Source organism: Massilimicrobiota sp. An105 (genome assembly GCF_002161155.1).
In the GTDB taxonomy this organism is placed as follows: domain Bacteria; phylum Bacillota_I; class Bacilli_A; order Erysipelotrichales; family Coprobacillaceae; genus Allocoprobacillus; species Allocoprobacillus merdigallinarum.
On the sequence record NZ_NFLY01000020.1, the window covers coordinates 1 to 42533 of the forward strand.

Genomic DNA, 42533 nt, shown 5'->3' on the forward strand with positions numbered 1-42533 from the left:
GACGGAAGAATGACATCCCGTACAAAGAAAGATGCATCTACACATCAAAATATCTCAGAAGTCAAACCATTAACGCCAGAAGAAGTTGATGAAATGCTTCTCCATGATGACACATATGAATCAGATAAGGTACTTATGAAATGTGACAGATGCGGATGTGAAATGGAACTTGACGGATACATATTAAGTGAAATAGCGGAGACTGATGGAGATGATGAACTGTCATGCATCTGCATGAAATGTGGAAAAGGAACAATGCACCAGGTCAAGAAATGATATATCTGGTTACGTTTTTGCATGCAGAAAAATAGAGTAATGCTGGTGCATTACTTTTTATTTTGCTCATTGTTAATATTTGCTTTAAGCATTTATCAACCAAACGAAACCAAATTCCTATAATATAAAAAAGCATCACTTTGAAAGTGATACTTTTCTCATGAATAGAAATTGATTGAAAATTTATTTAACAGTGATTAATTGTAAGTAGCTTGTTGTTCCACGAACACCAGGAGTTCCTCCAGTAACAAGGATTGTTTCCCCAGCATTAACACCGTTTTCTTTTGCAATAACTTCAGCTAAGTTTAATAAACCTTCTGTTGTATCCATGTGTTTACATATGACAGATTTAACACCCCAGTTAATTGCTAATTTCTTAGTTGTTTTTTCATATGGAGTTGCCGCAATGATTGGACATTCTGGTCTATATCTAGACATTTTCTTTGCTGTAAATCCAGATTCTGTAAATGCAACGATGGCAGCAACATTGAATTTTGTTGCAATTTCAGCTACTGACATACAGATAGCTTCAGAAGGATCATCAGATGCAGTTCTGACAGCTTTTCTATGTAATGAAGCATAATCTAATGTAGATTCTGTTTTAATTGCAATTTTGTTCATAACCATAACAGCTTCTTCTGGATATTTACCTTGTGCAGATTCACCAGATAACATAATAGCATCAGTACCATCATAAATAGCGTTTGCAACGTCGCTGACTTCAGCACGAGTTGGTCTTGGATTTTCTTGCATAGATTCAAGCATTTGTGTTGCAGTAATAACAATTTTACCAGCTGCTTTACATTTTTTGATTAATTCTTTTTGAATTAATGGTACATCTTCAGCAGGAACTTCAACACCTAAATCCCCACGAGCAACCATGATACCATCAGCAACTTTGATAATATCATCCATTTTTTCAACACCTTCGCTATTTTCAATTTTAGCGATGATTTGAATATCAGGTTTTCCATTTTCAACTAATACTTTTTTAACATCTAAAACGTCTTGAGGACGACGCACAAATGATGCAGCGATGTAATCTACATCTTGTTGACATCCGAATTCTAAGTCAGCTCTATCTTTTTCAGAAATGAAATCAAATCCAAGTTCGATACCAGGAACATTGATTCCACGTTTATTTTTGACTTTACCATCATTTGCACAAACACAAACGATATCAGTTCCTTCAACATGGTCAACTAATAATTCAACTTGACCATCGTTCACTAAGATAAATCCACCAGGTTTAACATCTTTGTATAAATCTTTATAAGTGATTGTGAAACGATCTGCAGTCCCTACGATATCTTCCACACAGATTGTAGACACTTGTCCTTTTTTAAATTCAGTAAATCCACCTTCAAAATCACCAGTTCTAATTTCAGGCCCTTTTGTATCTAATAAAATAGCACAGTTTGTCCCAAGTTCAGCATTGACATCACGCATTGTTTGCATTTTTTTACCATGTTCTTCATAATCACCATGAGAGAAGTTACAACGCATAACATTCATACCAGCTAAAACTAATTTTTTTAACATTTTTGGATCTTCAGATGCAGGTCCAATTGTACAAATAATCTTTGTTTTCTTCATCTTATCTTTCATTCTCAATTAATCTCCTATAGCTTAGTTTATATTTAACGAAGTTTTAATACATCTTCGTAAATACCTTGATTGACTTGACGTTTATGTCCTAAGACTTCTTGAATTGGTAGTCCAACAATTTCACCTTTAACATCACTGATGCAAAGACCACCTTTACCTTCTTCTAATAATTCAACAGCTTTGATTCCCATACGAGTAGCTAAAACACGATCTCTAGCAGATGGACGTCCACCTCTTTGCATATGTCCTAAAACATTAGCACGTGTTTCAAAACCAGTTGCTTCTTCAACACGTTTTGCAAGTTCATGAACATCAGTAATATGTTCAGTAATAACAACCAAAGCATGTTTTTTATCAGAAGCTTTTGAACGTTTTAAAGTTTCAATGACTTCTTCTTCATCAAAACCACTTTCGCTTGTCACAATCATTTCTGCTCCACAGGCAAGTCCTGCATGAACAGCCAAGTCACCACATCTTCTTCCCATAACTTCAAGAATTGTACATCTTTGATGTGAACTTGATGTATCTCTTAATTTATCTAAAGCATCTACAATTGTATTTAAAGCTGTATCAAATCCAATTGTAAAATCAGTATCAGGAATATCATTATCTATTGTTCCAGGAATACCAATACAGTTGATTCCCATTTCGGTTAATTTTAAAGCTCCATTATAGCTTCCATCTCCCCCAATAACAACCAAAGCTTCCATTCCAACTTTTTTCATTTGTTCAATGGCTTCTTCTCTGACTTTAGGGTCTTTAAATTCAGGAAAACGTGCAGATTTTAAGAATGTTCCCCCAATGTTAATAATATTACGTGTACTATGCCTATCGAATTCAATAAATTCACCATCATGAAGTCCTTTATATCCTAATCGCACCCCATAAATTTTAATTCCCTTGTTTAAACAAGTTCTTGTTACAGCACGGATAGCTGCGTTCATTCCTGGCGCATCTCCACCAGAAGTTAATACTCCAATGCATTTCACCATAACTACTCTCCTCTCGCTTTTTTCGTTATTATTTTATCATAAAATGACGTTGTATTCTATACTTTCGAGTACATTCTATATCGTCATTTTGGTTCAGTCAAGCATTATTTCAATGCTTAACGCTTTCAATTTTGAAATAATTGTATTTGCACGAATTTCATCACCTTTTTTTAGAGTATAGACTTTTTTTAATTCATTATAACCATACATGCTTGTAAAAAAAGTGGGTAAATGATTCAATAAACGATAAGATAAAATGGTTAATAGAATTTCATCACGTGACCACGCTGTGATATTTTCTTCACCTAATTCATCCAACAGTAAATAATCAACCTTTAACAACTTATCCATAGCGTATTCATTATCACCAGAAGAAAAACTCGCTTTGAGGTCAATCAGATAAGTTGGAAAATGAATAAATCCAATCTGTTTATCTTTTTTAGCTAAACTATTCATCAAACCAGCCAATAATGTTGTCTTTCCACTTCCCATTGGACCATGTAAGAAAAGTCCTTGTGAAGTGGGTGTCTGTGAATACTTAAGAATATGTCCTAAAGCATTTTGATGATTAGCTGAAAGTTTCGCCGCATTTTCAACAATCTTGAGTGAAGACAAATCTGTCAGCATTAAATCTTCACTAACATTGCTCATCACAAAGTGATCAAGAAGTTTTCTCTTCTTTTCCATTTCTTTACCAAAAGGACAGCTTTGCAGTTCTAAAACAATTTCACCCTCATAATATTTTAATATTTTTTGCATACCTATGGTATCTTTAGGACACTGATTTAAAGATTGACATGACTGACAAACATGAAAATCATCATTATAATCTAAAAATTCTACCCAGTAATCATCCATAACAGATGGATCTAAATGATTCTGTTTTAAAAAAGCTTGGATATTTTGTTCTTTTAATAATGCATACTGGCTTTCTTTTTTTAACTTTTCAATATCATCTTTGACGATCATATCAGATATTTTGATCATAATTGTCCCTCCTTCAATTGATTAAGTAAGTCCATCAGTTCTTGTGATGACACTTGACTTTGTGATGAAGATGATGAAACCTCTTCTTCTTTGGATTGTTCTGGTGTGGATTGATTCATCAATTCACGATAGGCATCCATAGCCGTCTGAATATTCTTACGGGCCCATGAAGCACCAATCGCTTCACAATAACGTTTTGACAAACGATTATTATTCTTACCTAAGACATATTCAATCAAAACATTCACCACAGCAGGTTTTAAACCTAATTGAACCATTAACGTTTCCACAATCATTAAATCATGATAGACAGGTTCTTTGCCTCCCTGTTTATCTTTTAAAAGTTCATAAGGTGTTAAGGAATCTAAATATTTCATATGTAAAACAAGTGGTGATGAAGTCTGATCTGATGTTTGAAACTGGATAGGCTGCTTATGATAAACTTCCTGCAGTTGAGATGTTTGAGATACATCAAAATATTTTTGAATTGCCTGCTTCATACGACTGCGATTGATTCCCTGTGATTCCATAGCATCTTTCATAATGCCTGCCAATGTTAAAGCATCAACATGATAAACATAAGCCAGTTCTGTCGCATAATTCAAATCATCCTGACTCAGTAAAGAACGATTCACCTGATAATCTGCTAAACTCTGATACAATAAATCATAATCATAATCTATTTTGACATCCTGTGTTGTTTGATGGATCAAATCTTCATTGTATTTTAAAAGACGTGTTTTTTGGGGAGAATGCTGGATAGTAAAAACATCTTGAAATCTTGCTGTAATATCTTCATAACCATCTAGATTTTCTAAAGAAATCTTAAAATATTGCACTGTTTTTTGAAAATCCTCTTCAGATAAAGATAACTGTAATAATGAAGATAAAATCTGATTTTTAAAGAATGCTTTTAAAGATAGAGGGGCATAAAGGCGATAAATATATTGGGTTATATCATTTTCATGTTTGACATAGGTTTTCACCAATCCTATTGCTTCTAAACTACGTAAAGCTTTTTCCATATCCATAACACTCATTGACATATAAGATGTTAAACGTGAAAGTGGACAAGGTGCAATAAAACGGCGCATACGTTTTCCTTCCATGACAAGCATCATATACAAATGCATTGCCTCCATGCCAATCAAAGGCTGATACAGATAATATAATGTATCTATTTGCACGTCATCAAGCGGATAACGCATTTCTACACGATATAAATCAGTCACATACAGTTTCATCTTTTAAATCCTTTAATGCCCTTTCTATATTTTGATATAACTCTTCAAAACCATAACGATTATCAATGATATAATCTCCCATGTCTTTTTTTCTTTCGATAGATATTTGTTGACTCATTAAATGTTGAGCCTGTGTTTCATCAATATGATTGCGTGCCATCAGACGTTTCATTTGAGTCATTTCATCAACATAAACAACAATGACACTATCACACATTTCATCCATATGCGTTTCATATAATAATGGTACATCTAAAAAGATCAGCGGTTCTTGAGAAGTCTCAATTCCCTCCTGTAATGTTGTTTTCACATAAGGGTGAATAATACTTTCTAATAAAGCTTTCTTTTTGGCATCATGAAAAACAATCTGTCCCAGCTTTTGGCGACTGATATTTCCATTTTCATCTAAACAGTCAAAGTGAGCAATGATCTGATGATAACATCCACTGTTCTTTTCTAAAGCCTGATGTGAAATCTCATCAGCATCCAAAACACAATAACCATGTGTTCTTAAATATTGTGTCACACTGCTTTTTCCCACTGCAATTGACCCCGTAATTCCAATGACTCGACTCATTTTTCACACCCCTTAATAACGTTTCTTTTGACATTGTGGACAAAAATAAGTGCCACGCTGATGAACCATGACTTTTTTAATATCATGATGACAGACTGGACAAACCTTTTGTCCATGAACTTTAAGCTGAACCTGAAACAGACCATGTATACCATTAGCATCAAAGGAATGAATCGTTGTGCCACCCTGTTCAATGGCACTTTGCAATACCATAATCGCAACCTTTCTTAATTCATCTACTCTTTTTCGAGATAAACGAGAAGCTTTGGTACGTGGATCGATATGCATATAAAAACATATCTCATTGGCATAAATATTTCCTATCCCACACATTATACTTTGATCAAGCAAGGCTGTTTTAATAGGCAAAGAACAATGATGCAAACGTTCATATAAAGCCTCTGTTGTGATTTCAAAAGGTTCTGGACCTAATTTCTTTAAAGGTAACTGTTCACGATAGTCATCCAGACTCACCAGTTCCATACGTCCAAACTTTCTTGTATCTATATATCTTAAATCCTGATGCCTATCCATATGAAAAACAACATGTGTATGTTTACTGACAGGCTCATCACTTTCAACAATATGGAATTTTCCTTCCATACGCAAATGAGAAACAAATGCATGATTTTGACATTTAAAAATCATATATTTTCCAACACGATCAATATCGCAAAAGATTTCATGTTGAAGACTTTTGACAAATAATTGTGTATCTCCCTGAATGATACGATCATAATAAACATCAATGCCTAAAATAGGGCGTTCTAAAATAAAATTCTTTAAAGTACGCCTGACGGTTTCTACTTCTGGTAATTCTGGCATATAATCCTTATTTTAAATCATACCAGTTGGTCGCATAAGTTCCATCTACTTTTAATGGAACTTCCATTTGGAAGGCATTTTCCATAGCTGATTTGATAATCGTCATCATTTCATCCAATTCTTCTTTATAAACATCAAAAATCAATTCATCGTGCACCTGTAAAATCATTTGTGATTTCATTTTCTTTTCTTTCATTAAACGATCTACCTGAATCATCGCAAGTTTTAAAATATCAGCACCGCTTCCCTGAATTGGAGAATTCATCGCAAAACGTTTTGCCTGTTCACGCACCATAAAATTCTTATCATTAATAGTAGGAATGTAACGTTTACGGTTCAATACTGTAGATACATAACCATTTTTTTTACAGTCTTCTACAACACGATGCATATATTGTTGAATTTCAGGATATTCTTCAAAATAGCGACGAATGAATTCTTTAGCTTCAGATAATGTCACACCAATCTGTTTAGATAAACGGAATTCTCCCATACCATAAATGATTCCAAAGTTAACGGCTTTCGCCTGACGACGCATTTGTGGTGTGACATCCTCATCTTTAACTTTAAAAACCAGTGCCGCTGTATGTGTATGGATATCTTTATTTTGATGGAAAGCATCAATCAATGATTTCACTTGAGCCAAATGTGCTAAAATACGCAATTCAATCTGTGAATAATCAAAAGATATTAAATAATCATGACTCGCTACAAAAGCCTGTCGAATCAGTTTTCCTTCTTCTTGGCGAACAGGAATATTTTGCAAGTTAGGATCAATAGATGATAAACGTCCTGTCTGTGTTAAAGCCTGATTAAAAATGGTATGAATTTTACCATCAGGAAAGACTTGTTCCTGTAATCCTTTGACATATGTAGATGATAACTTTGTCAACATACGATATTGTTGAATCAAAGGCACAATAGGATGTAAGTCTTCAATCTTTTCTAAGATATCCTGTGATGTAGAATATCCACTCTTTGTTTTTTTACCATTCGGTAAACCTAATTTATGAAATAAAATATCACCTAACTGTTTAGGAGAAGCAATATTGAATTTTTCACCAGCCAGCATATAAATATCTTCTTCAATTTCTTTAATCTGCTGATCAAAATTCTGTTCCAGTTTCTTCAAGACATCAACATCTATCTTAGCTCCAACATATTCCATTTGAGCCAAAATATAAGTCACTGGTAATTCTAGATTCTGATACAAATCATACTGTTCTTCCTGTTTTAGTTTTTCAATGGCCTGATCTTTTAAATCATAGATAGCCTTCGCTTTAGAAATGGTATGTTTGGCTAATAAATCTAATTCAGGAATATGTTTCTTTGTGTTCTTTCCAAAAACCTCTTCTTCATATTGTAGAGATGTATAACCATAATAATCTCCAATATATTTCATTTCATCTTTTAAACTTGGATTTAAAATATAAGAGGCTAATTGTAAATCAAAGTCCATACCTTTGATTTCAATGCCATTCCATTTGGCTGATAAAATTTGAGCTTTGATATTATAACTGTATTTATGATAATGTTCATCTTTTAAATAGTCTAAAAACTGCTGATCTTTGAGAGCATCTTCAAAAGTAATAAAATAAGCCTGATGTGCATTATATAAAGCATATCCTAAAACAATGGATTTATGATAGTTTTGATCATAAATAGCCCCTAAAACACTACTGTCTTCTTGAATCGGTGGCATTTTTTGAACAACTTCATATTGAAAATCCGTTTTTGATGTTGGACGTGATTCAACAGAAATCTTTTTCAATAATGAATTCATATCATAATGTGTATAAAAAGCCTTGAGCTTTTCAAAATCATATCCATCATAACGGGCCTGATTTAAATCCAATGTCATAGGAACATCTCTTAAAATCGTAGCTATTTTTTTAGACTGAAGTCCAATATCAATATTTTCACGAATCTTTTCACCCATTTTTCCTTTGATTTCATGCATATGTTCCTTTAAGTTTTCAACCGTTCCATACTCATGAAGCAATTTTAAAGCTGTTTTTTCACCTACACCTTTAATTCCAGGAATATTATCAGCACTATCTCCCATAAGTCCTAGAAAATCACGAATCTGATCAGGAACCAACCCATATTTTTCCTGAATCGTTTCAGGTGTATAAACATCAAGCTGAGTGACACCTTTCACAGTACGATAAACTGTTGTCTGCTTAGAAACAAGCTGAAAAGCATCTTTGTCTCCTGTAAAAATAGACACGCTTAAACCTTGTTCTTCCCCTAGCCTTGATAATGTGCCAATTAAATCATCACCTTCATATCCCTCTAATTCATAATAAGGAATAGAATAAGCATCTAGAAATTCTCTGACCATCGCAAACTGACATTTTAATTCATCAGGCGTCTCTTTTCTTGTGGCTTTGTATTGTTCCAATAAATCATTTCTAAATGTCTTTTTACCATAATCAAATGCCACAACAATATAGGCACTTTCACGTTCTAATATCTTTTGTAACATATTCGCAAAGCCAAAGACTGCATTGGTTGGTATCCCATCTTTATTCACCATTAAATTTCCCATTGATGCTGTTGCATAATAAGCTTTAAATAACAATGAATTTCCATCAATCAAAATTAATTCTTCCATATCTATTCAACAACCCTTGCCTTATCCACAATCAAAGATAATTTATCTTTCATATCTACTTTTCCCTGAATAAGACAAATATTTCCTTTCTTTAACATCATTCCTATGTTTTTATAACTTGAAGCAAAGACAACACCATCCATACTACCTGTTTCATCCATTGCTTCAATAAAACACATTTCCTGACCTTTACGATCAGTAATATTTTTAACACGTTGTAACTGCACAACCACATTAACTGTCTTTTGGATATATTCATCCAAATCAGCCACATTAACATAAGCTGTCTGAATCTTTTGTTTCATCAGTTCAATAGGATGCATCGATAAATACACACCTAATACAGCTTTTTCTCTTGCGAGTTTTTCTTCCTGCTGATCTTGATAAATCGTTAAAACTGGTTTTTCATCAATCCCCAGATTTTCTTTTAAATGTCCATAATCCCTAATTGCATCCAGATTCTTTAAAATGGTTTGACGTGACATTCCAAACTCATCCAAAGCCCCTGCATCAACCAATGATTCTAACATTTTTTTAGATAAATGTGAATTTTCCATACGCATCATAAAATCATAAATATCTAAAAACAATCCTTTTTCACGTTCTTCAACGATAGCTTTATAACCCGCATATCCAACATTTTTAATGGCTAATAAAGAATAGCGAATATGCCCATCTTCCACCATAAAACGAGCCTGAGAATAATTGACTGACGGTGGTAAAATCTGGACATGGTAAGCTTTACACTCCTGAATACAATGCACCTTTGTATTTTCACTTGATAATTCATTAGATAAGATCGATGCAAAAAAGTAAAGTGGATAATTGGCTTTTAAATATGCCAACTGATAAGCCACGTATCCATAAGCCACACTATGTGACTTATTAAATCCATAATCGGCAAACTTTTCAATCAGGCCAAAAACTTCAATAGCTTTTTCCTGAGTGAAACCATGATCTAAACAACCTTGAATAAATTCTTCTTTCATGGACTGCATCAGCTGTGTTTCTTTTTTAGATGTTGCCTTTCTCAGTATATCAGCTTTCATAAGTGAAAAACCTGCCATTTTTTGGGCAACCTGCATCATTTGTTCCTGATAAACCATGATGCCATAAGTCGATTTTAAAATAGGTTCTAACTCCTTTAAAGGATATGTAATCTTTTCTTGATGACTGCGACGTTTTAAATAAGTCGGAATATTTTCCATAGGTCCTGGTCTAAACAAGGCAATAGCTGCCACAATATCATCAAAACAGTAAGGTTTCATCTGTCTTAACAAATGACGCATCCCATAAGATTCTAACTGAAAGACACCAAAAGTATCTGCTTTGGAAATCAGACGATATGTCTTTTCATCATCTAATGGCAATTGATTCAACGCAATAGAAACCCCTTCATTGTGTTCAATATCTTTACAAATATAATCCAACATTGTGAGATTTTTAAGAGCTAGAAAATCCATTTTCAGAAAACCAGCTGTTTCAATATAATCTTTAGAATATTGACTCATTAATGTTGAAGTTGGTCCTACAACTAATGGCACAACTTCATGTAAAGCACGTCTAGATAAAATAACTCCCGCCGCATGTGTTGATACATTACGTGGTAAATGCTCAATAATACTCGTTGCTCCAACGATTTTTTTAAGACGTGGATCTTGATTGATCAGAGATTGAAACTGAGCAGAAGTCTGATACATCTGCGTAATCGTTTTTTTGTTTTTAGGAGAAGTCGGTATCATCTTGGCAATTAATTCTAATCGTGCAAGTGGAATTCCCATGACTTTTCCCATTTCTTTGATTGCTACACGAGGTCCATAAGTATTAAAAGTGACAATCTGTGCGGCATGATCCTGACCATATTTATCAATGACATAACGAATCACTTCATCACGACGATCATCCTGAAAATCAATATCAATATCAGGCATAGAAACACGACCAGGATTTAAAAAACGCTCAAACAACAAATCATAACGTAATGGATCAATATTGGTAATTCCTAAAACATAGGCAACCAGACTTCCAGCCGCACTCCCTCTTCCAGGTCCGACTTGAATTTTATGCACTTTTGCCCAGCGAACATAATCCCAGACAATTAAAAAATAATCATCAAATCCCATTTCATGAATCACATTCAATTCATATTGTAGACGTTTTTTATAAGTGACGGGAATGTCCTGATAACCAAAGCGTTTCTTTAATCCAACCTTACATAAACTTCTTAAATAATCAACAGCTTTTCCCTGATGTGGAACAGGATATGTTGGTAAATATTTTTCATGTAAAGGCACTGTCGCTTTACATGTCACTAATACTTTTCTTGTTTCTTCAATAATCTCTGATGAAAATAACTGTTCCATTTCAGCTTCACTTTTTAAATATTTTTCTTGCGTCAATGGCTCATATTGCACATCTAAGACCGTTCCACTTAAAGAAGCCTGCATCAAATCAACAGCCAAAGCATCCTGTTTTTTTAAATAGCGCACTTCATTAGAACAAATCACTTTGACTTTGACATAACGAGCCAAAGATATGATTCTTTGATTGCGTTGTTCCTGAAATTTTAAATGATGATTTTGTAACATGATATAATAATGATCATGAAAAAGTTCTTGAAATAAACGCATATATTTAATGGCTTCATCTTCCATTTCCTTTGCGACATGACGTTCAATAATGCCATCTTCCAAACCAGAAATGATATAAAGATGTTCATGATACAAAGCCAGTTTATTTAAGGCAATGGCTCGATCTTGACTTAAGTTAATCTCACAGCAGATTTGAACCAGATCAAAATAACCCTGATCATCAATAGCCAAAAGAATAAACGGATAAATATTCCCATCAATCAAGACACTGGCTTCCATGCCCAAAATAGGTTTAATATTATTTTTTAAACATGTTTCACTAAATTCTATTGTCGCAAACATATTATTTTTATCTGTTAAGGCTAAGGCATCTAAATGTTTCTCTTTTGCAGCCATAACCAAATCTTCAATTAAAATTGTACTTTGCTGAAAACTATAACCACTATAAATCTGCAAATGACCAAACATCATAACCGCCTCCTTTATGCTACATTATAACAAAAAAAATCATTATAAGATACAATGAAACGAGAAAAGAATTAACATAATCGCAATATACAGACAAAACACAACATAAATCAAATCTAAAAAATAAAAACTTTCAATACTTAAAACCCATAAACGATAAAAATATAAACCAATTAAATAAAAATGATATTGAAGTTGTATAACTTTAAACCATCTTTGATTAATTATAATAATGATACTCAACAAAACAGCTAAAAAATGAAATGGAATCATCCATTGAAAACATACCAGTTGTAATATTAAAAGAATTCCACATAACAGTTGCATTTTTTTCATTCTACGTATCATCATAGACATCACCTAATCTATCATATGTAGACAACAACTAAAAAAGACAAAAAAAGTAGAACATTGTTTTGTTCTACTGAGCTTGTTTTAATGCTTTTGCAAGCTGATCTGGACAAGATGTTGATTTCGCACCACAGCGAATACCTTCTAATCTAGCAATAGCTTCTTCTTTACTCATCCCTTCAACAAGTCTGGCTACTCCCTGTGTATTTCCTGAACAGCCACCAATAAATTTCACATGTGTTACTTTACCATCTTCAATATCAAAATCAATTCGTGATGAACATGTTCCTTTGGTTTTATAACTTTGCATACTTTTCCTCCTATTTCAATCTTGATTTTTCTATCACATAAATATTTTCATTATCTTTTAAACCATCTGACATTCTGATTTGACCATCTTCTAATAGCCAGATTGCTTCTACGCCATCCAATGAATTAATCAATTTCAATCCATCTTCATAACTCATCAAGAAGACAGCTGAACTCAAGAAATCAGCCAAGCCACTATCTTCTGTAATGATACTGACACTTCTAAAATAAACAGCTGGATATAAAGTATCTGGATCAATCAAATGATGATATCTGATGCCATTATCATCCTGATAGAATCTTTGATAGTCTCCACTTGTGACAATTGATTCTCCCTGAACAACTAAAACAGCTTCATTTTCACTGTCAGGATCATCTGCACTTGCTGAATAATTGCCATCTTGAGGCGATTCAATACCGACACAGAATTTATCGGCACATTCATCAAGATAAAAATCTCCTTCTTTTTGAATTTTTCTTTGACCATGGCTGGCCACATTGCCACCACCACTCAATAAGAAATTATCAACACCTTTTTCAATCAGACCATCTTTAATTAATTCAATCGCATAACCCTTAGCAGTGGCCCCTACATCAATTGAAACTTCAGGATCATCAATATAGACAGTCTTTTGCTTTTCATCAATTTGAATACTATCAATACTTGTATGTAAATTAGCTTTTTCTAATTCTTCGCTATCTGGCACTTCACCAACACCACCATTAGCTTCAGCCTTATCACGGTAATCATGCCAAATATTAATAACACTTCCAAAAGCGACATTCACTTTAGAAGAAATCGTTTTATTTCTTTCAATACTTAGTGTCAATAAATCAATTAATGGCTGATCAACCGCAATGGCCTTTTGACCTGCATTATCATTAATTGTTTTGAGATTATTCATATTATCATATGTGTTATACTTGTCAAACAGATGATCATAATAATTCAACTGTTCTTCAATATAATCACATTGTTCATTAAATTCTTCTTCATTATTGGCATAAGACATATAAGTCGTAATGGTATCAAATGGTCCCGTAAAATGATGACTCATTAATTCATATTTTTTTTCACATCCAACGACCAAACTCATCATTGATAAAGCCAATAAGCTTAATATTCCTTTTTTCAATTTCATCACCAGTGTTCATTATAGCAATAAACATAAAAAAAAACCACAAAAAAAGTCATGATTTTTATTTCATGACTTTTCCTTCATTTTACTGTAAAGTTTCTCCAGCTTCTGCCATCGCAGCTTGAATATCATCAATAACGATTGTACATCCAGCAGCTAAATCAGAACCAGTATTTGCAGCTTTTCCACCATGGAAATCCATAGTTTCAACATTAGCAACTTCTTCTAATGTTTTTCCATTAGCCCATACTTTATATGCATCAATTTGTTCATTCCATTCTTTACCGATTGGAGATTTACCTTTCATACCATATTTTTCTTTCTTTTCATATTTAGATAAAAGATTATCTCCTGTTGCTTCTGTATCTTGTTGTGCACAATCTACCCAAGACCAAACGATTTTACCATCTTTATCTACTGCAACAGAAGCAGTTGTTGTGTTAACTTTTCCATCAGAAATAGTTGTAACTTCTCCAGCTCCCATTTTATCTGCACTAACATCTGTCATATTTTCTCCAGCTTTAGCAACTGCAGCTTGAATATCATCAATAACGATTGTACATCCAGCAGCTAATTCAGAACCAGTTTTTGCAGCTTTTCCACCATGGAAATCCATAGTTTCAACATTAGCAATTTCTTCTAATGTTTTTCCAGTAGCCCATACTTTATATGCATCGATTTGTTCATTCCATTCTTTACCGATTGGAGATTTACCTTTCATACCATATTTTTCTTTCTTTTCATATTTAGATAAAAGATTATCCCCTGTTGCTTCTGTATCTTGTTGTGCACAGTCAACATCGATATAGTTTACTTTACCGTCTTTATCTAATCCGACAGTAGCCATAGTAGTATTTACCTTTCCATCAGAAATAGTAGTTACCATACCAAATCCTGCTTTTGCATATTTAGCGCCTTCTTCCCCGCTAGTAGTTGTTTCGTTTTTCTTACCGCATCCAACTAAAACAGTAGCCACTAAAGCAGATGCAGCTAAAACTTTTAATAATTTGTTCATAAAAAAATTCTCCTTCCCATTCCTTTTTTGAACTACATATATTATATCTTGAAAGCGTTTATATATCAAGTTTTTTTCGCTGTTTTCCCACTTATTTTTAGGTTCAAAACAAATAGAAAATACAAATTATTTTGAATTCATCAATGATTTTGTGAAAAAATTCATAAGAAAAAAAGAATAAATTTCTAGAATTTATTCTCGTTTTCCTGAATACATTTTTCAACTCTTGATTGAACCATATGAGCGACTTCTGTACTATTCATATCTTTATATTCACCATAATAGATAGGTGGTAGATAATGAATCTGAGCATCTACTTTTTCAATAGAGTTATTATCAAACACCTTATAACAATCAATTAATGCGACTGGCACAATTGGTTTTTTTGCATCCATAACAGATTTAAAAGTTCCACCTTTAAATTCAAGCATTTTGTTTTGTTGACGACATCTTGTTCCCTCAGGAAAAATAACATAGCTTGTACCAGCAGCCATATCTTTTGAAGCTTGTCTAATGACTTTGACTGAAGCACGAATATTTTCACGATCAATGGCTAAAGCATCAACCATATGTAATACATTTTTTAATACAAAGACATGCATTAATTCTTTTTTCACAATGAATTTAAAAGGTTTATCATGTGTTCCAAATAAAATCAAGGCATCAAATAATCCCTGATGATTAGGAGCCATTAAATAACCCTGTTCTTCAGGTAAATTCTCTTTACCATAACAATGAATCTGAACTCTTGATTTTTGATTGACTTTTCTAACCAATTCTTGAATAAAATAGAATCTTTGTGCAAAACTGATATTCTCTTTATTTTTATTATAACGATGAATAGTTAATAACCATCCAGGTATTCTGTATAATAATCTAAAGATTAAAAATATAATTCTTTTCATTGGGCACCTCTTTGATAAATTTCCAAATCAAATGTTTCAAATGGTTTAACTTCCTTTAAAACAAAACCATAACCATCAAAATCCGGAAAATAAGTTTCTCCATCATGTGTTCCTTTAATTCTAGAAATCAACAATTGGTCAACATAAGGTAAAGACTGCTTATAGATGGAAGCCCCACCAGAAATAAATAAATCTTTTCCACTCTCTTTATATTCCTGAATCACTTCTTCTAATGATGTTCTCACTTCTACACGATCATCTTCAAATGGTTCAAAGCTCACAACAATAGTATGACGATGAGGTAATGGTCTACCAATAGCCTGATATGTTGTATAACCCATTAAAATAGTCTGATGAATGGTTGTTTCTTTAAAATGCTTTAAATCTTCTTTGTTGTTCCATGGCATTCCATTAGATGAATCCTTCTTTCCAATCAAACGATTATCATCCATAGCCACAATAATACTAATCATTAGACACTCACCTTCCCATATAATCTTCCATGACTTTGATAATTTTCAATATGTATATCATCAATTGTAAAATCAAATAAAGACTTCACTTCAGGATTTAACTTTAATTGACATAATGGAAGTGGTGTTCTAGAAATTTGTTCTTTCACAACATCAAAATGATCTTTATAAATATGGGCATCCCCAATGGTATGAATAAATTCTTTGGCTTCATATCCACATACCTGCGCTAACATAGCTGTCATTAAAGCATAAGATGCTATATTAAAAGGAACACCTAAAAATGTATCAGCGCTTCTTTGATATAACTGACAAGATAAATATTTGCGATCAGCTGACACATAAAACTGTAAAAAAGCATGACATGGTGGTAAAGCCATCTGATCCACTTCAACTGGATTCCATGCACTCACAATATGTCTTCTTGAAAAAGGATTATTTTTTAAACCATCAATTAAAATAGATAACTGATCAACCCCTTGTTCATTAAAATTACGCCATTGTCTACCATAGACTGGTCCTAATTCCCCATATTTTAAAACAAACGGATCATCAGCAGGTAATTCTTTTATTTTAGCAACAAATTCTTCTAAACTCTCACCATGAAAATCTTCAGATTTCTTAAAATTTTCATAAGGCCATTCATTCCATATTTTGACATTTCTATCAACTAAATACTTAATATTTGTATCTCCCTTAATAAACCATAAAAGCTCTTCTGCAATAGGTCTTAAAAACATCTTTTTTGTTGTCATCAAAGGAAAACCTTCACGTAAATCATAACGTGTCTGATAACCAAAAACACTACGTGTTCCCGTTCCTGTACGATCATCACGATCTTCCCCATGTTCTAATATATAACGACACATATCTAAATACTGTTTCACATTTTTCACCTCTTGCTTATTATAGCGAATAAAGAAACAAAAGTCATTATTTTTGTATTGCATAAATAGAAATGATATTGATAAAGTCTATTATTTTTAACCAGACTTCAATATATCGTTTATTGCACGAAAAATTCTTTTATACACATATAGCCTTGGTATCTTTTATAAAATATTTCTTCGTAAGCATATATAAAAGTAGACTCATTAATATCAATGCTCATAAAAAAAGAGATACTCAAATATATTTGAAAATCTCATTTTTAAATCGTATGTGATTATTTAATCATCGTCGTCATCGTCATCATCATGGTGTGAACATTGTATACGATAGCGCTCCATCATTTCTTTAAATATTTCCCCATTTGATGGTGGTGTATACGTCACAGCATTCGCTCCTGCTGCAATGACTTCTCTAATTGTTTCTTCATTTGGTCCACCTGTTGCGATAATTGGAAAATCTCGATCAATCTTACGTAATGCTTTAATAATTTCTACTGTCTTTTTACCACCTGATACATTAATGATACTTGCTCCTGAATGTAACATTCTTTCTTCTAATGGTTCATCAGTAGAAACAACTGTTAAAACAATAGGAATATCAATAATCTGAGATAGCTCCTGTACAAATTTTGTCTTAGTCGGTGCATTTAAGACAACAGCTGTAGCCCCATGTAATTCAGCATCTAAAGCGATTTTATTCACTCTTGGTCCTGATGTTGTTCCTCCACCCACTCCAGCAAAAACAGGTTTTTGTGCCACTTCAATAATAGCATTTGTAATCTGCATTGTAGGGGTAAATGGATAAACAGCTATCACGGCATCAGCATTGCAATTTGAAATAACTGCCACATCAGTAGAAAACACTAAAGATTTAATCCTTTTCCCATTAATTGTGATTCCCGATACATCATATATACATTGAGGAACTTTGACAATATGTCTTAACTTAGAATCAACAGTAGGTGTTATTTTTTCCATGAATCATCACCTCTATATTATTATATATTATATTTATGAATTCACTGTGAAGAAATGAAATAAAGCTCCTAATAAATTAGCTTCATTTTGATATTGACATGTGAAAACGGTTGGACGAACTTTCGCATGTGTAAAAGTCTTAAAGATTACATCTAAACGTTGGTTCACTTCATCAAGTAAATCACTTCTTGCACTAATACCGCCACCAATGACTATTTTTTGAGGGTCATAGGCATATTGTAAATTATAAATACCATTAGCTAAAATATAATAATATTGATCAACATATTTTTCATAAATAGGATCATCATGATAATGATCAAAGATGTCCTGACCATTTAATGAGGAAGCATCAATTCCTTTTGCCTTTGCGACATTTTTCACAACAGCAACTGTTGATCCCATTTCAGACCATGTATGCATTTCATGCGTATCAAAGTCAAATTGAGCAATCATATAACCAAACTCTCCACCATGTAAATGTACCCCTTTGTGAATACGGCGATTTTTGACAACGGCACCACCAATACCTGTTCCACTGACAATAAAGCAACAATCATCAACATCACTGGCAGCCCCTTTCCAGACTTCAGCCAATGCCGCACAATTGGCATCATTTTCCATTTCGACACGAACATGTAAACGACTTTCTAAATCTTCTTTAATATGTGGTCCATGAATATAATCAATAGCACTAGAACCACCAATAATTCCCTTTTCACTATCTACTGCACCTGGCATACTTAAAGCAACACCTTCTAAATTATCTTCATGAAAGAAAGCATCAACGATAACCTGGTACATCTCTTCTATTGTTGGAGGAACTTTGACTTTCTTTGTTTCATAAATTGTTCCTTCTTCATCTAATATCCCCATTTTAATGGCTGTCCCACCAACATCTACACATAAATATTTTTTCATTTCATTCACCTTTCTTATTCTTTTTACACTTTATTATACCATTAAATAAACTTCTCTGTGAATAACCAAACCAGAAATATCTTTACAGAAACGATAAAATTATCATATCCTATTTATTTGATAAATGACATCTCGATTCTAAACTTAAATTTTTCATTGATATAGATCAAACTATAGTCATGATTCATCTCACAACTACATCATTTCAATGATACCACATATCAATTTTCCTAACATTTTTATCTTCACTTTGAAATCCCCAATTCCTTATGAAAATATTGAAGAGTAGAATATTTATATTTTCTATCAAATTGTTTGATATGTAATAGTATATAACCATTAACATATTCTACATAACCATACATTTTGAATATCTTCCTTTTTCTAAAAATTAAGAGGAACCTGTTACAGATTCCTCTATCTTGCATCCTTGAGCCATTTTTTATTTTACCGATGTGTCTTTGCTCTCACACATCATCATCGTTCGGTCATTTTTTATTTTACCGACGAGTCAGAACCGTCACTCGTCATCATAGGATGCCTTGATATTGAACACCTCATTATGAATATGCACCAAATATGCATTTATATTATACATATTCAAATAAAAAAATCTATAATTTTCAATGTTAAAATTAGCCAGAGTAGAAATGATAAAGAAAAGAATTATAGCTTGTCAATGACTATAATTCTTTTAATTTCAATATTATTTTTGTACATATCTCTTCTAATGTTCCATCATTATTAACATGATAATCACAGGCCTTTAAATAAAGAGGATGTCTTTTTTGATAGAGCTCATAAAGTCTTTGAGCCCCATCTTTCAATAAAGGACGTGATGAAGTGTCTATATCTTCTAATATCAAGGGGATGGGTCTATCAACATAGATAATATAACCATTTTGACGAAGCGCCTTGATATTATCGCATCTTTCAACGACACCTCCACCCGTTGAAATAATCATGTTTTCCATTTTAGAAACATCCAAACAACATTCTGTTTCTTTTTGTCTAAAATAATCTTCAGATATATCAAACATTTCAGAAATACGCATCTGATATTTATCTTCAATATATATATCCATATCAATCCAATTCATTTTTAACTGATCTTTTAACAAACGTGCAATTGTCGTTTTTCCACATCCCATCATACCAATCAAGATAATATTTTTTTTACTTTTTAACATAATTTCCTAATACTCTCATTGTTTTGGTATGAGCTTTCATATCTTCCAAAGCCTGTATCATCGCCACATCTTTTAAACTTCCTTCTAAATCTACATAAAAATAATATTCCCAAGGTGTTTCTAACAATGGACGTGATTCAATACGTAACATATTAATCGCATAATCATAAATAATCTTCATGACCTGATATAATGCGCCGACTTGATGTGGTAAGGTAAAAACAATACTGATACATGAAGCATCTTCTACAACTTCTAATTGTTTACCAAAAATAATAAAACGAGTGGCATTGTTTTGAATATTTTGAATATTATCTTGAAGAATATCTAAATCATATAATTGAGCTGCCTGAGAAGAGGCTATGGCTCCAATATGAGGATTCTGTAATGTTGAGACATACTTGGCTGCCATCGCTGTATTTTCATATTCGTGAGGTTGAATATGATGTTTTTCTAAAAACAGAGATGTCTGTAATAAACCTTGAGGATGTGAATAAACCTCTTGAATATCTTCAAGCTTAGCCCCTTTGATGCCTAATAAATGTTGTGAAACAGAAAGACTTTGTTCACCAACAATATAAAATCCATAATCTCTAATCGCATCATAATTATCATTAATAGCTCCAGTAGATGAATTTTCCAAAGGAACAATACCATAATCTATTTCATCACGTTTTAAAGCTTCAAAAACATCTTTAAAATGTGTATATTGTTGTCTTTGGGTTTGTTTACCAAAATAAGTATCTAATGCTTTTTGTGAAAAAGAACCTGGTACACCCTGAAATCCAACTGTAATATTATTGACCTTGGGCAAAGCATAAGTCAAGGTTTGAGGATGTGGTAAAAATGTTGTCTGATATGACTTTGAAATATTCATCATAGATGTCAGAAACAGTTTTGCATAAGAATGAAGATCTTCTGACTGGATACGTGAAATATTGTTTTGAATGACCTGAGCTTCGCGTTCACTTTGAAAAATCTCCATATGATGAGCCATCTTATACGTCACAACATCTTTTGCTACTTTCATTCTTCGTTCAAATAAAGCCATCATCTGTTCATCTATTTCATCAATTTCCTGACGACATTGTTTTAAATCCTTCATAATTATCCCAGCATATCCAAAATACCTAAAGCAGCCATGGATTCAACAACGACCACTGCTCTTGGTACAATACATGGATCATGTCTTCCTTTCACTTGAATTTGTGTATTTGTTTGTGTTTGTACATTGACTGTTTCCTGTATTTGTGAAATAGATGGTGTCGGTTTGATACCAACTTGAAAAACAATCGGCATTCCATTTGTGATACCTCCCGTGACTCCACCATTATGATTGGTTTTTGTTTTCACTTGTCCCTCTTGATAATAGTAAGCATCATTCGCTTCATGACCATACATTTCAGTGATATTTCTTTGACCAAAGCTGACACTTTTCACCGCTGGTATACTAAAGAGTAATGGCGATAGATGAGATTCAATAGAATCAAAGAATGGATTGCCTATTCCTGCTGGAACATTTATAATCGCACATTCAACAATTCCACCAACTGAATCTTGTTGAAGTCGTGCAGATTCAATGACTTCCTGCATTTGCAAAAAAACATCTTCATCAAGAGTGGGATACATTTTTGATGATAATTGTTCTAATAATGTTTCATCAATATCTACTGGAAAAGGTTGATCTTGAATATGATGAATACTTTGAATATGTGCCCCAACAATAATTCCTTTTTCTTTTAAAATTTGTCTGGCAATACTTCCAGCAAAAACAAGGGGAGCCGTCAGACGTCCTGAAAAATGTCCACCACCACGCACATCATTGAAACCATGATATTTCATATAGGCTGGATAATCGCTATGTCCTGGACGCATGCAGGCTTTTAGCTCACTATAATCTTTAGAATGCTGATTCTGATTATAAATCATGGCACATAAAGGCGCTCCTGTTGTGACTCCATCTACAAGTCCACTGACAATGTGTATTTCATCTTTTTCCTGTCGAGGTGTTGACATTTTATTTTGTCCCGGTGCACGACGTTTCATATACCAGCGAATCTGTTCCATATCCAAGCGAATACCTGCTGGCAAGTTCCCTATCACAATACCAATGGCTTCTCCATGACTTTCACCAAAAAGTGACAATTCAATATGACTACCCCAATTCGCACTCATGAAAGTCACCTCCTAACGACTGAAAATCCTGCCAGAAATCTGGATAAGACTTGTCCACACATTGTTCATCATCAATGACAACGGGCTGATCACACACACTGGAAGCGATAGCTTCCATCATCGCCATACGATGATCATGATAAGATGAAACATGTCCACCCTGTAATGAAGCAACGCCTTGAATTTCCATAGCGTCTTCAAATTCCTTGGCCTGTCCTCCCAGTTGATTAATCACTTCGACTGTTGCTTTGAGACGATCACATTCTTTGATACGTAAACGACTAATGTTTTCAATTCTAGAAGCCCCTTCACTAACAGCACAAGCTAAAGCCATCACGGGAATAATATCTGGACATTGTGAACCATCAATTGTGATTGCATGCATCTTTTGACAAGATATCCTGTCTCCTTGAGCTGTTCTTTCAAATTGACACCCCATTTGTTTCAACAGTTCAATGACAACCTTATCACCCTGATAAGAATCAATATTCAAATCTTGAAGAAGCACATCATTATGCAAAGCTCCTGCTACCAGATAAAAGGCTGCCTGAGAAAAATCAGCTTCAACACGATAATCACATGCCTGATACTGTTGTCCTCCACGAATGATAAACTCACGATAATCATGATTTTCAATGTGAATACCGTATTTTTCTAACATTTGTAATGTGAGATCGACATAACCTTTTGACTGCATTGGAGAAGTGATCACAATACGTGAATCTTCATCCATTAATGGTAATGCAAACAATAAACCACTTAAAAACTGTGATGATACATCACCTGGTATTTCAAATTCTCCTCCATGCATTCTTCCTCTGATATATAAATCTAAAACATTTTCTCTATATAAATAAGATATCCCCTGTTGTTCAAAAATATCATAATAAACCTGCATTGGTCTTTTCCCCAGTCTTCCTTCACCTATATAATGCAGATTACTTTCACAGACAAGTGAAATAGGAATCATAAATCTTAAAGTTGATCCTGATTCAAAACAATTGATTTCACATTGATTTCTCATAAAAGTTGTTGTTCCATCAATTTCTAAATAATCATCATATTCAAAAATCATTGTTCCTAAGCTTTTCATAGCCCCAATAGTTGCACGAATATCTTGAGAATATTCTATATTGGTAATGACACTTCTACCACGTGATAATGATGCACATATAATAGCACGATGTGCCAGACTCTTTGATGGTGGAACACAGACTGTCCCTGATAATTGTTTAGGTGTTATACTGATTGCCATATTAAACCTCCCTACTTTCATCTATAAATGATAAATCACTTGGATAAATAAAGCAATCTCCAATCTCCTTTAATAAAACAAAAGATAGTTTCTGATTGATATTCTTTTTATCTAAAGCCATAGCTTTTTTTAATTCTTCAGTAGGAATATGAGCTATGTAAGGCAAATGATATAAGTCTAATGCTTTTTGAATTTGATTAGCTGTTCCTTTTTGGGTTAATCCTTTCTTTTCAGCAATAAGGCTAAGTTGAACCATTCCAATACTAATAGCTTCCCCATGTGAATATTTTTCGTAATGATAATATTGTTCAATAGCATGACCTAATGTATGACCAAAATTAAGAGCTAAGCGATCTCCAAAATCTAATAAATCTTTTTCAACAACAATACGTTTTAAATCAACACAACGATAAATAATCTCATCAATATCCTGATATAGATCATCAAAAGATGTATAAGAAAGCAATCGTTGAAAGAGTGATTGATCAAAAATACAGCCGTATTTAATCACTTCACCCATACCATCATTGATATATCTTTGATCAAGTGTCTTTAATGTCAGTGGATCAATAAAGACAGCCCCAGGATGTTTAAAAGCACCAACCAGATTCTTACCTTCAGGTAAATCAACAGCAACTTTCCCACCGACACTGGAATCAACTTGAGCTAAAAGTGATGTTGGAATCTGAATGAATTGTACACCTCTTAAAAATGTACTGGCAACAAAACCAGCTAAATCACCAATCACACCGCCACCTAATGCGATAATAGCATCACTTCTTGTTAAATGAAAAGCAAGTAACTGATGATAAATATCTGGTAAAATATCAAATCTTTTTGATTGTTCTCCATGAGGAATAACAACTTGACCTACACGATAACACTGACTGAGTTGTTGTGTGAGTTTTTGACCATAATGTGAATAGACCTGATCATCAGAAATTATCATGACTTGTTTCCCTTTACATAATGGCTCGATATATTCTAGAATATGATCCAACAATCCCTGTTTGATATATATCTTGTAACTGTCTTTTTGTAAATTGACTTTTAAATCCATCTTTTCACTCCTAAATTTCTTTTCCAACAATATGGGCAATTTCTCCAACCTGTTTCAATAATTTTGTATATTTCTCTGGTTTTAATGACTGTGGTCCATCACATAAAGCATGTTCTGGATCATTATGCACTTCTATCATCAATCCATCACATCCCGCTGCAACCGCTGCCTTAGCCATTGGCTCTACCAGCCACCATTTTCCTCCTGCATGTGATGGGTCTATAATGATTGGCAAGTGTGTCAATCTTTTGATAACAGGTATCGCCTGTAAATCTAATGTATTTCTTGTGTAGGTTTCATATGTTCTGACACCTCTTTCACATAGAATCACATTGGGATTTCCACTGGCCATGATATATTCTGCACTCATGATCCATTCTTCATATGTTGCACTTAATCCACGTTTTAATAAGATTGGCTTTGTACATCTTTTTCCTACTTCTTTTAAAAGATCAAAGTTTTGCATATTTCTTGCCCCAATCTGTACCAAGTCGACCTTTTCATTGAATTCTTCAATATACTCAGCACTCATTAATTCTGACACAATGGGTAGTCCTGTTTCTTCCTTTGCAGCTAACAAGATATCTAATCCGGCTGTTCCCATTCCTTGGAAAGCATAGGGTGATGTTCTTGGCTTGAATGCCCCACCTCTTAACATGTTGGCTCCTGCTGCCTTGGCAGCTTTGGCAATCATGATAACCTGTTCCTTGGATTCAACAGAACATGGACCTGCAATCAATGCCAGATGATCTCCACCAACCTTGACACCGGCAACATCAATGATGGAATCTTCTGGATGAAAGGCACGGTTTGCTAGTTTATAAGGTTCACTGACACGCATCACGTGATCGACAACAGGTGAAACCTCTAATTGTTTAGGATCAACCTTTGTGACATCTCCAATAACACCACAAATCGTCGTTTCTGTTCCAACCACAATATGCGTTGTGAGTCCTTTGTCTTCTACCTGTTTGACTATTTTTTGTACATCTTCATCAGTTGTTTTGGGTTTAAATACAATAATCATTTTTCTCTATCTCCTTTCGCTACTGTATAAATAAAAAATCCCTCATCCCTAAGGACGAGAGATTATCATCTGCCGTGTTACCACCTTAATTCACCTATATATCACTATATAAGCCTTAACAAGTACGCCTGTCTATCAAGTTCATACTCTGATGCTGTAACGGGCATTCCCGTGTTAGCCTACTTTTATTTCAGCCACCTACTCCAAGAGGAATTCAATAAGCTGACCTGATTCTTTTTCACCAACCAAGAACTCTCTATACAAGCTGACTTATCTACTCTTTCTTTTCACAGTATTTATAACAGTATTTTGAATATGTTAATATATTATGCGATAAATACAAAAATGTCAATCATTTTTATAAATTTCCATAATTTTTTATTCAATTTATAAAATATCATGCTTTATTTGATTTCTTTTCCAACAATATGGGCGATTTCTCCAACCTGTTTCAATAATTCTGTATATTTTTCTGGTTTTAATGACTGTGGTCCATCACATAAAGCATGTTCTGGATCATTATGCACTTCTATCATCAATCCATCACATCCCGCTGCAACCGCTGCCTTGGCCATTGGCTCTACCAGCCACCATTTTCCTCCTGCATGTGATGGGTCTATAATGATTGGCAAGTGTGTCAATCTTTTGATAACAGGTATCGCCTGTAAATCTAATGTATTTCTTGTGTAGGTTTCATATGTTCTGACCCCTCTTTCACATAGAATCACATTGGGATTTCCACTGGCCATGATATATTCTGCACTCATGATCCATTCTTCATATGTTGCACTTAATCCACGCTTTAATAAGATTGGCTTTGTACATCTTTTTCCTACTTCTTTTAAAAGATCAAAGTTTTGCATATTTCTTGCCCCAATCTGTACCAAGTCAACCTTTTCATTGAATTCTTCAATATACTCAGCACTCATTAATTCTGACACAATGGGTAATCCTGTTTCTTCTTTTGCAGCTAACAAGATATCCAATCCAGCTGTTCCCATTCCCTGGAAAGCATAAGGTGATGTTCTTGGCTTGAATGCACCACCTCTTAACATGTTGGCTCCTGCTGCCTTGGCAGCTTTGGCGATCATGATAACCTGTTCCTTGGATTCAACAGAACATGGACCTGCAATCAATGCCAGATGATCTCCACCAACCTTGACACCGGCAACATCAATGATGGAATCTTCTGGATGAAAGGCACGGTTTGCCAGTTTATAAGGTTCACTGACACGCATCACATGATCGACAACAGGTGAAACTTCCAGTTGTTTAGGATCAACCTTTGTGACATCTCCAATCATTCCAATAATTGTTGTTTCTGTTCCTTGAGATACATGAGCTGTTAATCCATAGCTTTCTACTTTCTCTACCAAATCTTGAATTTCATGTTTAGATACTTTGGGTTTTAAAACAATAATCATATTCTTAACCTCCTTATAATCAAAAAGTCCCTCCCACCATAAGGACGAGAGGAACCATCGTGTTACCACCTTAATTCACTTATATATCACTATATAAGCCTTAACAAGTACGCCTGTCTATCAGGTTCATACTTTGATGCTGTAACGGGCATTCCCGTGTAAACCTACTTTTATTTCAGCCACCTACTCCAAGATGTATTCAATGGTGTCATGATTTCTTTTTCACCAGCCAAGAACTCTCTACGTCATCAACAATCCATTTACTCTTTCTTTTCATTGTATTTTCTTTATATTAGCATATGTTTTTCAATTAAGCAATTCATTTACTCAATTGTTGTATTTTCTTCTGTTGAAGTTGTATTGTCCTGTGTAGAATCACTGTCAGATGATTCTTCAGTCACTTTCACAATTTCACCATTCATAACTTGTTGAATATATTCTCTTGCCTGAGCCACAGATTGTTCATCAGGTTGTGTGACATAAACACCATTTGCATTAACAGATGTCACATCACCGACTGTCGCAAGTTCAAAAACTCTCTGTGAAGCATCTCCTGTTAAACGATAAGATTGAACATCCCATGAAGCCATATCATTAATTTGCATATTAATTAATGATTTGATATCATCAGCACTTAAATTGGTTTCAAAACTATCTGATAAAGATTCAAAAACACTATCCATGTTCGTAATAATACTTGGTGAACAACATTTTTTAATAATAGCTTTCAACATTAACATCTGATTCTTTCCACGAACTTCATCCCCATCAACAAAGGCATATCTTTCACGGACAAATGATAAGGCATGTTTTGCATCAAAAGTCTGTTTTCCAGGTTTAATTGTATATTTATCTAATCGTGTTGTAAAGACACCATCATCTCTACCAATCACATCATATTTAGGCACAGTCACTTCAATACCACCTAAAGCATCAATTACATTCATAAATGATGTAAAATTAAACTTAGCATAATAGTTCATATCTACACCAACTAAATTTTCTACAGTCTGAATTGTCGCATCAATTCCACCTTTAGCACTATGAGTTAACTTATCTTGACCCTCTACACCCTCAATGCCTTTAATATCTACATAATAATCTCTAGGAATACTCACTAATAGAACTTGTTTTGTTTGAGGATGAATAGCCGCAATCATATTCACATCAGATAATGAGAATGTATTAATTGGTCCTTCTTTATCTCTACCACTAATAAAGACAACAAATGGTTCTTGAGTCACCTTAGCACTATTTGCAGCTACTTTTGGTAACTTGATTTCATATTTTTGAATAATTCTGATCTTTTCATTAAACTTATCTTCAATAGAATCAAAAGACTCTAAATCTACCGCTTTAACAATAATAGCACTCATTTCATGATCCAATAACGCTGCCACAAGCTCATTGTTTGTACTATAGTTTGTTACAACAATCTCACCAATATCATCTTCAATCATTGTTTCTGTTTTATTGATATTCACAGCATCGCCCTGATGCGCTCCAAAAGGCTGTCCCTTTAAATCATCTATAGAGTTATAGGCAGAATCTTTTAAGACAACCACATTCATTTCAATGATTTCTTCATTTCCTCCCGTAATAGAAGAAATAAAGTTTGAACCCTTCATCAAAGATAAAGACGCTATAATTAAGACAATAGCAAGTAAGACATTCAATAATTTCATTAGCGCAACCTTGATAGGATGACGATCATTTTTATCTCTAGCTAGACGATAAAATAAAAAAGCTAACAAGAAAATAATCACAATCAATGGTATAAAATATTTTAATGGAAGTATACTTAACTCAAAGGCAACGGCAGTAAAAACAATTGCCGCAATGAGTGTAATAATCAATAACAATCTTCTTGAAAGTAACACCTTAATGAGTTTTTTCATGAAATCCCTCTTTCTTCATTAAATTCTAACATAACCATTATACACACTATTTATACAATTACAAAGTAAAAGTACACCATGATTATAGAAAATACTTATGAATTTTTCATGAAAAAAGAGAAATAATCATTATTTTCTTATTTTTTGTCATCATACTGACAATATTCTACACTTTCTTTTTCAAAATCAATAAAAGTCTGAAAAGCCTGATTCTTTTCATCAGTATCCCATATTTCTACAAAAACAGGTTCAACTCTTACTAAAATTTCATCTTCTTTATGACTATAAGCATTATAGCTTCCCCATAAATATTTCTGATATAATTTTTCAAATTGACGTCCTGGTTCATCAATAACTAATCCTAAAATCTCTGCTTTACCCTCAACTTGAATGCCACTATAACATAAAGCCACACGAGGATTTTTATATAACTGCTTTGTCTTTCTAAAATTTTTATCAGTCTTAAAATAAATTGCATCATTATAAATTAAACAACTGACATTTCTAACCATAACATAATCATTGACACTTGATGCCAGTGCCATAATTTTTGATGGTGCCAATTTTTCAAATAAATAAGTCTTGGCTTCTAAAAAGTTCATACCTTCAACTCCTTAAATAATATTTTGAATAGCTAAAACAATACAGATTATAGATATTGTAATAAACAGTCCAACCCAGACCAATGACTTCGTTTGGGAAGTAGGTTGTCCACTTGCTTCAATAAAATGAGTATGACGTAAAATAGCTACAACACTCTTATATACAAATAAAGTGATTCCGGCATTAAGTCCAGCTTTTAATATATTAAATGGAATAATACCAGGTAACAACAATGCTACAACTGCTGCTCGAGGCATACCATAATAAATTGGTGTGACAATATAATTCCAGATCGTCATATTTATAACAGTTACAACCACCCCTAATAACAAGCCAATCATGGCTCCCTGTTTTGTATGTTTATGTTTATAAACTGCTGCTGCGACACAAGCAAATGAACAGGTTGAAATCATATTCATGAAAACATCTAAGATTGTTCCACCTTTGATCATGATTTCCAGCACTGAACAGATGCCACTCATAATCAAAGATGTCATTGGACCATATATAAAACCACCAATCACAATTATAATATCTTTAGGATCATAAGTCAGCCATGTGACAGTAGGAACAAGAGGCATAAAGGCAAACAAGTTTACAATCATGGCTAATGCACAAAGAATGCCAATAGTTGTTATTTTTTTGACTTTCATTGTCTACATCCCAGCTTTCACAAATTTTTTAAGTGGTACACTGATTTTCTTATACACAATAAAAGTAATCACTGAAGTCACACCACATTTAATTAAATTAAATGGGACAACGCCAAACAATGCGAGAGTCCAGATATCATTCACCAAAGGACAAACAGCATGACACATGTCTACAATTGTATCCACTGACCACCCAGCCATCATATTCGCATAAAATGGGATAATCATATAAACATTAGAAATCACAGCTGCCAGTGTACACACAATTGTTCCAATAATCATACCCTGTAATGCTGATTTCTTTTCTTTATGATGATCATAAATCAATACAGCTGGTAATACATAGGCAACACTTACAATAAAATTAGAAAGCTCCCCTACAAATGCTGTACTGGTTCCTAAAATAGCTAATTTGACAATCAGTTTGACAATGACAATCAAAACAGCTGCCACCGGTCCCAGGGCAAATCCACCAATGATTTCTGGTAATGCTGCCAGATCAAAATCCATAAATGGTGGCATAAATGGAAGTGGTGTTTTGATCAACATTAAAAGGCCACCCAATGCACCCAACATGCCAATCAAAGCTATTTTTTTGACGTTTAATTTTTTTGTTTTCATTTTTCTATCTCCTTTTTTCTAAAAAAAAATAACTTAAACAAAAAAATGTCTAAGTTGCATAGAATTTGTCTTTTCTCATCCGGACTATACCGTCGGTTCTGGAATTTCACCAGATCAGTCGCTATCAGCGAGTCATGGACTATCACCATCGGTAGGGAATTACACCCTGCCCCAAAGACGTTATTCAGTTTTGAAAACCGGTTATAGAATTGACATCATCTACATACTTATCATATACCTTTTTTCTTTTTTTGTAAAATGAATTTATAAAATTTGTTATAATAAATGAAAAGGTGGTGAAAACATGTTCGCAATACACAACATTCCTCCTATTTATAATCAGGATTCACAAATTCTTATTTTAGGTTCATTTCCTTCTGTCAAATCACGTGAAGCTCAGTTTTTTTATCATCATGCACAAAATCGTTTCTGGAAAGTTCTGGCTACGCTTTATCACCATGAGCCATTATTAACGATTGAAGAAAAAAAGAATTTTCTACTTGAAAATCATATTGCATTATGGGATGTGATTCAAAGCTGTGATATTCATGGTTCTAGTGACAGCTCAATTCAAAATGTCATTGTCAATGATATTGCGGGTTTATTAAAAGATACACATATTACACATATTTATACCAATGGAAAAAAAGCGCATCAGCTGTATATGAAGTATTGTTATGAATTGACACATCAAAAAGATATATGTTTACCTTCAACTTCTCCTGCTAATGCTGCCTATTCTTTAGATAAACTTTTAATAGAATGGCAACAAATATGTCAGGAATTTATGGAAAGTTCATAATTGTCATATATGATATAGGCAATATGGGGGAGGATTTATGAAAACAAAGTTAAAAGAAAAAAAACCTTATTATTTAATTATCGCAAGAAAATTGATTTTCTGGAGCGTTGTCTTGATGTTAGGAATTGCTGTATTTTTATTATTTACACGCACTGCTGATAATAAAGGACGTTTAATTTTCACTATTGTCCAATTAGTGGCTATGTTATTTGTTTTACGTATTCCTCAGTTTATTCAAGATATATATCATTTTGAAATCCCACATTTATTAGATTTTATTTTAATCACTTTTGCATTTAGTGGTTTTATTTTAGGTGATGTTTTAAACTTTTATGGACGTATTCCTTATTGGGATTCTATTTTGCATACTTTTTCAGGTGTTGTCATTGCTTATGTTGGTTTTATAGTCATTCAATATCTTGATCAGGAATATCGCATTCCTCTATCTGTATCACCTTTATTTATGAGTCTGATTGTTGTATGTGTAGCTTTAGCCATTGGAGCCATATGGGAAATTGGTGAATATACTGTTGATGATATTTTCAAAACAAATAATCAGCAATATATGGAAACAACTCGTTCTACACTGTATGACGAAGATGATATTCCTTTACAGGGGCATGAAGCTCTCAATGATACGATGAAAGATCTGATGTTAGATTTAGCTGGGGCTATTGGTGTCGCTTGTATTGAATACGTCAAACTTGAAAAAAAACAAAAATCACAAAAAGGCACAAATTGATAGTGCCTTTTTACATATATTCTCTTGGATAAGGAGGCCTTGGTGATCCTGGTGGTCCAGGTGGTCTTGGCGGTCTTGGTGGCTGTGGAGGTCTTGGAGGACCTGGTGGCCTTGGCGGTCTAGGTGGTCCTGGAGGATGCGGAGGTCTTGGAGGACCTGGTGGGAAAAATTGTGGTGGGAAAAACCACCACCAGAACCATGGCTGAATCATAACACGCTGGTTGTATGGATCATACATGTCATATTGATTTTCATTAAAATCCAATTTCATTCACCTCAATATAAGTTATGTCTTTTTATCAAAATGGTATGGGTAAACAAACAAAAAAGCTTCATTTTGACTGAAGCTTTTCTAATACCTGTATCATCTCTTCCATTGTCTTTTTTCCAAACAAGACATGTTGTTGATCAATCACAATACATGGTACACTCATTATTTGATATTGTTCTTTATATTCAGGATAATGTGATAAATCATAAATAGATGTTTGGATATCCTGATGAAGCAAAGCTATACGTTGTGTTGCCTGAACAACTTCTGGACACATTGTACAAGATAAAGAGACAAACACTTGAATCTGATGTGATTTTAATGATTGAATCCTTTCTATGACGTGTTGATCCAATGGCTGTCCTTGACTTGCGATATTGTATAAAGCAAGTATAAACGAATTAAACTCATGACCACCTGGTACCATATGATAATGTACACCTAAATCATTTTGATTACTATCACATAAAATGATTTGAGGATGCTCTTGAACAGATTGATAAACATTGTGAATATGTGGACTTAATGAAGCCAGCTCTTCCATAAAGTTTTTCATTTCTAATGAAAAAGGATTTGTTGATAATTGACCTATTAAATAAATATCTTTTGTGAATTTGTTGAAAATCTGTTGTAACTGTTCTCTGATATCCTGACTGATAAACATGGAAGAATCATCCACTTTTGAACTTTTTGGTTTTTGAGAATGATTTTGATAAGCTATTGTTTGGATATCAAATTTGTCTTTTGTTGTCGTGATATATTTTTCTAAAGATGTTGCAGCAATAGCACCATCACTGACAGCAGTCACAACCTGACGTAAATCTTTTTCACAAATATCACCAGCACCATAAACACCATCCATACTTGTTTTTTGATGACGATCAGTGATTAAGTACCCTTGGGCATTTAATGCCAGCTGATCTTGAAATAATTCATTTTGTGGAACATATCCAGCAAAAACAAAGATTCCAAAACGTCCTTGTGTTGAAGCATCATAACGCCATAATGACTGATCACGATTATTTCTAAAAACAGCATATTCCATCGTGTCATGCCCACCAACTTCCACAATTTCTGTTTCAAAAATCGTTTCTATTTGATCATGAGCACGCACTTGATCAGCAATTGTTTTGGCACATGTGAAATCTTCTTCTCTCACAATCATTGTTACTTTTGAAGCATATTGTGTTAAAAAGAGAGCTTCTTCACAGGCTGCAAAACCTCCCCCAATAACAAAGATTGGACATCCTTCAAAAAATTCCCCATCACAAGTCGCACAATAGGCAATTCCACGTCCCTGATATTCCTTTTCACCAGGGAAACCAAGCTTTCTAGGATGTGCTCCTGGAGCTAATACGAGACCAACAGATTCAAAAATCCCTTGATCAGTTTCAACCTTTTTGATAGGTTGTTGTAAGTGAAGACTTTTGACATGGGCCTTTTGAAAAGATGCACCAAAGTTTTCAGCCTGCTTTCTCATTTTGATTGTAAGACCTTCACCAGAATCTTCCAGCACGCCTGGATAATTCACAATATCTGATGTTATGGTAATCTGTCCACCAAATTTTTCTTTTTCTAAAACCAGGACACTATATTTTGCTCTAGCAAGATATATAGCGGCAGAGAGCCCAGCTGGGCCTCCACCAACGATAATCGCATCATAAATCTTAGACATTATAATATTCCTACTAAATCTAATGATGGTTTCAATGTTTCTTCACCTGGTTGCCATTTGGCTGGACAAACTTCATCACCATGTTCCGCAACAAATTGTGAAGCTTGAACACGTCTTAATAATTCATCACTATTACGTCCTACATTTCCTGCAATCACTTCATAAGCTACAACTTTTCCTTCAGGATTTAAAATAAATGTTCCTCTCTCAGCCAATCCATCAGCTTCAATATAAACATCCAAATCTTTTGCTAAAGTGGCTGTTGGATCAGCTAACATTGGATATTGAATTTTTTGAATACGTTTAGATGTATCGTGCCATGCTTTATGAACAAAGTGTGTATCACATGATACTGAATAAATTTCACAATTGATTTTCTTAAATTCTTCATATTTATCTGCTAAATCTTCTAATTCTGTTGGACATACAAAAGTAAAATCGGCAGGATAGAAAAATAAAACATTCCATTTTCCTAAAAGATCTTCTTTTGTTATTTCTTTAAATTCTCCATTTTGATAAGCTTGTGCTTTAAATTCTTTAATTTCTTTTCCAATTAATGACATATATATGACCTCCTTTTATATTTGAAACTTTTGTAATTCTATATGTCTTAGTTAGCTTTAACTAACTAATGTTAGTCTAGCATAAAAAAAGAAAAAGTGCAAAGCATTTGCACTTTCAATATTTGGTCATCAATTTCCATTCCATCATCATATAAAAAAGTTCCCAAAGGAACTTAGGCATTTCTTTTTTCTAATGTAAATCCTTTACCACCGACTTCTTCTACGTGAGAGACAATCACAAAAGCATAGGGATCAATTTTATGAATTTTTGCTTTAATAGATGGTAATTTACGATATGGAAGAACAGATAAAATAAGTTTAGAATTTTCTTTTGTATAACCTTTCTCACTTGCTAAAAGAGTTACACCGGCATCAAACTCATGTAAAATAGATTCTTTGATTGTTTCATATTCATCACTGATGACTGTTAATTGTACAAGACTTGTTCCTTGTGTTAATGTTTTATTTAATACAACAGCTGTAATCATAACAATCATAATTCCATAAATCACATGTGTTGTATCATTAAAAGTAAACTGTAAAACCAAAATAGATAAATCAATGCAGTTTAAGACAATATGTACAGGGAAGCCTAATTTTTTATTTAATAAAATAGCTAAAATATCGACTCCCCCAGTAGAAGCATTTGCTCTTAAAATCAAACCAATACCTACACCTACACAGCAAGCAGCTAAAATAGCAGCTAATAATGGATCATTTAAATAATGATGAAACATGGCATGTGTTTCAAAGAATTGTAATACAATTGGAAATAAAAATGTAGAGATTAATGTTGTCATGGCAAATTTTTTTCCAATGAAAAATAATCCTATTAAAAATAAACAAACGTTTAAGCATCCAACACTTAATGAAACAGGGATATGAAAATAATAATTTAAGACATTTCCAATCCCAGAAGTTCCCCCTACAATAATATGATTTTCTAAAATTAATGTATTGACTGCTAAAGCAATTAAAATATTTCCAACAATAATATAAATCAAATTCAAAACTTTTTGTTTCATATTCCTCACCTCGCTCAAGACTTTATCATATCTGCTTTCTTTAAAATGTAATCTATGTTACAATTAAAAAGAAAAGTGGTGAGAAGTCTATGAAAATAAAAAAAGAATATTTTCAATATTTTATAGAAGCTGGTCAAAAACAAGTTTATCAACCTTCAGATATCATTTATATGCAGGAAGATGATGCTGATTTAATATATTTGATTTTAAATGGCAAAGTAAAAGTCTATGTTATGAATTCTAATGGAAAAGAAGTCACTATGGATATTTTACAATCTGGAGATATTTTTGGTGAATCTGCCTTTATCAGTCAATCGAAGCGTCCAACAACCATTCAAGCGATAAGTGATGTTGAAGTTATTGCCTGTTATCCTAAGCACCTCTATCCTTATCTTCAACAATCACAGGATTTACTCATCAATATTTTACAATCTTTATCTCAAACATGTGATTATCTGACAGCCATGATCAAAAGATCCTATACATATAATCGATATGAAAAAGTCGCTGCTTTTTTATTAGATCAGATGGATCACTATCATCATCATGAAATCACATATTCTCATGAAGAAATTGCTTCATTACTTGGTTTATCACGTGTCACTGTGACCAAAGTATTAAATGAATTTGTGAAAGAAAAAATGATACTCATTCAATATAAAACAATTATTGTCAAAAATAAAAACAAACTGTATTCATTTTTACATAAATGAATACAGTTATTTTTTCTGTCTTCTTTCTTTTAAAACTGTCAATAATAGCCAGATACCAAGTCCAACGGCAGTCATATATCCAATGAAGCCAAGAGCTGGAATACCAAATACTTTAGGTGTCATTTGAGTCGTACATAACATACTGCTTGCCATCAATAAACCTGCACTGACAATTCCCACAACAAGTTTATTAACCATATGATTAATAGCTGTCATAGGTACACTGGATTCCATAATATCTAGATTCACCTTGAGTCTTCCTTTCATCAGCATACGCATAATATCTGATATCTGACCCGGTAAATCTAAAATATTCTGACTAGAATTATAAAGTTTTTTTGCTGATTTTGTGAGTTCTTTTTTATAATCCAATTTCTTTGATATATGATTAGCCACATGATTGGCAGCAATTTCTAAAATGCTAATATGGGGATCAATAAGCATAACAGTACTTTCAATCGTTACCAAGCCTCTTGCCAGCATGCTAACACCTTTAGGCATAGATATACGATGCTTATGAGCTATCACAAAGATTTCCTGCACAACATCACCTAAATTGATATCTGTTAAATCCATTGATACATAATGCTTCATAAAAGTTTCAATATTATCATAAAATAAAGCATAGTCAATACGATCATCATGTTCTCCCAATGTTAAAATCACATCAACAAGCTTTTGGGTATCATTTTGTCCAATAGCCAAAACAGCATCCCTCATTAAATCCTTATCAGCACGATTTAAAATACCCATCATTCCAAAATCAATCCAGACAATCTTCCCATCTCGAATTCTTAAATTCCCAGGATGAGGATCAGCATGAAAAAAGCCATCATCTACAATTTGTTTAATATAATTTTCAGCTAATTTTGCGGCAATTTCTTTTAAATCATAGCCAGCATTTTTAAGGGTGATACGATCATCTATTTCATAACCATCAATATATTCCATTACCAGAACTTTACTTGTACTGTAATCATCAATGATTTCTGGAGCATCAATGTATTGAATATCATGATGTAAATGAGAAAACCTTTTTGCATAATGCGCTTCATTTAAAAAATCCATTTCTTCTTTAGCTGTATGCCAAAATTCATCTAATACAATATTTAAATCAACAACACTTCCTAAAACATCATTTAATTTTAAGATTTTCACAGCTTTACGAATTAATGAAATATCTCTTTCCATCATTTCATAAATGCCAGGACGTTGAACCTTCACAACAATATGGCGTCCATCTTTTAATGTTGCTTTATGTACTTGTGCAATGGAAGCACTTCCTAATGGCACAATATCAAAATCTAAAAATACATCATTCAAATCTTCCTGATATTCATTTTCAATCACAGTCTTGACTGTTTCAATGCTCATAGGTGCAACATTATCTCTTAATTTGACTAATTCTCGACAATAACGCTGAGAAAACATATCTTGTCTGGAAGCCATAATTTGACCAATCTTTACAAATGTTGGTCCTAGATCCTCTAAAATCATCCTAAATTTAACGGGATCAATGCCCTTTGCTAAATGATGTTTTCTCAGTATTGTCAGAATTTGTGCAAGACGTCGTTTTGTACTTAAATTATTCGTTTGTTTCATTCTTTGCTTTTTGTAATTCTTCAATCTTTGCTTTTAAAGTTTCCAAGTCTTCTACGTCCATATTCTGTAAATCTTTTTCTACTGTTTCTACACTGACTGGTTTTCTTAATTTTTCAGCAACATTATGCTTTAATTCTTCATTCAAAACCTTTCCTTGCTCAACAGTTAATTCTCCCTTTTTCACCAAGTCTTCAACAACTTCTTTAGATTTTTCAGCAGTCACAGCAACAGCACCAATTCCTGCTAATAAAACCTTTTTTAAATCTTCACTAAAATTATTCATAACAAAATTCCTCCTTTGATATCTCTATTTTACTACGAATTTCTACAAATGTGTAGTTTAATAAAATATGAAGTAAAAAAGGCGATACAAATCATATCTCATGATTGTGCATCGCCCATAAAATCATTATTTATTTAATAATTTTTCTCTTTTTTTATTAAGAACGACAATTCCAGTTCCCACAATAGATAAAGAAAGCATTAAACCATATAAAATAGTTTGTGAATTATCATCTGTCTTTACTGTTTTATCACTTTCAGCAGGTTTTTGTTCTGGTTTGTTTGTTGTTGTATCTTGAACTGGTTTATCTGTATCTTCTGGATTTGGAGTTACAGTTACATCAATATTTTTATCCCAAATCATATAAATTGTTGTATCTTCATTAAATGGTACACTTGCTTTTAAAGGTTCTGTTCCTTCAACATCTAAGAAGAATCCTTTAAATGTATATCCTTCAAAGTTGAAACCATCTTTCATTGAATCTAATTCTTTTAAATCAGCTTCACTTAAAACTGATCCTTTTGCAATTCCTTTAATTTGAGTATCTTCTAATGTTAAACCTAATTCTTCTAAGTTGACTTCTTTACCATCAACAATAGCTTTCATTGTAATTGTAATTGTTTCTTGTTCTGGTTGTTCTGGTTGTTCTGGCTTTGAATCTTCACCTGGAGTCGTTGGATCAGTTGGTTGTGTTGGTTCTGTAATCACACCATTATTAACAGTCACTTCTTTATTATTCATAGTAACTGTAACAGTTTCTGGTAAATTCACTACATTTTCTAATAAAATTGAATCTTGTTTATCAGCATCAACATAATATAATCCTACAGATTCATCTGGTGATGACACATTGATTGTAGCATTATTAGCAATATTTAATACAGGATCAACATTTGATCTATTATCAATATTAATAGCACCCCAAGAGTTTTCACCTAATTGGAATGTTGTTGTACCATTTAAATCAAGTTGACCACCATTTAATACAACAGCAGCTCCACCAGCAGTATTTCTGTTATCAACAGTTAAATGAGTAGCTGTTACTTCACCACCATAAATATGTAAACCACTCTTTGTTGATTCATCAGTCACAATCTTAACATTATCTAATTGAACACCTTTTGAAGTCACTGTGACAACATTATCTTTTGTCGTGAAATTATCAGCAACAAAAGCACCACCATCACCTATAATTGTCATCGCTTCACTTATATTGAATGTTTCTTTTAATGGAATGTCTTCTCTAATGTTAACTTCTACAACATTCTTATCTTTTTTAGCAGCTATAAAGTCAACTAAATCACCTGCGTTGACATAAGCAAGTTGACGTGATTTACCATCATCAGTCATGACTGTAGATAAATTCAATGAATCAACCCACCCAAAATTATCTGTACACACTACTGACTGAGTAGGATTGCTGTCAACTGTATGGCATACAATTGTTCCATTACTAAAACTAGCGTATCCGTGATCTTCATCTCCATCAACATTAATGCCATACCAAGATTTTTCTCCTAAATTCAAAGTATTAACACCAGTAAAATATGCTTCTGATTTATTAATAATAACTGGTGCCCCATCACTAGCTTTTTGATGATTAAATGTTGAATTCATAATAGTTACGATTGCACCACCATTGACTGATAATAAGTTTTTTGTATGTTCATTTGCTTCGAAAACTACATTGTCAAATACATAATGCTCTTGACTATCAATATTTATCAGATTAGCCAAATAACCCGTACCTGGATTTGCCCTTTCATCAATAATTGTCTTTGGTATTGGATTAGTATTCATAGGTTCAGTAATAGTAAAAGAACCCGTTATTCGAATTTCACCATCTGTATCGTTTTCAAATGCCTCTTTAAATGCTTTAGCAGTAGAAACTTCCTTAGAAGCAACATCACCTGCTGCATTAACAGTTCCAGCAGTTAGACAAAGCGCAAGCATCATTACTAATGACAAACCTAATGCTAAAATTTTTCTTGTCTTTTTCATTGTATATCCTCCCATAATATTCAGTAGAATAAAAACTAACAAAGCACCAGAACCATTCTTTATTATTGTTTGTATTCTACTATAAATATAGTACCCCCCCCTCGTTTATTTTTGTCAATGAAATTTCATATTTAAAAAAATAATCTTCATTTATCGTATTTATTTGAAACATAATCTACAACAAAATAAAAGCAAGATAAATCTCACATCTTGCTCTCATAATAAATTTTATTCATGCCAATCATCATAATCAGGATATTGAGAAATATATCCCTTAGATTTGATAATACGTGGTTCAAAACTTTCCTTGACTTCAATAATATTTAACACTCTAATATGAAATATCCAGTCATCCCCAAAATCATAATGAAGTAAAAATTTCTGACCATTATAAAGTCCAAGCTCATCAAGAGCGATATCTGTTGATGGTTCTTGCTCCATCATAGTTGCATAATATGCATCAGTACTATATTGACGATTATCCATACAAAATTCATATAAATGCTCATCTATGAAATCAAAAGCATCTAAGATAGTCTTACATAATTGATCTAATGTTTCATCCCCACAGATTTCAATATTTCGATAGACATCACGTCCTCTACCTGAAGGAAATACCTTTATAGAATATTGTGTACTCATCATAGACCTCTTTTCTATTAAATAGCAACACTATGGTTTTAAAGTTTTTGTGGATATAATCCTTTTTCCACTAATAATTGTATATTGTCTTTGACATAATCTTTATCTTCTTTATATGTTACACCAAACCATTCATCATGTGATTTTAATGCTGTGACTTTGGCTTTATTGTTATGTAATAAATCACCTATAATCGTTGGTAACAAATATTCAGCTTTCAGATTATCAGATGGTGTTTCTGCTAGAAAATCATCAAATCCCTTTTCTAGAATATCAAAGAATTCTGGATATAATCCCCACATATTCATTGATACTGCTGAATCCAAATCTATCTCTTTTCCTTCTACCACTGCTTTTCCATCAATCTTTTCAATATTATGTGTTTCAACAATATCTACCAATTGGTCATCTTTAACTTGACATACACCTCTTGTCACTCCACCATTATCACTTAATGTATTTTTCAAGATAAATCCAACCATGCATATTGGCATTGGATCTTGAGGGTGTTCCTGTGTCAAATAACGATAAGCTTCCTGATAAGCTTCTCTACCATAATAGTCATCTGCATTAATGACAAGGAATGGTTCATGAACAAGTTCTTTACAAGCTAAAATGGCTTGTCCAGTTCCCCAAGGTTTTGTACGTCCTGTAAATTTATCCTTATATTGTTCAGGAATATCGTCTATTTCTTGAAAGGCATATTCAACATGCACTTTTTTCTTCATTCTTTGACCAATGATTTCATCAAAGTCTTTTTCTAAATCTTTTCTAATGACAAAGACAACTTTATTGAATCCAGCTTCTAAAGCATCATAAATAGAATAATCCATGATGATTTCTCCATTTGGTCCTACTGGTTCTAACTGTTTGATTCCACCTCCAAATCGACTTCCTATTCCTGCCGCCATTACGACAAGTGTAACATTACTCATATTATTCAACTCCTTAATTATTTCTCGAAAATAATTATACCAATTTATTGACTTTATCACAACAAAATAAACATAATTTAACAAAAACTATGATTCAAATATGATAATGTCTTAATATATCCAAGTTGAATATGTCCTGTATACAGGACATATTCAAAAATCTATGTTATGATATAACCTCACTTTTATTGGGAGGTTGTTGTATGA

40 protein-coding genes, 1 riboswitch and 2 other annotated features are annotated in these 42533 nt (G+C 33.2%); of the genes, 4 read left to right on the top strand and 36 right to left on the bottom strand.

What is annotated here, in order from left to right:
• Positions 1-276: hypothetical protein (locus tag B5E48_RS13590; RefSeq protein ID WP_158097265.1), on the top strand; the 276-nt coding region annotated here is incomplete at its 5' end.
• A gap of 183 nt (positions 277-459) precedes the next feature.
• Here the strand turns inward: B5E48_RS13590 and pyk are convergent.
• The 28 genes from pyk to B5E48_RS07065 all read right to left on the bottom strand — a co-directional run bounded on the left by pyk (position 460) and on the right by B5E48_RS07065 (position 31072).
• On the bottom strand, positions 460-1884 hold the full coding sequence (gene pyk, locus B5E48_RS06930) for a pyruvate kinase (protein ID WP_087304559.1): 1425 nt from the start codon (positions 1882-1884) through the stop codon (positions 460-462).
• A 32-nt stretch (positions 1885-1916) separates the two neighbouring features.
• Entirely contained in the window at positions 1917-2876 is a 960-nt protein-coding gene (gene pfkA / locus B5E48_RS06935) for a 6-phosphofructokinase (protein WP_087304560.1), read from the bottom strand.
• 93 nt (positions 2877-2969) lie between these two features.
• Positions 2970-3863 (bottom strand): ATP-binding protein, encoded by an 894-nt coding sequence (locus B5E48_RS06940; RefSeq protein ID WP_087304561.1) that lies wholly within the window; start codon positions 3861-3863, stop codon positions 2970-2972.
• Positions 3860-5107, bottom strand: a complete 1248-nt coding sequence (locus tag B5E48_RS06945) for a DnaD domain protein (RefSeq protein WP_087304562.1) — start codon at positions 5105-5107, stop codon at positions 3860-3862. The genes B5E48_RS06940 and B5E48_RS06945 overlap by 4 nt, the downstream gene beginning before the upstream one ends.
• A complete protein-coding gene (gene coaE / locus B5E48_RS06950; RefSeq protein WP_087304563.1) occupies positions 5088-5684 on the bottom strand; it encodes a dephospho-CoA kinase in 597 nt (198 codons plus the stop codon). Before coaE ends, B5E48_RS06945 begins: the two co-directional genes overlap by 20 nt.
• A 12-nt stretch (positions 5685-5696) precedes the next feature.
• Positions 5697-6509 carry a DNA-formamidopyrimidine glycosylase gene (gene mutM, locus B5E48_RS06955; protein ID WP_087304564.1) on the bottom strand — a complete coding sequence of 271 codons (813 nt, stop codon included), beginning with the start codon at positions 6507-6509 and terminating at the stop codon, positions 5697-5699.
• Positions 6510-6516: 7 nt separating this feature from the next.
• Positions 6517-9126, bottom strand: coding sequence for a DNA polymerase I (gene polA / locus B5E48_RS06960; RefSeq protein WP_087304565.1), 2610 nt, complete (start codon positions 9124-9126; stop codon positions 6517-6519).
• A 2-nt stretch (positions 9127-9128) separates the two neighbouring features.
• A complete protein-coding gene (gene dnaE, locus B5E48_RS06965) occupies positions 9129-12188 on the bottom strand; it encodes a DNA polymerase III subunit alpha (protein ID WP_241146942.1) in 3060 nt (1019 codons plus the stop codon).
• 39 nt (positions 12189-12227) lie between these two features.
• Positions 12228-12536, bottom strand: a complete 309-nt coding sequence (locus B5E48_RS06970) for a hypothetical protein (protein ID WP_087243346.1) — start codon at positions 12534-12536, stop codon at positions 12228-12230.
• Positions 12537-12606: 70 nt separating this feature from the next.
• A complete protein-coding gene (locus tag B5E48_RS06975) occupies positions 12607-12846 on the bottom strand; it encodes a TIGR03905 family TSCPD domain-containing protein (RefSeq protein ID WP_087243347.1) in 240 nt (79 codons plus the stop codon).
• Between the two features lie 10 nt (positions 12847-12856).
• Complete coding sequence (locus B5E48_RS06980) at positions 12857-13981, bottom strand: FAD:protein FMN transferase (protein WP_422879806.1); 1125 nt, start codon at positions 13979-13981, stop codon at positions 12857-12859.
• An 88-nt stretch (positions 13982-14069) separates the two neighbouring features.
• Positions 14070-14999, bottom strand: coding sequence for a hypothetical protein (locus B5E48_RS06985; RefSeq protein WP_087304568.1), 930 nt, complete (start codon positions 14997-14999; stop codon positions 14070-14072).
• Between the two features lie 185 nt (positions 15000-15184).
• Positions 15185-15904: a lysophospholipid acyltransferase family protein gene (locus tag B5E48_RS06990; RefSeq protein ID WP_087304569.1), complete on the bottom strand. Its 720-nt coding sequence runs from the start codon at positions 15902-15904 to the stop codon at positions 15185-15187.
• Positions 15901-16377, bottom strand: coding sequence for a dihydrofolate reductase (locus tag B5E48_RS06995; RefSeq protein WP_087243351.1), 477 nt, complete (start codon positions 16375-16377; stop codon positions 15901-15903). Before B5E48_RS06995 ends, B5E48_RS06990 begins: the two co-directional genes overlap by 4 nt.
• Positions 16377-17264, bottom strand: a complete 888-nt coding sequence (gene thyA / locus B5E48_RS07000; RefSeq protein ID WP_087304570.1) for a thymidylate synthase — start codon at positions 17262-17264, stop codon at positions 16377-16379. The genes B5E48_RS06995 and thyA overlap by 1 nt, the downstream gene beginning before the upstream one ends.
• A gap of 282 nt (positions 17265-17546) precedes the next feature.
• Positions 17547-18245: a hydrolase gene (locus B5E48_RS07005; RefSeq protein ID WP_087243353.1), complete on the bottom strand. Its 699-nt coding sequence runs from the start codon at positions 18243-18245 to the stop codon at positions 17547-17549.
• Between the two features lie 33 nt (positions 18246-18278).
• Complete coding sequence (locus B5E48_RS07010) at positions 18279-19166, bottom strand: ROK family protein (RefSeq protein WP_087304571.1); 888 nt, start codon at positions 19164-19166, stop codon at positions 18279-18281.
• A 683-nt stretch (positions 19167-19849) separates the two neighbouring features.
• A complete protein-coding gene (locus B5E48_RS07015; protein ID WP_087297974.1) occupies positions 19850-20356 on the bottom strand; it encodes a shikimate kinase in 507 nt (168 codons plus the stop codon).
• A complete protein-coding gene (locus tag B5E48_RS07020) occupies positions 20343-21461 on the bottom strand; it encodes a chorismate mutase (RefSeq protein ID WP_087304572.1) in 1119 nt (372 codons plus the stop codon). The genes B5E48_RS07015 and B5E48_RS07020 overlap by 14 nt, the downstream gene beginning before the upstream one ends.
• A gap of 2 nt (positions 21462-21463) precedes the next feature.
• The gene (aroC, locus tag B5E48_RS07025) at positions 21464-22531 is read right to left on the bottom strand and encodes a chorismate synthase (RefSeq protein ID WP_087304573.1); all 1068 of its coding nucleotides are present in this window, start codon (positions 22529-22531) and stop codon (positions 21464-21466) included.
• Positions 22512-23786 (bottom strand): 3-phosphoshikimate 1-carboxyvinyltransferase, encoded by a 1275-nt coding sequence (gene aroA, locus B5E48_RS07030; RefSeq protein ID WP_087304574.1) that lies wholly within the window; start codon positions 23784-23786, stop codon positions 22512-22514. The genes aroC and aroA overlap by 20 nt, the downstream gene beginning before the upstream one ends.
• Position 23787: 1 nt before the next feature.
• Positions 23788-24846: a 3-dehydroquinate synthase gene (gene aroB, locus B5E48_RS07035; RefSeq protein ID WP_087304575.1), complete on the bottom strand. Its 1059-nt coding sequence runs from the start codon at positions 24844-24846 to the stop codon at positions 23788-23790.
• Between the two features lie 10 nt (positions 24847-24856).
• Entirely contained in the window at positions 24857-25873 is a 1017-nt protein-coding gene (gene aroF, locus B5E48_RS07040) for a 3-deoxy-7-phosphoheptulonate synthase (protein ID WP_087304576.1), read from the bottom strand.
• A 47-nt stretch (positions 25874-25920) separates the two neighbouring features.
• Positions 25921-26173, bottom strand: a binding site (T-box leader).
• A gap of 104 nt (positions 26174-26277) precedes the next feature.
• Positions 26278-27297: a 3-deoxy-7-phosphoheptulonate synthase gene (aroF, locus tag B5E48_RS07045; protein ID WP_087304577.1), complete on the bottom strand. Its 1020-nt coding sequence runs from the start codon at positions 27295-27297 to the stop codon at positions 26278-26280.
• A gap of 37 nt (positions 27298-27334) precedes the next feature.
• Positions 27335-27583: a binding site (T-box leader), on the bottom strand.
• 37 nt (positions 27584-27620) lie between these two features.
• Complete coding sequence (locus tag B5E48_RS07050) at positions 27621-29195, bottom strand: LCP family protein (protein ID WP_241146943.1); 1575 nt, start codon at positions 29193-29195, stop codon at positions 27621-27623.
• Between the two features lie 137 nt (positions 29196-29332).
• A complete protein-coding gene (locus B5E48_RS07055; RefSeq protein WP_087243366.1) occupies positions 29333-29797 on the bottom strand; it encodes a pyridoxamine 5'-phosphate oxidase family protein in 465 nt (154 codons plus the stop codon).
• A gap of 12 nt (positions 29798-29809) precedes the next feature.
• Positions 29810-30451, bottom strand: a complete 642-nt coding sequence (locus B5E48_RS07060; RefSeq protein ID WP_087304578.1) for an ECF transporter S component — start codon at positions 30449-30451, stop codon at positions 29810-29812.
• Between the two features lie 3 nt (positions 30452-30454).
• A complete protein-coding gene (locus B5E48_RS07065; protein ID WP_087243368.1) occupies positions 30455-31072 on the bottom strand; it encodes an ECF transporter S component in 618 nt (205 codons plus the stop codon).
• Between the two features lie 63 nt (positions 31073-31135).
• Positions 31136-31255: riboswitch (FMN riboswitch) on the bottom strand.
• A 121-nt stretch (positions 31256-31376) separates the two neighbouring features.
• Here B5E48_RS07065 and B5E48_RS07070 point away from each other — a divergent pair.
• Together B5E48_RS07070 and B5E48_RS07075 are read left to right on the top strand one after the other, a co-directional pair.
• The gene (locus B5E48_RS07070; protein WP_087304579.1) at positions 31377-31874 is read left to right on the top strand and encodes a DNA-deoxyinosine glycosylase; all 498 of its coding nucleotides are present in this window, start codon (positions 31377-31379) and stop codon (positions 31872-31874) included.
• Between the two features lie 37 nt (positions 31875-31911).
• Complete coding sequence (locus B5E48_RS07075) at positions 31912-32616, top strand: DUF2238 domain-containing protein (protein ID WP_087304580.1); 705 nt, start codon at positions 31912-31914, stop codon at positions 32614-32616.
• A 332-nt stretch (positions 32617-32948) separates the two neighbouring features.
• Here the strand turns inward: B5E48_RS07075 and B5E48_RS07085 are convergent, their stop codons facing one another.
• The 3 genes from B5E48_RS07085 to B5E48_RS07095 form a co-directional block, all read right to left on the bottom strand.
• The gene (locus tag B5E48_RS07085; protein ID WP_087304582.1) at positions 32949-34562 is read right to left on the bottom strand and encodes an FAD-dependent oxidoreductase; all 1614 of its coding nucleotides are present in this window, start codon (positions 34560-34562) and stop codon (positions 32949-32951) included.
• Positions 34562-35125 carry an alkyl hydroperoxide reductase subunit C gene (gene ahpC, locus B5E48_RS07090; RefSeq protein WP_087304583.1) on the bottom strand — a complete coding sequence of 188 codons (564 nt, stop codon included), beginning with the start codon at positions 35123-35125 and terminating at the stop codon, positions 34562-34564. The genes B5E48_RS07085 and ahpC overlap by 1 nt, the downstream gene beginning before the upstream one ends.
• 173 nt (positions 35126-35298) lie before the next feature.
• Positions 35299-36150 carry a YitT family protein gene (locus tag B5E48_RS07095; protein WP_087304584.1) on the bottom strand — a complete coding sequence of 284 codons (852 nt, stop codon included), beginning with the start codon at positions 36148-36150 and terminating at the stop codon, positions 35299-35301.
• 89 nt (positions 36151-36239) lie between these two features.
• On the opposite strand from B5E48_RS07095, the gene B5E48_RS07100 reads away from it, so the two are divergent.
• Positions 36240-36863 (top strand): Crp/Fnr family transcriptional regulator, encoded by a 624-nt coding sequence (locus B5E48_RS07100; protein WP_087304585.1) that lies wholly within the window; start codon positions 36240-36242, stop codon positions 36861-36863.
• A 6-nt stretch (positions 36864-36869) separates the two neighbouring features.
• On the opposite strand, the gene B5E48_RS07105 is transcribed toward B5E48_RS07100, so the two are convergent.
• The 5 genes from B5E48_RS07105 to B5E48_RS07125 form a co-directional block, all read right to left on the bottom strand.
• Entirely contained in the window at positions 36870-38465 is a 1596-nt protein-coding gene (locus B5E48_RS07105; protein WP_087304586.1) for an ABC1 kinase family protein, read from the bottom strand.
• A complete protein-coding gene (locus tag B5E48_RS07110; RefSeq protein ID WP_087243377.1) occupies positions 38449-38748 on the bottom strand; it encodes a phasin family protein in 300 nt (99 codons plus the stop codon). The genes B5E48_RS07105 and B5E48_RS07110 overlap by 17 nt, the downstream gene beginning before the upstream one ends.
• 126 nt (positions 38749-38874) lie before the next feature.
• Positions 38875-40749 (bottom strand): hypothetical protein, encoded by a 1875-nt coding sequence (locus B5E48_RS07115; RefSeq protein ID WP_087304587.1) that lies wholly within the window; start codon positions 40747-40749, stop codon positions 38875-38877.
• A 228-nt stretch (positions 40750-40977) separates the two neighbouring features.
• Complete coding sequence (locus B5E48_RS07120) at positions 40978-41391, bottom strand: IS1096 element passenger TnpR family protein (RefSeq protein ID WP_087304588.1); 414 nt, start codon at positions 41389-41391, stop codon at positions 40978-40980.
• A 38-nt stretch (positions 41392-41429) separates the two neighbouring features.
• On the bottom strand, positions 41430-42326 hold the full coding sequence (locus B5E48_RS07125) for a nucleotidyltransferase family protein (protein WP_087304589.1): 897 nt from the start codon (positions 42324-42326) through the stop codon (positions 41430-41432).
• Positions 42327-42533: the final 207 nt, after the last annotated feature.

Bases quoted from the DNA above. Each gene is read 5' to 3' on its own strand.
- pyk (WP_087304559.1), bottom strand. From the start codon at position 1,884: ATGAAAGATAAGATGAAGAAAACAAAGATTATTTGTACAATTGGACCT.
- pfkA (WP_087304560.1), bottom strand. From the start codon at position 2,876: ATGGTGAAATGCATTGGAGTATTAACTTCTGGTGGAGATGCGCCAGGA.
- B5E48_RS06940 (WP_087304561.1), bottom strand. From the start codon at position 3,863: ATGATCAAAATATCTGATATGATCGTCAAAGATGATATTGAAAAGTTA.
- B5E48_RS06945 (WP_087304562.1), bottom strand. From the start codon at position 5,107: ATGAAACTGTATGTGACTGATTTATATCGTGTAGAAATGCGTTATCCG.
- coaE (WP_087304563.1), bottom strand. From the start codon at position 5,684: ATGAGTCGAGTCATTGGAATTACGGGGTCAATTGCAGTGGGAAAAAGC.
- mutM (WP_087304564.1), bottom strand. From the start codon at position 6,509: ATGCCAGAATTACCAGAAGTAGAAACCGTCAGGCGTACTTTAAAGAAT.
- polA (WP_087304565.1), bottom strand. From the start codon at position 9,126: ATGGAAGAATTAATTTTGATTGATGGAAATTCATTGTTATTTAAAGCT.
- dnaE (WP_241146942.1), bottom strand. From the start codon at position 12,188: ATGATGTTTGGTCATTTGCAGATTTATAGTGGTTATAGTTTTCAGCAA.
- B5E48_RS06970 (WP_087243346.1), bottom strand. From the start codon at position 12,536: ATGATGATACGTAGAATGAAAAAAATGCAACTGTTATGTGGAATTCTT.
- B5E48_RS06975 (WP_087243347.1), bottom strand. From the start codon at position 12,846: ATGCAAAGTTATAAAACCAAAGGAACATGTTCATCACGAATTGATTTT.
- B5E48_RS06985 (WP_087304568.1), bottom strand. From the start codon at position 14,999: ATGAACAAATTATTAAAAGTTTTAGCTGCATCTGCTTTAGTGGCTACT.
- B5E48_RS06990 (WP_087304569.1), bottom strand. From the start codon at position 15,904: ATGAAAAGAATTATATTTTTAATCTTTAGATTATTATACAGAATACCT.
- B5E48_RS06995 (WP_087243351.1), bottom strand. From the start codon at position 16,377: ATGATTAGTATTATTGTGGCTATGGATGATAATCGTTTGATTGGAAAG.
- B5E48_RS07005 (WP_087243353.1), bottom strand. From the start codon at position 18,245: ATGGAAAAAATAACACCTACTGTTGATTCTAAGTTAAGACATATTGTC.
- B5E48_RS07010 (WP_087304571.1), bottom strand. From the start codon at position 19,166: ATGAAAAAATATTTATGTGTAGATGTTGGTGGGACAGCCATTAAAATG.
- B5E48_RS07015 (WP_087297974.1), bottom strand. From the start codon at position 20,356: ATGTTAAAAAGTAAAAAAAATATTATCTTGATTGGTATGATGGGATGT.
- B5E48_RS07020 (WP_087304572.1), bottom strand. From the start codon at position 21,461: ATGAAGGATTTAAAACAATGTCGTCAGGAAATTGATGAAATAGATGAA.
- aroC (WP_087304573.1), bottom strand. From the start codon at position 22,531: ATGAGTGCGAATTGGGGTAGTCATATTGAATTGTCACTTTTTGGTGAA.
- aroA (WP_087304574.1), bottom strand. From the start codon at position 23,786: ATGGCAATCAGTATAACACCTAAACAATTATCAGGGACAGTCTGTGTT.
- aroB (WP_087304575.1), bottom strand. From the start codon at position 24,846: ATGGATTTAAAAGTCAATTTACAAAAAGACAGTTACAAGATATATATC.
- aroF (WP_087304576.1), bottom strand. From the start codon at position 25,873: ATGATTATTGTATTTAAACCCAAAACAACTGATGAAGATGTACAAAAA.
- aroF (WP_087304577.1), bottom strand. From the start codon at position 27,297: ATGATTATTGTTTTAAAACCCAAAGTATCTAAACATGAAATTCAAGAT.
- B5E48_RS07050 (WP_241146943.1), bottom strand. From the start codon at position 29,195: ATGAAAAAACTCATTAAGGTGTTACTTTCAAGAAGATTGTTATTGATT.
- B5E48_RS07055 (WP_087243366.1), bottom strand. From the start codon at position 29,797: ATGAACTTTTTAGAAGCCAAGACTTATTTATTTGAAAAATTGGCACCA.
- B5E48_RS07060 (WP_087304578.1), bottom strand. From the start codon at position 30,451: ATGAAAGTCAAAAAAATAACAACTATTGGCATTCTTTGTGCATTAGCC.
- B5E48_RS07065 (WP_087243368.1), bottom strand. From the start codon at position 31,072: ATGAAAACAAAAAAATTAAACGTCAAAAAAATAGCTTTGATTGGCATG.
- B5E48_RS07070 (WP_087304579.1), top strand. From the start codon at position 31,377: ATGTTCGCAATACACAACATTCCTCCTATTTATAATCAGGATTCACAA.
- B5E48_RS07075 (WP_087304580.1), top strand. From the start codon at position 31,912: ATGAAAACAAAGTTAAAAGAAAAAAAACCTTATTATTTAATTATCGCA.
- B5E48_RS07085 (WP_087304582.1), bottom strand. From the start codon at position 34,562: ATGTCTAAGATTTATGATGCGATTATCGTTGGTGGAGGCCCAGCTGGG.
- ahpC (WP_087304583.1), bottom strand. From the start codon at position 35,125: ATGTCATTAATTGGAAAAGAAATTAAAGAATTTAAAGCACAAGCTTAT.
- B5E48_RS07095 (WP_087304584.1), bottom strand. From the start codon at position 36,150: ATGAAACAAAAAGTTTTGAATTTGATTTATATTATTGTTGGAAATATT.
- B5E48_RS07100 (WP_087304585.1), top strand. From the start codon at position 36,240: ATGAAAATAAAAAAAGAATATTTTCAATATTTTATAGAAGCTGGTCAA.
- B5E48_RS07105 (WP_087304586.1), bottom strand. From the start codon at position 38,465: ATGAAACAAACGAATAATTTAAGTACAAAACGACGTCTTGCACAAATT.
- B5E48_RS07110 (WP_087243377.1), bottom strand. From the start codon at position 38,748: ATGAATAATTTTAGTGAAGATTTAAAAAAGGTTTTATTAGCAGGAATT.
- B5E48_RS07115 (WP_087304587.1), bottom strand. From the start codon at position 40,749: ATGAAAAAGACAAGAAAAATTTTAGCATTAGGTTTGTCATTAGTAATG.
- B5E48_RS07120 (WP_087304588.1), bottom strand. From the start codon at position 41,391: ATGAGTACACAATATTCTATAAAGGTATTTCCTTCAGGTAGAGGACGT.
- B5E48_RS07125 (WP_087304589.1), bottom strand. From the start codon at position 42,326: ATGAGTAATGTTACACTTGTCGTAATGGCGGCAGGAATAGGAAGTCGA.